The organism is Vibrio rotiferianus CAIM 577 = LMG 21460 (assembly GCF_002741985.1).
GTDB classification, from domain to species: Bacteria; Pseudomonadota; Gammaproteobacteria; order Enterobacterales; family Vibrionaceae; genus Vibrio; species Vibrio rotiferianus.
Window position 1 is genome coordinate 115,343 of the sequence record NZ_APHW01000103.1, and the last position, 56,914, is coordinate 172,256.

General features: G+C 44.5%; 62 protein-coding genes and 4 pseudogenes (2 of these 66 cut by a window edge). 37 read left to right on the forward strand and 29 right to left on the reverse strand.

Annotated elements, in window-relative coordinates; all coding sequences use genetic code 11:
• Positions 1-182, forward strand: the 3' end of a protein-coding gene (locus tag B853_RS19010) for an NUDIX hydrolase (protein WP_010450809.1). The gene continues 337 nt to the left of window position 1, outside the view; the window shows 182 of its 519 coding nt (coding positions 338-519); its start codon lies off the left edge, out of view; its stop codon occupies positions 180-182.
• Between the two features lie 352 nt (positions 183-534).
• Here the strand turns inward: B853_RS19010 and B853_RS19015 are convergent, their stop codons facing one another.
• The 4 genes from B853_RS19015 to flgA form a co-directional block, all read right to left on the reverse strand.
• Positions 535-1,182 (reverse strand): lytic transglycosylase domain-containing protein, encoded by a 648-nt coding sequence (locus B853_RS19015; protein WP_227741893.1) that lies wholly within the window; start codon positions 1,180-1,182, stop codon positions 535-537.
• A 76-nt stretch (positions 1,183-1,258) separates the two neighbouring features.
• Positions 1,259-1,696, reverse strand: coding sequence for a flagellar export chaperone FlgN (gene flgN, locus B853_RS19020; protein WP_038883792.1), 438 nt, complete (start codon positions 1,694-1,696; stop codon positions 1,259-1,261).
• A gap of 22 nt (positions 1,697-1,718) precedes the next feature.
• On the reverse strand, positions 1,719-2,000 hold the full coding sequence (gene flgM / locus B853_RS19025; protein ID WP_010450816.1) for a flagellar biosynthesis anti-sigma factor FlgM: 282 nt from the start codon (positions 1,998-2,000) through the stop codon (positions 1,719-1,721).
• Between the two features lie 163 nt (positions 2,001-2,163).
• Positions 2,164-2,961, reverse strand: a complete 798-nt coding sequence (flgA, locus tag B853_RS19030) for a flagellar basal body P-ring formation chaperone FlgA (protein ID WP_038883790.1) — start codon at positions 2,959-2,961, stop codon at positions 2,164-2,166.
• 78 nt (positions 2,962-3,039) lie between these two features.
• On the opposite strand from flgA, the gene flgB reads away from it, so the two are divergent.
• Genes flgB through B853_RS19090 form a run of 12 tightly spaced genes read left to right on the forward strand, consistent with a single transcriptional unit; the run spans position 3,040 to position 13,145 of the window.
• On the forward strand, positions 3,040-3,402 hold the full coding sequence (gene flgB, locus B853_RS19035; protein WP_010450820.1) for a flagellar basal body rod protein FlgB: 363 nt from the start codon (positions 3,040-3,042) through the stop codon (positions 3,400-3,402).
• A 2-nt stretch (positions 3,403-3,404) separates the two neighbouring features.
• Positions 3,405-3,839 (forward strand): flagellar basal body rod protein FlgC, encoded by a 435-nt coding sequence (gene flgC, locus B853_RS19040; protein ID WP_010450822.1) that lies wholly within the window; start codon positions 3,405-3,407, stop codon positions 3,837-3,839.
• Positions 3,839-4,522 (forward strand): flagellar hook assembly protein FlgD, encoded by a 684-nt coding sequence (flgD, locus tag B853_RS19045; protein ID WP_010450824.1) that lies wholly within the window; start codon positions 3,839-3,841, stop codon positions 4,520-4,522. Before flgC ends, flgD begins: the two co-directional genes overlap by 1 nt.
• 26 nt (positions 4,523-4,548) lie before the next feature.
• Positions 4,549-5,856, forward strand: a complete 1,308-nt coding sequence (locus B853_RS19050; protein ID WP_038883788.1) for a flagellar hook-basal body complex protein — start codon at positions 4,549-4,551, stop codon at positions 5,854-5,856.
• Between the two features lie 11 nt (positions 5,857-5,867).
• Complete coding sequence (gene flgF / locus B853_RS19055) at positions 5,868-6,599, forward strand: flagellar basal-body rod protein FlgF (RefSeq protein WP_038883787.1); 732 nt, start codon at positions 5,868-5,870, stop codon at positions 6,597-6,599.
• Positions 6,600-6,623: 24 nt separating this feature from the next.
• A complete protein-coding gene (gene flgG / locus B853_RS19060; protein WP_010450831.1) occupies positions 6,624-7,409 on the forward strand; it encodes a flagellar basal-body rod protein FlgG in 786 nt (261 codons plus the stop codon).
• 11 nt (positions 7,410-7,420) lie between these two features.
• Positions 7,421-8,110: a flagellar basal body L-ring protein FlgH gene (gene flgH / locus B853_RS19065; protein WP_010450834.1), complete on the forward strand. Its 690-nt coding sequence runs from the start codon at positions 7,421-7,423 to the stop codon at positions 8,108-8,110.
• Positions 8,110-9,231: a flagellar basal body P-ring protein FlgI gene (locus B853_RS19070; protein WP_038883786.1), complete on the forward strand. Its 1,122-nt coding sequence runs from the start codon at positions 8,110-8,112 to the stop codon at positions 9,229-9,231. The genes flgH and B853_RS19070 overlap by 1 nt, the downstream gene beginning before the upstream one ends.
• 11 nt (positions 9,232-9,242) lie before the next feature.
• Entirely contained in the window at positions 9,243-9,800 is a 558-nt protein-coding gene (locus B853_RS19075) for a rod-binding protein (protein WP_038883785.1), read from the forward strand.
• Complete coding sequence (gene flgK / locus B853_RS19080) at positions 9,801-11,174, forward strand: flagellar hook-associated protein FlgK (RefSeq protein ID WP_038883783.1); 1,374 nt, start codon at positions 9,801-9,803, stop codon at positions 11,172-11,174.
• Between the two features lie 13 nt (positions 11,175-11,187).
• Complete coding sequence (gene flgL, locus B853_RS19085; protein WP_038883782.1) at positions 11,188-12,087, forward strand: flagellar hook-associated protein FlgL; 900 nt, start codon at positions 11,188-11,190, stop codon at positions 12,085-12,087.
• Positions 12,088-12,104: 17 nt separating this feature from the next.
• Positions 12,105-13,145 (forward strand): hypothetical protein, encoded by a 1,041-nt coding sequence (locus tag B853_RS19090; RefSeq protein WP_038883781.1) that lies wholly within the window; start codon positions 12,105-12,107, stop codon positions 13,143-13,145.
• Between the two features lie 245 nt (positions 13,146-13,390).
• Here the strand turns inward: B853_RS19090 and B853_RS19095 are convergent, their stop codons facing one another.
• On the reverse strand, positions 13,391-16,075 hold the full coding sequence (locus B853_RS19095; protein WP_038883780.1) for a DUF2339 domain-containing protein: 2,685 nt from the start codon (positions 16,073-16,075) through the stop codon (positions 13,391-13,393).
• A 225-nt stretch (positions 16,076-16,300) separates the two neighbouring features.
• Here B853_RS19095 and B853_RS19100 point away from each other — a divergent pair, with 225 nt between their 5' ends.
• From B853_RS19100 to B853_RS19145, 10 genes are all read left to right on the forward strand, one after another.
• Positions 16,301-18,094 carry a cation:proton antiporter gene (locus B853_RS19100; RefSeq protein WP_038883779.1) on the forward strand — a complete coding sequence of 598 codons (1,794 nt, stop codon included), beginning with the start codon at positions 16,301-16,303 and terminating at the stop codon, positions 18,092-18,094.
• A gap of 249 nt (positions 18,095-18,343) precedes the next feature.
• On the forward strand, positions 18,344-19,363 hold the full coding sequence (gene fni, locus B853_RS19105; RefSeq protein WP_038883778.1) for a type 2 isopentenyl-diphosphate Delta-isomerase: 1,020 nt from the start codon (positions 18,344-18,346) through the stop codon (positions 19,361-19,363).
• 162 nt (positions 19,364-19,525) lie between these two features.
• The gene (locus tag B853_RS19110; protein WP_038883776.1) at positions 19,526-19,789 is read left to right on the forward strand and encodes a DUF3012 domain-containing protein; all 264 of its coding nucleotides are present in this window, start codon (positions 19,526-19,528) and stop codon (positions 19,787-19,789) included.
• Positions 19,790-19,958: 169 nt separating this feature from the next.
• Entirely contained in the window at positions 19,959-20,360 is a 402-nt protein-coding gene (locus B853_RS19115) for a GFA family protein (protein ID WP_005435931.1), read from the forward strand.
• Between the two features lie 156 nt (positions 20,361-20,516).
• Positions 20,517-21,230: a class I SAM-dependent methyltransferase gene (locus tag B853_RS19120; protein WP_038883774.1), complete on the forward strand. Its 714-nt coding sequence runs from the start codon at positions 20,517-20,519 to the stop codon at positions 21,228-21,230.
• Positions 21,231-21,529: 299 nt separating this feature from the next.
• Positions 21,530-21,775 (forward strand): hypothetical protein, encoded by a 246-nt coding sequence (locus B853_RS19125; protein WP_038883772.1) that lies wholly within the window; start codon positions 21,530-21,532, stop codon positions 21,773-21,775.
• A 140-nt stretch (positions 21,776-21,915) separates the two neighbouring features.
• Entirely contained in the window at positions 21,916-22,368 is a 453-nt protein-coding gene (locus B853_RS19130; RefSeq protein WP_038883771.1) for a hypothetical protein, read from the forward strand.
• Between the two features lie 185 nt (positions 22,369-22,553).
• Complete coding sequence (locus B853_RS19135; RefSeq protein WP_038883770.1) at positions 22,554-22,976, forward strand: lipoprotein; 423 nt, start codon at positions 22,554-22,556, stop codon at positions 22,974-22,976.
• A gap of 194 nt (positions 22,977-23,170) precedes the next feature.
• Positions 23,171-23,386 (forward strand): TIGR02450 family Trp-rich protein, encoded by a 216-nt coding sequence (locus tag B853_RS19140; RefSeq protein WP_005435943.1) that lies wholly within the window; start codon positions 23,171-23,173, stop codon positions 23,384-23,386.
• 123 nt (positions 23,387-23,509) lie between these two features.
• Entirely contained in the window at positions 23,510-23,887 is a 378-nt protein-coding gene (locus B853_RS19145) for a PH domain-containing protein (RefSeq protein WP_010450867.1), read from the forward strand.
• Positions 23,888-24,054: 167 nt separating this feature from the next.
• On the opposite strand, the gene B853_RS26550 is transcribed toward B853_RS19145, so the two are convergent.
• The 18 genes and pseudogenes from B853_RS26550 to B853_RS19235 all read right to left on the reverse strand — a co-directional run bounded on the left by B853_RS26550 (position 24,055) and on the right by B853_RS19235 (position 39,147).
• Complete coding sequence (locus tag B853_RS26550) at positions 24,055-24,342, reverse strand: hypothetical protein (protein WP_010450871.1); 288 nt, start codon at positions 24,340-24,342, stop codon at positions 24,055-24,057.
• A 117-nt stretch (positions 24,343-24,459) separates the two neighbouring features.
• Entirely contained in the window at positions 24,460-25,452 is a 993-nt protein-coding gene (locus tag B853_RS19155) for a flagellar motor protein MotB (protein ID WP_038883767.1), read from the reverse strand.
• Positions 25,452-26,309 (reverse strand): flagellar motor stator protein MotA, encoded by an 858-nt coding sequence (gene motA, locus B853_RS19160; RefSeq protein WP_010450875.1) that lies wholly within the window; start codon positions 26,307-26,309, stop codon positions 25,452-25,454. Before motA ends, B853_RS19155 begins: the two co-directional genes overlap by 1 nt.
• Positions 26,310-26,319: 10 nt before the next feature.
• On the reverse strand, positions 26,320-27,048 hold the full coding sequence (locus B853_RS19165; RefSeq protein ID WP_038883766.1) for a FliA/WhiG family RNA polymerase sigma factor: 729 nt from the start codon (positions 27,046-27,048) through the stop codon (positions 26,320-26,322).
• A 12-nt stretch (positions 27,049-27,060) separates the two neighbouring features.
• Positions 27,061-27,558, reverse strand: a complete 498-nt coding sequence (locus B853_RS19170) for a flagellar basal body-associated FliL family protein (RefSeq protein WP_038883765.1) — start codon at positions 27,556-27,558, stop codon at positions 27,061-27,063.
• Between the two features lie 21 nt (positions 27,559-27,579).
• Positions 27,580-28,021, reverse strand: a pseudogene (locus B853_RS26555) (flagellar hook-length control protein FliK); the annotation flags it as partial.
• A 707-nt stretch (positions 28,022-28,728) separates the two neighbouring features.
• Positions 28,729-29,049, reverse strand: a complete 321-nt coding sequence (locus B853_RS19180) for a hypothetical protein (protein ID WP_038883762.1) — start codon at positions 29,047-29,049, stop codon at positions 28,729-28,731.
• Positions 29,033-29,419, reverse strand: a complete 387-nt coding sequence (gene fliS, locus B853_RS19185) for a flagellar export chaperone FliS (protein ID WP_038883760.1) — start codon at positions 29,417-29,419, stop codon at positions 29,033-29,035. The genes B853_RS19180 and fliS overlap by 17 nt, the downstream gene beginning before the upstream one ends.
• 22 nt (positions 29,420-29,441) lie before the next feature.
• Entirely contained in the window at positions 29,442-30,779 is a 1,338-nt protein-coding gene (gene fliD, locus B853_RS19190; RefSeq protein ID WP_038883759.1) for a flagellar filament capping protein FliD, read from the reverse strand.
• Positions 30,780-31,098: 319 nt separating this feature from the next.
• On the reverse strand, positions 31,099-31,953 hold the full coding sequence (lafA, locus tag B853_RS19195; protein ID WP_038883757.1) for a lateral flagellin LafA: 855 nt from the start codon (positions 31,951-31,953) through the stop codon (positions 31,099-31,101).
• Positions 31,954-32,101: 148 nt separating this feature from the next.
• The gene (locus B853_RS19200) at positions 32,102-32,899 is read right to left on the reverse strand and encodes an EAL domain-containing protein (protein ID WP_010450892.1); all 798 of its coding nucleotides are present in this window, start codon (positions 32,897-32,899) and stop codon (positions 32,102-32,104) included.
• Positions 32,892-34,982, reverse strand: a complete 2,091-nt coding sequence (gene flhA / locus B853_RS19205) for a flagellar biosynthesis protein FlhA (protein ID WP_038883754.1) — start codon at positions 34,980-34,982, stop codon at positions 32,892-32,894. Before flhA ends, B853_RS19200 begins: the two co-directional genes overlap by 8 nt.
• Positions 34,983-35,013: 31 nt before the next feature.
• Positions 35,014-36,141 carry a flagellar biosynthesis protein FlhB gene (gene flhB, locus B853_RS19210; RefSeq protein ID WP_038883751.1) on the reverse strand — a complete coding sequence of 376 codons (1,128 nt, stop codon included), beginning with the start codon at positions 36,139-36,141 and terminating at the stop codon, positions 35,014-35,016.
• Complete coding sequence (fliR, locus tag B853_RS19215) at positions 36,086-36,916, reverse strand: flagellar biosynthetic protein FliR (protein ID WP_128826976.1); 831 nt, start codon at positions 36,914-36,916, stop codon at positions 36,086-36,088. The genes flhB and fliR overlap by 56 nt, the downstream gene beginning before the upstream one ends.
• Positions 36,916-37,185 carry a flagellar biosynthesis protein FliQ gene (gene fliQ / locus B853_RS19220; protein WP_010450901.1) on the reverse strand — a complete coding sequence of 90 codons (270 nt, stop codon included), beginning with the start codon at positions 37,183-37,185 and terminating at the stop codon, positions 36,916-36,918. The genes fliR and fliQ overlap by 1 nt, the downstream gene beginning before the upstream one ends.
• 16 nt (positions 37,186-37,201) lie before the next feature.
• Positions 37,202-37,903: a flagellar type III secretion system pore protein FliP gene (gene fliP, locus B853_RS19225; protein ID WP_373854405.1), complete on the reverse strand. Its 702-nt coding sequence runs from the start codon at positions 37,901-37,903 to the stop codon at positions 37,202-37,204.
• Between the two features lie 78 nt (positions 37,904-37,981).
• Positions 37,982-38,350, reverse strand: a complete 369-nt coding sequence (gene fliN, locus B853_RS19230) for a flagellar motor switch protein FliN (RefSeq protein WP_038883746.1) — start codon at positions 38,348-38,350, stop codon at positions 37,982-37,984.
• Positions 38,350-39,147 carry a FliM/FliN family flagellar motor switch protein gene (locus tag B853_RS19235; protein ID WP_038883745.1) on the reverse strand — a complete coding sequence of 266 codons (798 nt, stop codon included), beginning with the start codon at positions 39,145-39,147 and terminating at the stop codon, positions 38,350-38,352. Before B853_RS19235 ends, fliN begins: the two co-directional genes overlap by 1 nt.
• Before the next feature lie 406 nt (positions 39,148-39,553).
• Here B853_RS19235 and B853_RS19240 point away from each other — a divergent pair, with 406 nt between their 5' ends.
• From B853_RS19240 to fliJ, 8 genes are read left to right on the forward strand one after another with little or no spacing between them, the layout of a single operon-like run.
• On the forward strand, positions 39,554-40,564 hold the full coding sequence (locus B853_RS19240; protein ID WP_038882917.1) for a MotY family protein: 1,011 nt from the start codon (positions 39,554-39,556) through the stop codon (positions 40,562-40,564).
• Positions 40,564-41,895, forward strand: a complete 1,332-nt coding sequence (locus B853_RS19245) for a sigma-54-dependent transcriptional regulator (RefSeq protein ID WP_038882919.1) — start codon at positions 40,564-40,566, stop codon at positions 41,893-41,895. Before B853_RS19240 ends, B853_RS19245 begins: the two co-directional genes overlap by 1 nt.
• Before the next feature lie 12 nt (positions 41,896-41,907).
• Entirely contained in the window at positions 41,908-42,267 is a 360-nt protein-coding gene (gene fliE / locus B853_RS19250; protein WP_038882916.1) for a flagellar hook-basal body complex protein FliE, read from the forward strand.
• A gap of 3 nt (positions 42,268-42,270) precedes the next feature.
• Complete coding sequence (fliF, locus tag B853_RS19255; RefSeq protein ID WP_038882915.1) at positions 42,271-44,031, forward strand: flagellar basal-body MS-ring/collar protein FliF; 1,761 nt, start codon at positions 42,271-42,273, stop codon at positions 44,029-44,031.
• Positions 43,994-45,013 (forward strand): flagellar motor switch protein FliG, encoded by a 1,020-nt coding sequence (locus tag B853_RS19260; protein ID WP_010450918.1) that lies wholly within the window; start codon positions 43,994-43,996, stop codon positions 45,011-45,013. The genes fliF and B853_RS19260 overlap by 38 nt, the downstream gene beginning before the upstream one ends.
• Positions 45,014-45,053: 40 nt before the next feature.
• Positions 45,054-45,782: a flagellar assembly protein FliH gene (fliH, locus tag B853_RS19265; RefSeq protein WP_038882918.1), complete on the forward strand. Its 729-nt coding sequence runs from the start codon at positions 45,054-45,056 to the stop codon at positions 45,780-45,782.
• The gene (gene fliI / locus B853_RS19270; RefSeq protein ID WP_038882914.1) at positions 45,775-47,121 is read left to right on the forward strand and encodes a flagellar protein export ATPase FliI; all 1,347 of its coding nucleotides are present in this window, start codon (positions 45,775-45,777) and stop codon (positions 47,119-47,121) included. The genes fliH and fliI overlap by 8 nt, the downstream gene beginning before the upstream one ends.
• Positions 47,122-47,131: 10 nt before the next feature.
• Positions 47,132-47,572, forward strand: a complete 441-nt coding sequence (fliJ, locus tag B853_RS19275) for a flagellar export protein FliJ (RefSeq protein ID WP_010450924.1) — start codon at positions 47,132-47,134, stop codon at positions 47,570-47,572.
• Between the two features lie 31 nt (positions 47,573-47,603).
• On the opposite strand, the gene B853_RS26560 is transcribed toward fliJ, so the two are convergent.
• The 4 genes and pseudogenes from B853_RS26560 to B853_RS19290 form a co-directional block, all read right to left on the reverse strand.
• A complete protein-coding gene (locus B853_RS26560; protein WP_249027428.1) occupies positions 47,604-48,680 on the reverse strand; it encodes an EAL domain-containing protein in 1,077 nt (358 codons plus the stop codon).
• The gene (locus B853_RS26565) at positions 48,628-49,803 is read right to left on the reverse strand and encodes a hypothetical protein (protein WP_249027429.1); all 1,176 of its coding nucleotides are present in this window, start codon (positions 49,801-49,803) and stop codon (positions 48,628-48,630) included. Before B853_RS26565 ends, B853_RS26560 begins: the two co-directional genes overlap by 53 nt.
• Before the next feature lie 121 nt (positions 49,804-49,924).
• Positions 49,925-50,974: a S1 family peptidase gene (locus B853_RS19285; RefSeq protein ID WP_038882912.1), complete on the reverse strand. Its 1,050-nt coding sequence runs from the start codon at positions 50,972-50,974 to the stop codon at positions 49,925-49,927.
• A 367-nt stretch (positions 50,975-51,341) separates the two neighbouring features.
• A pseudogene (locus B853_RS19290) lies at positions 51,342-52,240 on the reverse strand (LysR substrate-binding domain-containing protein).
• Between the two features lie 145 nt (positions 52,241-52,385).
• Here B853_RS19290 and B853_RS19295 point away from each other — a divergent pair.
• The 4 genes from B853_RS19295 (at position 52,386) to B853_RS19310 (ending at position 55,188) form a co-directional block, all read left to right on the forward strand.
• Positions 52,386-53,309, forward strand: coding sequence for a DMT family transporter (locus B853_RS19295; RefSeq protein WP_010450931.1), 924 nt, complete (start codon positions 52,386-52,388; stop codon positions 53,307-53,309).
• A gap of 108 nt (positions 53,310-53,417) precedes the next feature.
• The gene (locus B853_RS19300) at positions 53,418-53,858 is read left to right on the forward strand and encodes an SRPBCC family protein (RefSeq protein ID WP_038882910.1); all 441 of its coding nucleotides are present in this window, start codon (positions 53,418-53,420) and stop codon (positions 53,856-53,858) included.
• 87 nt (positions 53,859-53,945) lie between these two features.
• Positions 53,946-54,698: a phosphatase gene (locus B853_RS19305; protein WP_038882909.1), complete on the forward strand. Its 753-nt coding sequence runs from the start codon at positions 53,946-53,948 to the stop codon at positions 54,696-54,698.
• Positions 54,699-54,798: 100 nt separating this feature from the next.
• Positions 54,799-55,188: a cytochrome b562 gene (locus tag B853_RS19310; protein ID WP_010450937.1), complete on the forward strand. Its 390-nt coding sequence runs from the start codon at positions 54,799-54,801 to the stop codon at positions 55,186-55,188.
• Between the two features lie 98 nt (positions 55,189-55,286).
• Here the strand turns inward: B853_RS19310 and B853_RS19315 are convergent.
• Positions 55,287-55,898, reverse strand: a pseudogene (locus B853_RS19315) (LysR substrate-binding domain-containing protein); the annotation flags it as partial.
• A 1-nt stretch (position 55,899) separates the two neighbouring features.
• Between B853_RS19315 and B853_RS19320 the strand changes: the two are divergent.
• A pseudogene (locus tag B853_RS19320) lies at positions 55,900-56,121 on the forward strand (alkyl sulfatase C-terminal domain-containing protein); the annotation flags it as partial.
• 170 nt (positions 56,122-56,291) lie between these two features.
• A complete protein-coding gene (locus B853_RS19325; protein WP_081641141.1) occupies positions 56,292-56,657 on the forward strand; it encodes a hypothetical protein in 366 nt (121 codons plus the stop codon).
• On the opposite strand, the gene gloA2 is transcribed toward B853_RS19325, so the two are convergent.
• Positions 56,637-56,914, reverse strand: partial view of an SMU1112c/YaeR family gloxylase I-like metalloprotein gene (gene gloA2 / locus B853_RS19330; RefSeq protein ID WP_038882907.1) — the 3' portion only. It continues 106 nt past the right edge of the window; only the last 278 of its 384 coding nucleotides appear in the window; the start codon falls outside the window, past its right edge; its stop codon occupies positions 56,637-56,639. The genes B853_RS19325 and gloA2 overlap by 21 nt on opposite strands.

A 56,914-nucleotide genomic window follows, 5' to 3' on the forward strand; every position in this document is an offset into this window, starting at 1 on the left:
GTGAGCTAGGTGAAACGTCTTATGAAGATTACGAAGTGAAAAACGGCATGCGTCCAGTTTGGATGAATGTACATGATGCGATTGCGCATAATGAAAAGACGATGGCAGAAAGCCCTAAAAAGGGAATGAGTATCGAGCGCGAAACGTATTTACTTCAGTTGATCGCAAAAGAGCTGCTGTAAATTACACCAACTAACGCTATAAGCCCCGCCCAATAAAAAAGTCCGAGCTCCCCCCCCGGAACCCGGACTCATTCCAGACGCGCAAGCGAAGCGTCATCTTGAGTTATCTACTTCTAAAAACAATAGCTGTTTTATATTCATTATGTAAATAATTATTAGGTCTAACCTGATGGATTACACACCAATTACATCGCGATAGTGACAGATATCATAAAGCCAACCGCTAGAACCTGTGTACTTTGAGTCTAACCACTGCTAATTCTTACTTTCGAGATAAGATACCGTAACTTTTTTGAACATGTTTGTACCAAGATCACGAGTTGGAATATACGCACGTACAAAATATATAGCACTATAGGTTGATTAATGGCGGAAGAGGTTTTAAGTCGACTAATGGTTGATTATTGGCTGTAAAGTTGGAGCCGAACAAAGCAAACGACTTCAGTCGTTGGGGGATCACTTCTCCTAAATTGACGATCTGGTTCAATGCATAAAATCGCGCAACATATTGAGTGGTTTCCGTTGGTAATGTTAATGATGAATATTGACTAGTTTTAGCTTGCCGTATTGCTCTGTCAACACGCCCTTCCCCTGCGTTATATGCCGCTAAGGTAAGGGCAAGGTCTTCACCAAACTTGTTGTACAAAAAGGCTAAATAATCGAGTGCTGCATCTGTACTTTCATGAGGGTTAAATCTTTCGTCTTTCGTTGCGTCTATTCTCAATCCAAAACGTTTAGCGGTAGATGGTATTAACTGCCATAAACCAGTTGCACCAGCGTGAGATACTGCTTGGGTGTTATAAGATGATTCAAGCATAGGAATGAGAATCAAAGATTTAGGTAATGATTTCTTCGTTAAACGATCGGCAATGTGCCCAACAAGCATTTGAGAGTGTGTAAGGCGATTGTTTATTTGCTCTTGATAGGGTTGAAGGAGGGCTAATTGCTGCTGGATCGCTTGAGCGCGAGGTTGGCCGTAGACGACTTGAGAGATAAGCAAACTTGCTATGAATAGAAAAGTGCCCGCCCTTCGGTGTAGGAATGGTAGCAATGAGAGCGAGCGAATCAAACTGACGTTAGAAGGTGTGTTCTTCATAGGTATGTTGAACAGGATGTTTGAGTTGATTCATTAGCTCATGAAACGCCGCTGAGTTTTGTCCATTGCGTTGATTAAACGTTTGGCACTGCTTAATTAAACCCTCAAGAGTATTCCATTGAGCTCTGGCTTTGACGTTCAGTTTTGCAGGAAGCGCATTAAATATACGTTGCACACTTTGTTCATTCGTTGGGAGGTGCAGCTTTCTCATGCACAGACTTCTTTCTGTAGCATTGGCACCGAGCTGATTGAGGATTGGCATTTGTTTCGCGATATTGTTATTTAATGCTTCACTGTCAAACGTTAAATAGATTGATGCTTGCTGTTGAAGAAGCACTAACAACTCTTGGTAGAGTTTTATGTCAACTGCGATGCTTTTCACAAATGTTTGAATTAACTGAGACGTCGGTGATGCCATGCAAATTTCCTCATTAGTCGGTTTATTCGTGACCAGTGTGGAACTGCATTAGTGCTTTCGATAAAGCCTTGGTATCTAGGCTCAACTCGCCTTTGGTTAAGGCGCTACGAATCTGTTCCACCTTTTCCATATCAACATTAGGAAGAGAGGCCATCTCTTTTTGAGCTTTATCGATAGCAGAGGTGTCGGCTTGGAAACTGTGCTCTTGAACCTGAGCTCTTACTGGTGCTTCAAGAGGCTTTTTTGTTGTCTGTTGTAAGCTTGTATGCGGTACATGTCCGCCGGCAACTTTATCGATTTTCATTTTGTAATCCTCAATCATCGTCTTCTATTGAACTTAGGCGACCATAGATTGACGATGGTTAAATCAAATTTATGATTTTTTGTGCTCAAAACCTTTGCATCTTGAAACGTATTTTATGTATTTACGAGCAATCTTGCTTAAAATTGATAACTGGAGTCCAAAATCAAAATTGTGTGTGTGCTTGGTTTAGCCCAGTAACAATGGCGTGTACGACTTTACCTGAAGTTTTATTTTGAACCTCGATTTGCTCTCCTCGGTAGCCAGTTTCTAGCGCGATGCCTTTTGTTGTTGCCTTAAACCCATCTTTAGTGGCTATCAAGACAATCTCATTTCCTTTTTCAATCAATGCTGGTGTTTCAACGTTGCTCTGACTTAGCAACTGACCACTGCGAATTCGTCTTGCTGCTTCGTTGCCGCTGACTTTTGAGATTTTGGTAAAAAAGCTGTCTTGTTTTGAGAGTGTTCTACGTTCGATTTTTAGGTCGGCAGCAGATATCAGGGAGCCACGGTCAACGGTGTTGTTCGCTACAACGACATCTAAAGACACGCGCGACTTTATAGTTACGTTTATACGCCAGCTACTTGTTAAGTCATCACAACTAACTGAGCGCTTTAGGTTACCAACAGGTTGTGATTGGTGATCTCGCGCTGAAATGACGAGTGGTTGGCTACACTCAGGTAAATGGTTTACTGATTTTGGTACCCATAAATCGTAATTCAGCTGATAGTTACCCCATCCCGCATTATTGGCATATCGCGTTACTTCTTGTTCAAACTGAGCAGAAACATGCTGTCTAACGATGCCTTCATTAGATGATCCTATGGCTATATTTGGGGTGAAAGAAAGCCCCAAAACTGTCAGAGCCAATATATTCGGAAACATCCTAGTCTTTCGCTTCCTAGCCCTATTGTTTTCTTCCGTAATGCGGAAGTTTGATTTCCGTTCGTCTGTATAATGCATTGATTAATAAGCTTTATTTTGTTGGCATGTATTTTGTTTCTTATTTGTCAGAATTACAACGACTTAAAGGAAACTTGAATGGCGATCACATTTGATAGTGCTCTAGGCGTTCACCCAGACGCACTTAACTTCCGTGTTCAGCGTACCAAAGTACTCGCCAGTAACCTAGCAAATGTTGATACCCCGGGATACCTGGCAAAAGATTTAAGTTTTACCACTGTTATGAGCCAAATGAGCGCTGGGGGTGTAAACAAGCCGATTCCAAAGTTTCAGGTTCAAACACAGTACACGGTGCCGTACCAAAATAGTAAAGATGGGAATACGGTGGAACTTGGTGTAGAGCAGGCAAAGTTCACCCAAAACAATATGGACTTTCAAACCAGTTTGACGTTTCTGAATATGAAATTTAACGGACTGGCGAAAGCAATTGAAGGACGTTAAATATGTCATTTACTGATATTTACTCAATCACTGGCTCGGCGATGAATGCACAGACCGTGCGATTGAACACCGTTGCGAGTAACTTGGCGAATGCGGATGCGGTGTCCGCTAACCCAAATGATGCTTATAAAGCACTAAAACCTGTTTTTGCCACGGTTTACAACAAAACTCAAATGGCAACAGAAAACGGTGCGTACCCGAATGCAGAAGTGCGTGTTGTTGACGTCGTTCAAAGTGCTGGCCAGGCAGAAAAGCGATTTGAACCTCATAACCCTCTAGCAAATGACGAAGGTTACGTCTACTACCCTGATATTGATGTTGTGGCAGAAATGGCAGATATGATGTCTGCAACGCGTAGTTTTGAAACTAACGTTGAAGTTCTTGCCAATGTGAAAAGCATGCAACAAGGTTTGCTTAAGCTAGGGCAGGGTAGTTAATGAGTCTTGCACAATATACTGCACTATCCGCAGACACTCCCGTGTCATTGGCTTCAAATGACACTCCTGCTGTTGCTAACAACCCTAGGGACACAAGCAATCCTGCTTCATTAGAGAATGAGTTTATTACTCTGATGGTCGCGCAAATTCAAAACCAAGACCCTCTTAATCCATTGGACGGAACCGAATATGTGGGCCAGCTAGCACAATTCTCGCAAGTTCAGAGTATGGAGAACATGTCCGGCCTGATGCAAAACAGCATGGTATTGCTCGATAACATGCAGGTGCTATCTACCGCTGGTTTGGTAGGCCAAACAGTTTATGTCTCTTCAAACGAGTTTGAGCTTAATGATGGCGTGCAAAGCGGACGGATTGAGTTAGGTCATGCATCGAATCAAGTCACGCTTGTCGTTAAAGATGAGTATGGTCAAAAAACAAAAGTGCCACTTGGTGCACATGCTGCTGGGGACGTGGACTTTTCTATAGATCCAGAAAAGCTCGGTTTAAAGCCAGGCAAATATTCGGTCTCAGTTGAAGTAGAAGAAGGTCAGGCTAGCCCAAATGTTTTGCTAGCAGGAAAAGTCGAACAGGTGCGCATCCCAAGTACTGGTGGCGCAGCTCTAGTTAAAGTTGACGGTGTCGGTAGCGTCCCGTTTTATCAAATCTCTCAGTTTGGTGCTTAACCCAATAAGGAAAATATAGGTCAGTTATGAGCTTTAATATTGCACTAAGTGGCTTAAATGCTACTAACTCGGAATTGAATACGATCAGTAACAACATTGCGAATGCATCGACATTCGGTTTTAAGGGGGCTCGAACCGAGTTCTCATCAGTATACAGTGGTATGCAAGCTAGTGGCGTTGAAGTGGCATCAATTTCGCAGAACTTTGATAAGAACGGCACAGTGACCAGTACAGGCCGTGCAATGGATCTTGCTATAAATGGTAATGGTTTCTTTGTGACTAAAGACCTTTCTGGGCAAACGCTGTACACTCGCGCCGGTATTTTTGCTCCCGATAAAAACAATTATGTTGTCGCTAACAACGGTGCAAAGCTGCAAGGTTACAGTGTCGATAGTAATAACCAGCTTATGTCAGGTACTGTTGGTGACATCAAAATTTCTAACGCTTCTTTGGGCGCAAAAGCGACTGATAAAATGGACTTTGTTGCTAACTTTGACGCGACCTCTACAACAATAAACCTTGTTCCTAAAGGTGATCCTAAGCTAAATAAAACAAATCCAGATGGAACGGTAAATACAAACTATGACCCAACGGCAGTTGCGTTTGATTCAACAGATCCAAAGAGCTTTCACTCGTCTTATACAACAAAAGTACATGACTCGTTGGGTAACTCACACTCGGTAACTCAGTACTTTACCAAGACAGCTGACAATACTTGGCAAGTGAATATTGAAGTGGATGGTGGCTCAACCAAGCTGTTAGTTGATGATGGAACTGGAACTTTAATTGATAAAGACTTTGTTCAGCAAGAGGTTACCTTTGACGAAGAAGGTAAGTTAGCAGCACCTACCGCTCCTTTCAATATTGTATTCAAAGCTCCAGGTGCAAAGAATATGAGCATCGATGTTGACCTAGCAGGTACAACTCAGTTTGGTGCGGCTTTTGGCGTAAGTACAAACAACCCTAATGGGTATGCATCAGGTGAATTAACAGGTGTTCGTGTTGAAGATAATGGTGAGGTTTACGCAACTTACACGAATGGGCAGTCTCTTCTACAAGGCCAAGTGGTTCTGGCTGATTTTGCAAGCCCTCAAGATCTTAACAAGGTTAGTGGCACTGCTTGGACTCAAAGCTTTGGCTCAGGCTCGCCTGCGATTGGTGTTCCTGGTACAGGTGTTCTTGGTAGTTTAACTCCTGGTGCCTTGGAGGGTTCAAATGTCGATTTGACTAACGAGTTAGTGAGCTTAATGACGGCTCAACGCAACTATCAAGCAAATGCAAAGACCATTTCGACCAGTGACAAGCTGACTCAAGCCCTATTTAACGCTGTTTAACGAGGTCTGATATGGATAGCTTGTTATTTACTGCGACGTCGGGAGCTAGCCGAGTACTAAAAGCTCAGCATGTACGCTCCAACAACTTATCAAATGCTGATACTGCAGGTTTTCGTGCAGATATGGAAAGAGTGCAGAGTGTTCCAGTGCAAGGCGCTGGTTTTGACGGTCGAACAATGGTCGTCACTAACTCTGCTTCAACTCGTTTTGATGCCGGAGACTTGATTAAAACAGGTCGTCCACTTGATATCGCAGTTCGAGGAGATGGCTTTCTTGCTGTTGAAACTCCTGGCGGTGAAGAAGCTTATACCCGAGCGGGTAATATCAAAGTCGACACTTTTGGTGCTATGAGTATCAATGGCTTTCCTTTGCTCGGCGAAAACGGTCCTCTCGTGTTGCCTGACTATCAAAAAGTAGAAATCAGTGAACGAGGAAGAGTGTCAGTTACACCACCAGGTGGTGGTGCTGAACTAGAAGTTGGCACTCTGAAAATGGTAAATCCACCGCAAGGGCAGTTACAGAAAGAGAGTGACAGCCTTTTGCACAATGTTGACGGTGGCCCATTCCCAGCCGATGAAACGGTACAAATCGCCCCTGAACATCTAGAAGGTAGTAACGTGTCTGCGATTGATGAATTACTTAATGTCATGTCATTGACGCGAAACTTTGAAATGCAAGTTCGCATGATGAAAACCGCTGAAACTCTAGCTCAGGCCGGCAACAAATTAATGGCGGCGAGATAAATTCGCCTCCCAAGGAGATAAGCAATGCACTCTGCATTATGGGTAAGTAAAACAGGCATGGCAGCCCAAGATACCAAAATGACTGCCATCTCGAACAACCTTGCAAACGTCAACACAGTCGGCTTTAAGCGTGACCGAGTTGTGTTTGAAGACTTGTTCTACAGTATTCAACGCCAGCCAGGTGCACAAGTTGACCAAGTTAACGAGCTACCAAGTGGTGTTCAATTAGGTTCTGGTGTTCGTGTTGTGGGCACACAAAAAGTGTTTACTCAGGGCAACACGCAGAATACTAACCAGCAATTTGATTTAGCGGTTATGGGACAAGGCTTTTTCCAGATCGAAAACTCTGATGGCCAAATCATGTACACCAGAAATGGTCAATTCCATATCAACTCTGAAGGTTTGATGGTGAATAGCCAAGGTTTGCCGTTAGAGCCACAAATTCAGATTCCAGACAATGCCGCGGCTATTTCGGTCGGTGTTGATGGCACAGTGACCTCTGTAAGCGCTGATGATCCAACGCCTCAGCAACTTGGTCAAATTACACTGGCGAAGTTTATTAACCCTGCTGGTCTAGAAGCGGTCGGCGGAAACCTGTTCAAAGAAACAGAAGCAAGCGGTGCTGCTGATGAACTCGTTGCCGGTGAAGATGGTGTTGGTAGCATTAAGCAAGGTGCATTAGAAGGCTCTAACGTACAAGTGGTTGAAGAAATGGTTGATATGATCACTACACAACGTGCTTACGAAATGAACGCTAAAGTTGTATCTGCTGCTGATGACATGCTGAAGTTTGTCGCACAATCAATGTAAGTAATGTGGTGATGATGAAAGACAAAGCAATAAAAACGCTTTCCCAAGCTTGGGTCTTAATCGCGGTGTTGTTAGTTGGCTGTGCTGGAAGGCAGGAATTTGTACCTCCCTCTCCAGACAGTGAAGAGTATGCGCCGCCAAAATTAGACTACACGTTACCAGAAGCCAAGTCCGGTAGTCTTTATCGTCACCAATATACGATGACGCTTTTCCAAGATCGTCGTGCTTATCGTGTCGGGGATATTCTTACGGTTCTTTTGTCTGAAGAAACGGAGTCGAGCAAAAAGGCTGGCACTCAATTTGGTAAGAAGTCTGGCGTTAATTTTGCTGCCCCGACAATAGGCACTCAAACTATTGATGAGTTGGGTGTCAGCATTGATGGAAGCCGAAGTTTTGATGGCAGTGCTTCTAGCTCTCAAGGTAATAAACTGCAAGGGGCAATTACCGTTACAGTTCATGAAGTATTACCAAATGGTGTGCTTCGAATTAGCGGTGAAAAGTGGTTACGACTCAATCAAGGTGACGAGTTTATTCGTTTGAGCGGTATTATCCGGGTTGATGATATCAGCCGAAATAACCAAGTGTCATCTCAGAGAATCGGTGACGCACGAATCACATACTCAGGCCGTGGCGCATTGGCTGATAGCAATGCTGCGGGTTGGTTGACTCAGTTCTTTAATAGCCCTTGGGTACCATTCTAATGAAACAACACAGAGCCTTTTTATCTTCACTCCTAATGGTGTTGTCTTTAGGAGTTGTCACTACGACTCAAGCGGAAACAGAAATTAATTTGATGGATTTGGTGGATGTGCAAGGCATACGTCAAAACCAATTGGTGGGTTACGGCCTAGTGGTTGGCCTCAATGGGCAAGGTGACCGTAACCAAGTTAAATTTACCTCCCAATCAATCACGAATATGTTGCGCCAATTTGGAGTACAAATTGATGACAGCATGAACCCCAAACTAAAAAACGTCGCATCAGTGAGTGTGACGGCATCGGTAGACCCAATGGCTGGCCCAGGTCAAACCTTAGATGTAGTTATCTCGTCTATAGGCGATGCTAAGAGCTTACGTGGTGGCACCTTACTATTAACGCCACTGCGCGGCATTGATGGTGAGGTCTACGCGGTTGCGCAAGGGAATGTTGTGGTAGGCGGGTTGTCTGCTGAGGGAAAAAGTGGCTCCAAAATCAACATTAATATTCCAACGGCGGGTCGTATTCCTAACGGTGCAACGCTGGAGCGAGAGATCGCTACTGATTTCAATGAACGTGAAGAGATTACCCTCAATCTACGCAAACCAAGTTTTACTACAGCGAAAAACATAGCTCGCGAAATCAATAATACTTTTGGTCCTAATGTCGCCAAAGCTATTAGCAAGGCGCGAGTGGAAATGCGTGCGCCTATGGATACTCAGCAACGTGTAGTCATGATGTCCATGTTGGAAGAAATGAGTGTTGTAGAGGGAAGAAAGCCAGCTCGAATCGTCTTCAATTCACGTACTGGTACTGTTGTGATTGGTAAGAACGTCAAGGTGGGTGAAGCTGCTGTCAGTCATGGCAACCTCACAGTGCGTATTTCAGAATCACAGCAAGTGAGCCAACCAAACGCATTTGCTGATGGCGAGACTAAAGTGGTTGATCAAACTCAAATCGACATTGATGAGGAGCAAGCTCAAATGGTGATTTGGCCTCCGGGCACTGAATTGAACACGATTGTTAACGCAGTAAACAGCTTAGGTGCGACGCCAACTGATTTGATGTCAATTTTACAGGCCCTAAATGAAGCGGGTGCACTCAATGCTGAGCTAGTCGTCATCTAAGGGGAATCAAAATGAAGTTAGATAATGACCAAAATCAACTAACGAATGTACTGTATCACGACAATAGTGCGCTAAATAAAATCAAAAATAGTCATGATGATGAAGCGACGCTTGAAGCGGTAGCAGGCCAGTTTGAAGCCATGTTCCTGCAAATGGTACTGCGTCAAATGCGCAGCAGTAGCGATGTTATAGCAGATAAAGACAGTCCTTTTTCAAGTCAGCAGCAAGGGGTTTTTCGAGACATGTACGATGGCCAACTCGCCATTGAACTAGCGAAAAAACAAAACTCAGGCATCGCAAATATGTTAGTGCAACAATTGAGCCCTTCAATGCGCGAAGTTGAACTCAGAGGGGCGTTAGCGGTTGGCTCTGCAAATGATATTAAGTTCCAAACGATGGGATTGAAAGAAGCGGAATCTACATCACAACTTTATCAAGATGGTGCCCTAAAAATGGATGATGCTCTTAATTCTTCAACTGAAGCGGTCGCCTCAGTAAGACAAGTACTAAGTGAGGCTGGGATGACAACGGCGTTTTCTCAGCCACTTAATCGAAAAGTGGAGCTGTAGATGAACCTGGTTAATATTGCACTATCAGGCTTAAATGCAAACAGAGTTGCACTGGATGTGACAGCTCAAAACGTTGCCAATATTAATACTCCTGGCTACAGTCGTCAGCAAGCGGTTAATGCGTCAGTCGGCGCGGGAGCCTATGATCGTCTCAGCCCAGGAGCCGGTGTTGAAGTAACGAGCATCCGACGTGTTGCGGATCAGTTTTTAGTGAAACAGACTTGGTCCACCAATAGTTTGGCAGGCTACGCTTCAAACTATACGGTTAGTATGAGTTTGTTAGAGAATACGTTATCTGCAGATGGCTTTAGCGTTTCAGCAGGCTTAGATACATTATTTGCTTCATTGAATGATGCGACAGTAAAACCTGAGTCTATCCCATACCGCCAGCAGATCATTAATGAATCGGAAGCGCTTTCGCGTCGTTTTAATACCTTAACTGAGTCACTGCATAATCAACATAAAGATATGAGTGATCAGCGAACCGCGGCGACGTCACATGCTAATAGCCTACTTAGTAACATCGCACAAGTTAACAAGCAGATCACTGAAATGCAGGGAACCGGAGGGAATCCTGCACACCTTATGGATGCTAGAGATTCTCTGATTGGTGAACTATCACAAGTGATCGAAGTAAAGACCACGAATCAACCTGATGGCACAATCCAAGTTACCTTAGCCTCCGGACAGCCCCTAGTCATGGGGTCTGAAGCAGGGAAGATCAAATCCACGCCAGATCCAGCAGATCCTTATATGGCGACTTTGAATGTTGAATTTGGGAAGCAAGACTTTGCTGTATCAGGAGCCGTAGGCGGCAAGCTAGGTGCCATTACGGATTACCAAAATGATGTATTAAAGCCAAATTTAGTGGCTCTCGATGATATGGCGAAATCTCTGGCCGATGAATTTAATACGATCTTGGCTACAGGAAAGGACTTGAATGGCAACGCGGGTAAGCCCCTCTTTAGTTATGACCCAGCCAACCCTTCCGCTAGTCTAACTGTTACAGATATTGAGCCGGATGAGTTGGCGTTCTCTAGTGATGGAACACCAGGTAATTCAGATGTGTTGAGTAGCGTCATAGAGCTGAGTAACAAGCCCGTTGCTATCACTGGCTACGGTTCTTTAAGTTTAAATGATGCGTTTACAGCTATGGTTGGTGAGACTGCTATTAAAGCTCGCCAAGCAAGTGCAGACTTTGATGCCAAACTAACGGTAAACAAACAGGCTCATGCTGCACGAGATAATGTGAGCGCAGTAAACAGTGATGAAGAAGCCGCAAACCTAATGACATTTGCCAATGCTCATAACGCGAATATGAAAGTGATTAGCACTGCAAATGAGCTTTTCGATTCCGTGTTGCAGTTATTCTAGAAAGGAAATAATGATGCGAATTAGTGACAATCAGTTTAGTCAAATGATGTTACAAAGCCTGCAAGGTAATAATGCGGGCCTCGGCAAAGTGCTGCAACAAATGTCGACAAGCGAGCGTTTGACAAAAATATCAGATGACCCGATGGCTTCGATTAAATTGCTTAATCTTGAGCGAGAAGGTAGCGCTATTAACCAATATCAATCCAATATTGCTAACGTCAAAACCACTCTTTCTAGTCAAGAAACGCACTTAGATTCGGTGAATGAGAGCTTAAAAAGTATTCGTGATCTTGTATTGTGGGGAGCGAACGGTTCACTAACGGATGCTGACCGTGATGGCATGATTACGGAGCTTAAGAGTTTACGAGATTCCGTTGAGTCATCATTTAACGCTCAAGATGAAGAAGGTCATTATCTGTTCTCAGGGACGAAGACAGATACTCCAGCAATTAACAGTGCTGGTGGTACTTATGTTGTCGATGGTAACGGTGATAAGCGTGTCGTGACAGTTGCCAAGGGCGTTACAATGGAATCGAATATGACCGCCAAGGACATACTAGAGCTGGGCGGAGGTAATAATGTACTCAACCAAATTGATGCACTAATTGCGGAATTTGAGACTCCGAGTCCTAATTTTAGAGCAACAGTAGACGCAACACTTCAAGTCATAGATGATACTTCTGCCAATGTTCTAGGAGCAATGACAGAGATTGGTGGTCGTCACAACAATTTAGACCTCCTTGATAGCGCTCACGGAGAGAATAAACTGTTTGTCGATAAAGTGAGCAGTGACCTTTCCGCGTTAGATTATGGTGAGGCTTCTGTGCGTTTGAGTAACTATCTTGCAGCTTTACAAGCGACCCAAGCGAGTTACGTGAAGATCAACGATCTTAATTTGTTTGACCGTCTATAAGGTTAGGAAGTTTTTTTATGGTAATGAGCACAGTAGAGGTTAGGCCGCATAGTATTCGACTAGGTGGTCAAGAGCAGACCTCTATCATGCCAACTCGGTCAGCGGACTCTAGCAGTAAGATAACACCGCGACCACAACCCTCTCAGGCTGGCACGACGTCAGCCTATTCTGTTTCTGGGGTACTACTGACCCAAGGGCAACAACAAGCGACGTCGGTGCAAATTGCGTCTAAGTCTTTGCAAGTTATTGGCAAAGAGCTTACAGCGATTAAGCGACAGATGTCGCAAGCCTTGAATGTCGGAGCTCAAAATGTTTCGGGCTTACAGGATAACTTAAGTCGTTCAAAACAGAATTTACATATCGCTCTAGAACAAGCTAGGTTTGACGGTAAAAAAGTAGTAGACAATGAGCTCAATTTAAAGCTTGATCGAGCTGATATTCGTCGTTTTTCAATTCCAGGGTTAAATGTTCATAGATTGAGTGAAAAGCCAGAGCAGATTCGTTTAGACTTTCCTCAAGGCCAGTCGGTAATGATTCAATTCGATGGGCAAGCTGATGGGAACCGTACAGTAAAAATGCTCGATCGCAGTTTAATCGCTATGGGCATGCGTGCATCGCTTGCCGAAGATGGAACTATCTTATTCGAGGCTAGAGAGGGAGCATATAGCCAAATGCAACAGCGTGTGTTTGTTACTGGTGAGGGGCATCGTTTCCCTGCGGGACAGGCAAATACGTTGAGTTTAAAAGCTGAGCCTGATGGTATAACAGAGCTAAGTTTTGATTTGGGTTCACGCGATGGCATCAAACAGTCTATTGCTAAGGTTAATAAGCACCTGCAACACGTACATAGCAGTTTGGAGCAAGCTAAGTCATTTCATGGCGAGCTTCAAACACAGATGCAGTCGATCCAAAGCCAGGCCAAAGTACTGCCAGTGGACAAAGTAAACAGTACATTAGATAGCTTTTTAGCATCATCTGATCAATTTACATCAACTTTCCAAGCACTTAATGCACAAGCAAATGTGCGTCGGCATACTGTAGTGGCACTGTTGAAATAACCTATCAAGAGTACAGCAAGATTCCCTTCTCGGTTTTATGTGTGATTTCAAAAATTAGAAAAGAGTTGGGTATCACCCTTCTAGATTGTTATTAAAAGAGATTATAGCCCTTTCGTTCATCTGTTCTGGAATGACGGTTGTGGCGTGTATTTTGTTTTATATTTTTCATCCGCTCAATGTTCTTGTGGGTCATTCCCGACATCGACAAAGGAGCGGAGTCGGGAATCTCTTTCTTATCTTGAACTCTATTCCGTGTGCTCGGCAGGTTCTGCGACCGAGCGATGGAGTTTTTGGAATAACCATCCTAATCCAATCAGTGATGCACCTAGGCCCAAGAAGCTGATCGCACGCCAGAAGCCATCCAATGAGCGAACATCCCACAAGAACACCTTAAGCGCGACGCACGCCAACACGGCTAAACCAATGCGCTGAATCTTCATTGCTTTGCGTGTTGCGCCAACCCAAGTCAATAAGCCACCGACAATCAAACCAGCAATCGAGTAAGTAAACAGCTCTGCCATGCCAGTCTGTTGAGCGAGCGTCATAGAGGTAGGCTGCCAGAACTGGCGAATCGACATGCCTAGCCAAATGGCTGCCAAGATTAGGCCAAAGCTGGCGACCACGGAGCGTGGGATCAGCAACGTGTTCCAACGCTTGTAAGTAGTTACTAGCAAAACAATCGCAGGCAACAACCAGCCAAGAGACAGCATGTTGAACACCGGCATGGATTCCGCGGAAACATTATTGACCATCAATGGCGATTCGAGGCTATTGAGCAACATCATCAGCACAACAAAAGCGCCCCAAAGTAGGTAGCTGTAAGCTTGATAAACGCGCTCTAGTTGCTGCGCAAATTGGCTGCGATAGCTGTAAACCAACCCCATTACTAATGCTTGGTTAGCAAACACAATCACCGAAGTGAAATCGATGTAGCCAAGGTAGCCATATTGTCCCGTCAGCCAGTAGTTGGTTTGGGTGAACACCGCCATCAAGAAGACGTGTAAGAACGCCCCTTCAAACCAATTGGCGAGTTCTGTATCTGAGCGATGTAACACAGTGCGAGCGTAAGCAAGAATCGCCAACGAAGGCAGGTAACTGATCAGCACCCAAGCCCAGTGTCCCGCATTGACGGGTTGCCACTCTGGAATAAACGGTAACAGCGTAAGACGTACGACTAAGATGCCCATGGCGACTTTGACTGCCCAACTCGCTGGGCGGAAAACATTGGCTTGAGTCTGCAACGCCATAACCGCCACTTGAATCGAAATAGCTGTCGTGAGCCATGTGTCATTCAGCCAAACGAAAGCCGTTCCGGCAATGATGGCATGCATGATGGCAGAGCATTCCAGTGCCAGCGCTTTGAACCTTTGTCCAAGTAAGGCGTAGTAGGCCGCAATTACGGCGGTGAAGAGTGTCCAACCTAAAACATGACCGCTCATGAATTCGTAGGTGTAGAGCAGGGTAATCAAGGTCATCGCTGGGGCAAGTACAAGGAAGAGAATACCTGTTAGTTGAGAGCGGTCACCTGCCAGTGTCTGGAATAATGTTCGTAGTGCAATCAACGTAATACTAATGCCGAGCGCGAGCAGTACTGGCGTTTGTCCTTCAGCCATGTAGATAGATTCAAGCGCAATCGAAAGCAGCATGATCGCGGTATAAGGCACCAATATCGATGGTAAATAGACTCTTAATGACCAAGTTTTACGAATGGCGGGTAGCCAAATCATGGCAGTAAAAAAGGCATAGAAGTAAATCATCTCAGCGGTATCAACGCTAGACATGCGAGCTAATGCCGACAGCACTAATAATGTCATCGCGAGAGCAATACCTGTCGGTGGATGCGTCCATCTGCCTTGGCAATGACGGTAGCGAGGTTTGAGCATCCAACCCATTCTTGGCACCGCAAACAGCAGGTACAAACTTAGAGAAAGGAAGATCGAAAGCCATGAGAAGAGTTGTTCTATCGGCATGCTCTCAATCAGCAACAACATCCACAAAATATGCGGCACGGTAATCGATGGTGAAATCCAAGCGTGTCGGATCTTTTGCATCAGTAGCGTTGCGGCAATTGAAATTGCAGTGATGTAGCCAGCGAGTAAGTAATAGTTAGGCTCTGCACCGCTAATCCAAAGTGGTGCTGAATAACCACCGATTAAGCCGAGCACGGCCATCAAAGGGCCTTGGCGCAGAGAAAGCGCTAAGCTCGAAAATGCCGCGCCCGCCAAGATTACCAGTGACGCACTTGGTGATAAGAGCTGATAGAAGACAAACGCAAAGATCACCGTGCAGTAGATGCCAGTTAACCCTGTTCCGGTAATGGCGGCAGGGACGTAGGTAAAGCCTTTCGCTCGTCCTGCTCGGTCTGGGGATTTTTGTTCACGGCGGTGGAACCATTCACCTGCTATCACGGTAGCAAGAGAGATGGAGAATGCGATGGTCACGCGCATGATTGGAGAGAATTCAATGTGACTGCCAATCACTTGTACGAGGTAACCGCCACCAATCAACATGGAGAGCGCGCCAACCCAAACCAACCAGTTTTCTTGGATGTTGGTCAGCAGTTTATTGGCTTGTTTCTCGAACACGGATTCACTGCTCTGCGCCAGCTCACCGATATGAACTTCATCGGCTGAGGGGAGGCTCGGTTCAACAATTGGCTGTGGCGCTTGTTTCGCTGCTAGAGGTGTAACTTTCGACTCAGACTCCGTTGCTGGCGTTGGAACATGCTGTGCCTGAGGGGCATCGTGTTGCTCAGGTTTAAAAGTCGGCGATGCGCCTTTCTCAAACCAACGCGCACGAAGCTCTGCCAGCTCTTTATGAAGCTGAGACACTTCGTCCTCTAGCCTCGATATTCGACTGACAGCTTTCAACGTGATGAGCATGGCGAAAATCGCCAAGATAACCGCTAATGAGATAAACAACTGCTGCACTCCCTATCCGTCGTTTGAGAACCCTTAACTTTGAGCAACTTAGCTAAGCTTAGTTCACTGTGTGACAAGCTAACGGGATATACAACACTGAACAAGAAATTTGAGAGGAAGTCGCATATTTGAACGAAAACTGGCGGAGCATCCACACTAAACTAATCTTTTTTATAGAGTTAATCGGTTTTGGGTGAAAGCTCACCAGAACAATAACAAATTAGGTGATGATAAATGCAAGTGGGCAACGAAGCGCTGGTGCTGTCGGCGGTTGGGGTAATAGGTTTAGGTTGTCAGTGGTTAGCGTGGCGAATGCGTTTGCCTGCCATTCTCTTCTTACTGTTAGCGGGCATCATTGTTGGCCCGATCCTGCAATGGCTCAACCCAGACGAGATTCTTGGGGATTTGCTTTTCCCCTTAGTTTCCCTCGCGGTGGCAGTGATTTTGTTTGAGGGCAGTTTAACCCTGAATTTTAAAGAGATTCGCGGCGTAAGTGGCTCCGTTTGGAGCATCGTCTCTGTTGGTGCAATCATTTCTTGGGTGGCCACCAGTGTGGCAACGCACTACTTTCTTAATTTTACTTGGGAGCTCTCAATCTTGTTCGCCAGTTTAACCGTGGTTACTGGTCCAACGGTGATTGTGCCATTGTTGCGAACCGTGCGGCCAACCTCAAAACTGGCCAATATTCTGCGCTGGGAAGGTATCTTGATCGACCCGTTAGGCGCGTTGTTTGTGGTGATGGTGTACGAGTTCATTGTCTCGCACAATGCCGTGAACAGCGTCGAAGTGTTTGGCACCATCATTGCGGTGGGCTTGATTCTTGGTGTTGCCTCTGGTGCTGCGGTGTCTACCGTTTTGCGTAGAGCTTGGCTGCCGGAATACCTTCAGCCATTTGCGGTATTGATGGTGGTGCTCGGGGTGTTCTCGATTTCTAACCAAATGGAATCGGAAGCAGGTCTACTGACCGTTACTGTGATGGGCATGTGGCTGGCGAACGCCAAGGGCATCAATATTCAGCAAATCCTGCACTTTAAAGAGCACTTAACCATCTTGTTGATCACCGGGTTGTTCATCTTCCTAGCAGCACGCATCAGTCTTGATGATTTCGCGGCGCTTGGTAGCGGTGCGGTATTGCTGTTTGTTTTCATGCAGTTGGTGTCGCGTCCACTTTCGATTTTCGCTTCGACTATTCGCAGTGACTTAACCTTCCAGGATAAGCTGTTCCTCTCTTGGGTTGCGCCGCGCGGTATTGTGGCGGCGTCCATCTCGTCTCTGTTTGCTATCAAGCTGACAGAATATGGTATTTCAGAAGCCATGCTGTTGGTGCCAATGACCTTCATGGTGATCATCGGCACGGTGGTACTACAAAGTGCGACGGCGCGTCCTATGGCTAAAGCGTTGGGTGTGGCTGAGCCTGCACCAAGAGGTTTCCTATTGATTGGTGCAAACCGAGTGGCTCAAGAGATAGGTAAAGCACTGGCGAGATACGATCGTAAAGTTCTGCTCACCGATTCGAACTGGGACTACATTAGCCAAGTTCACATGTTGGGCTTAGACCATTACTACGGTAACCCGATCTCTAGCCATGCTGATGACAACCTGAATCTGATTGGTATTGGGCAAGTGGTGGCGCTAACGCCAGACCAACACTTCAATATCATGGCGTGTATACAATTTGTCGGCGAGTTCGGCGAAGATAAAGTACATTGCCTGCAGAAAACCAAATCTAACGGCAATGAGAAACACTCGGTTTCGGAAGAGTATCACGGCAAATTATTGATGGGCGGCAACGTCAGTTACTCCCAAATGGCGAGTTTGCTGAGCCAAGGAGCTGAAATCAAACACACTAAGCTGAGTGAGAGTTTCACTTACCAAGATTACCTTGAGCACCACAAAGACAATTTGGTGATTCCGCTTTTCCATGTTGAAGAGAAAGGCAAAATTCAATTCTGTGATGATCCAGACCAGTTCATACCACCTACAACCAGCACGGTGGTGGCGCTTATTCAATCCGTCGAGGCTAAATAGCCTAAATGACACAGAGAACTGCCACTCTTGGAACATCGGAGTGGCAACATTGTTAATCGTTACCCAAGCTTAATAGAGCAGTGAGGCGCAGTGTTTTAAACGCAGCGCCTCGATATGCTTTCTTAGTCATAAAGCGAGAGCGCACAAGGCTCGATTCGGTAAATAAATTGTTCAATTTCCGAATTTTCGCATTGACGACAATGGCAAGGATCGCAATACTGCGCGACTGTTTTACTTTAGGGTGACATTATGGCTCCGCAATCTAATCGCAAAGACTTACATCTTGACGCTGTTTTACATCATGACATGAACATGAAAAGCAAAACGGCGGGCTTTGAGTCTATCGAATTCGAGCATTGCGCATTGCCTGAATGTGACTTTAACGACATCGATCTTTCGAGCGAGTTTCTTGGCCATTCATTAACGCTGCCGTTCTTGATCAGTTCCATGACGGGTGGCGCAAAAGATGCAGAGATCATCAACTGTCGTCTGGCAGAAGCGGCCAGTGAAATGGGCATTGCGATGGGGGTTGGTTCGCAGCGAGTGAGCCTAGAAGACAGCCTACATTCAGGTTTGGGCAAAACCATTCGTGATCTCGCTAAAGGCGTGCCTTTGTATTCCAACTTGGGTGCCGCTCAACTGAGAGATAAACAACGTCTCGATAACGCTCAACGTGCAGTCGACTTTATCCAAGCGGACGCTTTATTTGTGCATCTCAACCCTATGCAAGAAGCCTTTCAGCAGAATGGTGACCATGATTGGATTGGTGTACTTAAATCGATTGAGCAGCTAAAACAGCGCGTTGATGTCCCGATGATCATCAAAGAGGTCGGCTTTGGCATCAGTGGTGCAGTAGCCAAGCAGCTTGTGGACGCGGGTGTGGATGCGATTGATGTTGCAGGCGCTGGTGGCACGAGTTGGTCTGCGGTTGAAGGTTACTGCCAAACAGACAACAAGATGCAGCGCGCTGCGGAGCTATTTCGTGACTGGGGCATTCCAACGGCCAAGTGTCTAGAGCAAATCCACGCTCAATACCCTAACTTACCTTTAATTGCCTCTGGTGGCGTACATAACGGCTTAGAAGCGGCAAAAGCGATACACCTTGGTGCTAACCTTGTTGGCCAAGCTGGTGCGGTATTAAAAGCTGCGACAATCAGCACGCAATCTGTCGTCGACCACTTTGAACAAATGGCATTAGAGTTACGTTTAGCGTGCTTTGGTACAGGTTCTGCGAACCTTCAAGCCCTGACTCAAGCTCGTCGTCTTTAAACTAAATTACTCACATTCACTCACTTATCGATGCAGTTAGATTGAACTTGCCGAATTTTTCCTCTTTTACAGAGCAAGAGTCTATAAATTGTCTGAGTCCTAACACTTGCACTGATATTTTGGGTATAGTCCATTCATCAATTGAAAGTGGAACCTAAATTTATGAAAAAATTGGTAATGCTACTGTTAGCGGCAACAGCGCTAACAGCGTGTTCTGACGAAGTGGGTACGGAAGCTTGGTGTAAAGACATGCGCGAAAAGCCAAAAACGGAATGGACAGCGGACAATGCGGTTGATTTCGCGAAGCACTGTGTTCTGCAAGATGGCATCGGTAGCGAACAGTGGTGTGAAGACCTAAAAGAAAAACCAAAAGGTGAATGGACGGCAAACGAAGCAACAGGTTTTGCTAAGCACTGCGTGTTCTAAATTGACCGAACAAAAAAAGAGAAAGCCGAGCATTACGCTCGGCTTTCTTGTATCTGTCTGTTGACTCTCAATTTTTCGTTCCATTTTTGCAAACCTGATTTACTTATCTTTATTTCGTCTTATTGGGCTGGCATGGTTGTCGTCATTCCAATAAGAGAAGGACTAAAAAATGGAAGTACTCAAAGGCTCATGTCTGTGTGGCAAGGTGAAACTCGAAGTCGCGGATGAATTCAAATACATGGGCAATTGTCATTGCTCTGAATGCCGAAAATTTACCGGATCCGATTACTCATCGGCGGGTGGCGTTGCACTGGATAAACTGATTGTTATTGAGGGTGCGGAACATATCCAAACCTATCAGAAGAGTGCCAATACCGAACTCTCATTCTGCCGTCACTGCGGCTCTAGCCTTTATTCGAAAAAGAACAACGGTATCGTCAATGTGCGCTTGGGTATTCTTGATGATGTGCCTTCCCATAAGCCAAGCTTCCATATTTTTGTCGCATCCAAAGCGCCTTGGAATGACATTACTGATGACCTCAAGCAATTCGAAGCTGAACCTAAGCTATAAGCAGGTTTGAGGCTGAGCGCCGTACCAAATCAGAAAGCATTTAAAGTTGTGAGATAGAGCCACTCAAATGAGTGGCTTTTTGCTTTTGAGTGGCAGTAATATCCGACACTATACGGATACGGTTAAATAACATCGACAGATTTTGGGAGAACATCAGTGAGCGAAGAATACAACCAAGCCATCTCTAAGCATTACGCGGCTTATCGTCCGCCGCTGCATCAAGTCATCCTACAAGCTAATTTAGGTGCGTTACCCCAGTTTCAGTTGGGATTAGATATTGGCTGTGGAACGGGCGTATCAACACTGGCATTGGCTAAATACTGTCAGCAACTGCATGGTGTGGATCCAAGCACGTCAATGATTGAGCAAACCAAACCATCAGCAGGTATTGAGTATCATGTCGGCGATGGTGAGCATGTGCCATTACCAGACAACAGTGTGGATGTCGTGACGTTTGCAGGCTCACTTTCTTACGCAAAGTCTGTGGCTTTGGTGACTGAACTTCAACGCGTTTGCCAATCTGCAGCGCACGTTGTGGTGTACGATTTTGAAGTGTTGCTCGAAAAGCCCCTCAAGCTATTAGGCATAGAGATGGAACTGACGGAGTCCAACTATGACCATGCTATCAACTTCAGTGATTGTGACGCTTTTCAAGCGATGAAGGTTTACAAAGAGACCGTAGAGTTAGAAGTCAGCGCTGAAGAGCTGGCGCATGTGCTGTTTTCTTCTTCAAAGCGTTACAACAAGTTGGTTGAGGCATTCGCAGGAGACGACCCATTCGCAAACGCTGTTGAGGCTTTGAAGCAGCTTAGCCAAAAACACGTTATTCAAGCTGATACCTATTTCGCGATGTACCAGATAAATGCGTGAAGCTCACACCAATTAATGACTTACCAAGGCCGCTATCACTGTGGCCTTTTTGTTCCGTGAAACTTTGAAATACGCTCCGTCTTTCTTTTATATGTGAACCCCCAGACAGTTTTGAGTAAACGATGACATCTATAAGTTATTCACAATAGAAGTGAGGGGGAATTCAAATTCTAGATACGGAAGCTTGTGATAGTCTCATTTCGATTGTGGCTCAACTCATTATTTATGAAGCACTTCGCCATCACTTCATATCGAATTGTTGCTCCATCATAAACCTTTATTGATACCGAGAACTTATCGTGGCAAAAGCATTAAAAATTGAATCAGGTCACTATTTAAATATGGATCATGTCGTGAAGTTCTTACTCGCGAGCGACTCTATTGAAATTATATTATCGATTGATACTTTACCTATTTTTCATATTGGCATTGAAGGAAAGACGGGTTACGCCGAGTGTTTTGTCTCAGTAGAAGAGTTCCACCGAATTAAGCGTGAGCTGTGTGATTACATGGGAATCGATGAGCCAACGGCATTAGTTGATTGATTACCCAAAAATGACAGCAAAATTACGAGAACAGTACGCGAAGTCGCAACTTATAGTCTAACTTTTAACAATCACTGGCTAGGGTGAGCAGAACACAGCGGTGAACGTCGCCCGTTCCACTAAATACAATAAGGGACTTTATGTCTGACAAATACCGACCTATGATCCAAGACTTTTTTCAGGTATTCGAAGCCCTGAATCAATATGTCTTGGACTCTTATGGTGAATTAGCAACGTGGGAAACCCAATTAGTAAGGCTTGATATTAACCAAGGTGATAAAGAAAAGTCGTATGACGTTGCGCAGATTGCAAGCATGCTGAACGTTTCTGAGGATGCAGTAAAGTCATTCTTAGTGATATACAGCTTCCTAAGCAACAACCTTTACGATCTCATTGGTAACCGTGAATATGAAGATTGGGGGACGGACGGCGACAGCCTGCAAGTTGAGTACTCGGATCTTACTATTGAATCGTTTGATGCAGACCAAATTGCTCCGTTAATGGAACGCCGCGTCTACTTCGAGTGGACGTTTGATGCGTTACAGCGATCGTATGATGAAATGATGGCGATTAAACACGGTAGAATAGCTTAATCAGGTTAACGTATAGCTAGACAAGTCACTTTACATAAATAAAGACAAGTGCCGCTCGTTGTAGCGGCTTTGTTTTTTGGGGCTTTCAAGCGTTTCTGTTTCCTCTTCTTACAACTCTTGAATTAAAATCTCTTTGTTAATCACGTATTGTGATGATTAGCGATTTACTTGTTAGAAGAACAAATATGAAAAAGACAATCTCAACAATGGCTTTAGCAATGGCACTTGTCGGCTGTGATAACGCAAGCAAAGCCATCGACCAAGCACAAGAAGCCGCAAACAAAGCGATTGATACGGTTCAAGAGCAGATGGATTCAGTAGAGGAAGCGTTCAACCTGGACCAATTTGGTGATGCTGCGGAATCTGCAGAAGAACTTGCTGCATCGGTTGAAGAAGCAATGAATGTGGATTTCAGCGACCCTGAAGCGCTTATTGAAGCGAAAGAACACATTGCTAATGCGTACGCTTGTTTGGTGGAAGCATCTTCTGAATCGACAGTGGATAAGGTGATGGACAAAGTGATGTCATCTATCGGCAGCGAAGAAACCAAATCTCTGATTGAAGAAGGCATTGAGAAAGCACAAGCAGCGAAAGAATGCGTGATGTAATCGCTTTCAGTGAATCAAACCGATGAAAAAGGGGATAGTGTTATCCCCTTTGTTGTTTAGAAGCACCTTAATAATCAACAAAAATAGATAGAGACAATAGCAAATATAGCTTTTTAGTATCTTAGCTTTATGGTGACCACTTTCGTCAGTTTCTACGTAATAAAGTTCGTTTATTGTATTAATGGCGGTGCATCATGAATCGAGTTCACCCTAAAAAGTTACTTCGCAGCAAATGGACAGCGACAGAACCGGTAAACAAAGAAAAGCACTTCATCATTTCAGAAATGGAGTTTGATGAGGAAGGCAATGTCGTGAGATGCGTGATTGAAGCTGTCATGACCAAGCGAGAGCGCGAGTTGGATTGGCATGATCTGAAAGACACACAACAATGGCGGCAAGGATGGAAATAGCATCGGTGCGATGACCAAAAACGAGATGGAGTTAGAAAAGTCACCAAAATCAGTAGGCTCGTGGTAGAGGCTCTGCTATTAATTGGTGGGTGATTTTATTTATTCATGTTCTGAGGTAATGCCATGATCGATTTCGACAGCTCGTCGGTTTTCAAACTTAAACCGATTGAAGTTTCTAATGTACGTGAAGACTTCCACAAGTTTTTGATTGAGGGTGAGAGTATTTTCGCTGGCTTCAAAACGGTACGTGACCAAGTGGTGTTCACCAACAAGCGTGTGATAGCGGCGAATGTACAAGGGATCACGGGCTCAAAAGTCGACTATACTTCACTGCCTTACAGTAAGATCAATGCTTTCTCGATTGAAACATCGGGTACGTTTGATTTGGACTGTGAGATCGAGTTATTCCTGAGTGAAGTTGGGCGCGTACGTTTTGAGATAAGAGGTTCTTTCGACTTAGTGTCGTTCAACAAAATGATCAGTGAGCACGTCCTCGGATAGATATTAGTGAAGCAAAGTAAACGAAGCGTATTATGCTTCCTTTTTTATGCATTTCATGGTTCGTTTATAAGGTAGGAGAATGACATTCCAAAGCCTTCGCTTTGTATAACACCGCTACAAACTGCCGAAATAATCAGTTCTATAAATCAACAGATCTTGGTGTGCCATCAAACCAAAAAGAAGAAATATAAGAAGCAGACGAATGCGAGTAGCGTAGCCGAGATAATTGGGTAGATGATATAAGAATCTTGCTTGTTGGTTCGCTGGAAGCAAAGAAACGTTAGCAATACGTTGTAAATAACCAGCAGCATGCTGATCATGGTGCCGCTATTAAGAGATAAGCTCCACAATTGGGTGAGAAAGAAACCTAGCAGAATATAGTCAAATACGATCAACCAGAGAAAAGCTTTTTTAAGGCTATCCTTTTTTACAAGCTGATTGGATTGTTGATGCATATTGGAGCTCAGAAAGAGAGTTAATAATGGTAACTATAGGTTACTAGGGTCTGTTAACTTTTTGCGGTTAAATAAGCTCAAAAAGTGAACAAACCCTAAGATTAGTGACCTACATTTTTATAGCTTTTGCAAGGCGGTATTAGATTTAGTCCCATCTGACGAATAAGAAATAACTTCCTGGCGAATGACTGGTTGGTTGAATTCTGCCTTCTCTTTGGCTTTTTGCAGGTCAGAGCCGTCTTGATTTCCAAAAAAAGTCTCTAAGACTTGTGCCGCAGGCGTTGTTAGAACAAATAGTTCTATGCGACGGTTCTCGCTTGAGTCTGGTTCTTCTGGATTTAGTAAGGCTCGATCTGACATCCCTGTCACTTGCATAACTCGAGCATCCGGCATGCCCCCAGAGACCAAGGTTTTTCTCGCCATATCTGCACGGGTTGCAGATAGAGCCCAGTTAGATTGCTTGCCCGCGCGCTGTTTGAATGGCGTAGCATCAGTGTGGCCACTAATTATAAGAGGGTTTCCAACGCGCTCAAATATAGGGGCTAATGCCAATAGCAAATCCTCAAAAAACGGTGTGAGTTCTGCCCCGCCACGACTAAACATGTGCTGCTTGTAATCATCTTGCAATACCACTCGAAGACCTTGTGGCGTAACCGTGACGTTTACGTTTCCTTGGGCGCTTATCTGGGCCATCATGTCTTCAATGACTTTCGCCAGTAGAGCCAGCTGCTCTTGTGTATCAAAGTTTCCCGGGATAAGAGAGTCAATCTCTGGCCCATCTCCATCGCCTTGAAAATATGAGCTCACAACATGGTTTGAGTTATGTCTGCTTGGCACAGATGAATCCTGCGCCAAGTCGATAGGTGAAATGCTCTGTGATGTGTCAAACGGGTTACCATAACTTTGGTCAAATACACTTGAACTGTGTAGATGAGCAACAATGGCTTTCCGCTCTTCTTTATCAACAACCTGCATTACCCATAAAACGAGAAACAGAGCCATTAACGCGATCATAAAATCAGCAAACGCAACCTTCCATGCACCACCGTGGTGTTCATCATGGCCGTGATTTTTAGAACGCTTAAAGACGACATGTTCTTGTTTTTGCATTAACCCTCCTGTTCAGCCAACCATTTTTCCATTTGATTGAAAGTTGGTTTTATATCGAGCTGAATGTGTTTACGCCCAGCGTCAATCGCAAGAAGTGTCGGCTTTTTCGCGATATAAGCAACAAGCGTCGCTCTAACGCATTCAAAGGCGGACATATCGCGTTTTACACGCTGTGCCATAGCATTACTGGTTGGATCTAAAAAACAGTAACAACCAAAAATACCAATAAATGTACCAACGAGGGCCGCTGCAACGTGATAACCAATCAAGGCAATTGAACCGTCAATTGCTTGCATCGTGATAATGATGCCACCTACGGCTGCTAAAATACCGAACCCTGGTAGCGCTTCTGCTGTTCTTTGTAATGAACGAGAAGGGAGCAAAAGGTCGGTCTGTATTGCTTCGATTTCCTGTTCTAACAGTCCCTCTAATTCATGAGGCGACATTTGTCCCATTGCCATTAAACGCAAATTGTCCGTAATGAAAGAAACAAGTCTAAAGTCACGGGCTACTAATGGGTATTTAGCGAAAATTGAGCTTTGCTCTGGGTTTTCAATATGTGAATCCAGAGATTTGAAACCTGTGCTTCGAATCGTCTCTAGTAGCACTTGCAGCAGTGCCATCAGCTCCATGTAGTATTCACGTTCATCTTTAGGTGCTGACATGACCGAGCGGAGTTGAAGACGCATTTCTTTTAATACTTGAGGAGGGTTGCCGACAATGGTTGCACCAATGGCAGCACCGCCAATAATTAAGATTTCAGCGGGTTGCCAGATAGCAAGAAGGCTGCCACCTGCCCACATGTAACCACCAAAAACACTCATAATGATAATGAGTGCACCGAGGAATTTTTGCATTATTGAACTCCTAAGAAGCCAGGTAATGATTGAGTTGTTTGAGTGCTTGTTTATGCAATTGACATATCCTTGGAGGAGTCAGGTCCAATACCAAGGCTATTTCATGTAAGTTGAGCTCATGTTGGTAGAACAATGTCAGTAAAAGTTGGTCCCGCTTGGTTAGCTTTTTAACTGCAGACTCAAGGCTTCGACGAGTGTGTTCGTGCTCCATACCGTCGTAATCACCACCAAACTGAGCATGGCTGTTTGCTTCGAGTAGTTGATCGAGACTTTGCATTTCACCTGCCAAAGCCGCATTTTGGCGAGCGTAATAATCCTGCTCGTTAGTCCCAAGGGCTTTGATGATTTCCGCGTCACTCGGCGGTCTTCCCAGTGACTTAGTGAGGTCTCTGGTTACATCGTTGAGCTCATGAGCTTCTTGACGGGTTTTTCTCGATCGCCAATCTAAACGACGAAGTTCATCCAAGATTGAACCACGTATTCGACACACTGCAAAAGCTGGAAAGTTAGGGTCTTCAATATCCCCATATCGCCTGCCAGCTTCAATCAAGGCAATGAGACCAATTTGCTGCATATCTTCTATGCTGCAATGTGTTGTCGCATGTACACGAAGTTGATTCACGATACGCTTAACCATGATTTGATGTTTTTGGAGTAACTTGTTTTCATCAATCTTTTGGGCTGGCGTTTGTAGCTGCTCAGCGGTCGCATAATCCTCTTGGAAGTTCATATCTAGCATAAATGAACCCCGTTATTGCACGACGTATTTTGTCAGCAGTACATCATCGATATCACGAACAATGCTTGTTTCAGCAAAAGAGAGTAATAAGGTATCTTTGACTTCTTTCTGCAGCGCTTCTATTGCACCTGATTGCTGAAGTTCATCAAACGTTTTATCGCTGAACAGTTTGAGTAGCGAGTTTTGAATCATTGGCATGTAATTGTCAATATCTTGAATTCGCTCTGGGTTGCGGGTTTCAACCGCAAGTTCTAGCATTACAAAGTGCGTTTGCTTTTTACCTTTGATTGTCAATACAACCTTATCAAGAGGGTGAAAGCTTGGCCCTTTTACAACTTCTTCTTCTTTAGTTAAGAATGAAAGTGGAGAATTTTCGATTAGGTTTTCGAAGCTTTTCTCCTCTCCAGAATGTTTTAAGTACCAGATCCCGCCAACTACCGTGCCAGCAGAAACTAGAGCACTAGTGATGATCATTGCGAAAATTATGGTGATCATTTGTGGTTTGGTCATAACCTTATCCTCGATAACTAATTAGGCTTGGGTATTGAGCCAGTGCTCTGAGCTCATCGCTGTGAATGTATGTTGGCCGTTTGATGATTCTCTTGCTGAGAAAATTGGAGTATTGGCTTCCTCTTGAGATTCATTATGGTTTTGTTGACCTCCCCCCTCGATCTGAGCCTACGTTAACGTCCACATGAACGAAGTTCTGCTGTTGAAGCTCAGCTCTTAGGCGTTCAGAGATTTGAACCAATGCTTCTCTTGTCGCGGCTGCGTTCGCATTGATTTGAACATTAAGTCTGTCGCCCTCTACGCGAACCAAAAGATCTAATTTACCTAACTCAGGAGGGTCGAGACGGATCTTCGCTTCTTGCATATTCTGCTGAGCTTGCAAGGTCACTCGGTCATGTAAGACTTGCATCATTTGTTCACCCCATTTACCAGCTTTGGTATCAATTTGCATTGATGCCCACTCAGTGCCTCCAGATTGCAGTTTAGGAGTAGGAACGTTCGAAACATGGTTTAGTTCGGCCGGTTGAGCATTGGAAATCAACGCCGAAGCTACAAGTGCTGACTGCGGATTGTTATTGGATACAATCTGAGTTGGATTTTCTATCGAAACTGGTTTGGCACTAGCTTGTGATAGAGTCTGCAAATTGTTTACTTGAGCTTGTTGATTGTTATTTAATATTTCTTTTGTTAACGAGTTTTGATCTGATTTTTGTGACGCTGTCACATTGTGAGGGGTGAGCATTTTCGGTTCAAGTGTTAGCGTGCCCACTTTAGGTAAAGAACTCGAATCGATATTTCTTTCAGTTGCAAGTTTTTGCAGAGCCTCAGAAGTTGGTGTCAACCCAGTCAAATTTTGTGTTTCGGGTTGTGAAGAGCCGAACCCGTTTAGAGGGTGCAGATTCGCATGCCCGTCGCCTTGCGCTTCTGGAAGTCCGAACAAGCCAATTGAATGGGCAACCACCTCTGAGAATTCTTGTTGGTGCTCTATGGTCGGCTCAATTGTCTCTTCCGAATCAGTTTGGCTAAAGCTTGGTTGGGCATTAGAAAGCTGCACATACTGGCCAAAGGCTAGACTTTGCTCGGTAAAAGGTTGACCGACCGTACTTTGGCCAATTTTAGTTACTCCTGACGATTGAGAAGGGTTAGAGCTCAAAAGAGAGTGAACATTGATCATGGCATAATCTCCATAGACATTGCGAGCTCATAAGCCATTGCTCGCTCTTGCTGGGCATCAACCATTTCCATTTTTGCTTTTAGTTGGTCGGTTGCGTTTTTTAGCGCCACAAATGCCTTCAGGTGGGTAGACTTTAGGTGTGCCAGTTCATCTTGCAGGCATGGATCATTAACTAGTGTTGGATTTGCCGACAATAACTGCCTTAATTTTGCGTCATAAGCTTTCAAAGCCTCCCAATCAGAGGCTTTAGCTGAGGCTTCGATCTTTCGAGCAAACTGATTTAGATAGCCTGCTGGAACTTTATGCTTGCTTACCAAAGTTCACCCAGCCTTCTCGAATGTTTCCCATTACACGCTCTACATTAATTAAGCGTTCTGTGTCATTCTTCACGCTCGCGGTGTAGAGTTCCATCTGGCAAAAGTCGTAGAGTTGTTGAAGATTTTGTGCAACTTCGCCGCCGTTCTCTTCATCTAAAGCACTGGTTAGTCCAATTAGAATGTTCATGCATTTATTAATGCCAATACCTTTTTCAGCTAGTCGGCCAGCGGTCATATGACCTCTAACGCGCTCCAACTCGTCGAGTAAACCATCAATTAGCATCACTACTAATTGGTGAGGGTTAGCGGCGGCTGCTTGTGCATCAAGATCGACTTGCTGGTATGAGTCGTAGCCTGAATCCATTAGCATAAGTATTTCTCCTAAAAGCGTTTTAACCAAACATTGACATGGTTTGGTTCATTTGAGTCATTAATGTGTTCATTTGCGTAAATTGCTTTAGATACCGCTTGTACGAGGTATCGTATTTACGCTCTAGAGTGGCTTGCTTGTCTTCAATTCGATCGATACTAGAACGGAGAGCCTCTTTACGAGAGTTAAATAGGCCTGATGAGAACTTCAGGAACGGCTCAGCCATTTCATCTAGAGTATCGAGTAGGGCACCATCACCATTAAACATGGCTTCAATGCCCGCGCTATTTGTTTTTTGCGCTTCTTGGAATTTCTCACTGTCTACTGTTAGTTTTCCATTACGGTCTGGCGTGATCCCGATTTCACTTAATCGCATTCCATTAAATTCGCCACGTGTGATTGCGGTTAACTGGCTCTCAATTGAACGAAGAGTAGGGTCGTTGGCTAAAGCTCCACGCTCTTTGTTTTCTCCTCCGACTTGAGTGTACTCGTCAAGTGTCGAGATCAAGTTGTTGTATGTTTCAACAAACTTATCGATTTGCTCTTTTGTTCCTTCACTATCAGGGCCGACAGCTAAACTGATTGGTGCCTCGCCGGCTGTTTGTGCCTTACTTACGGTTAGATCTACACCGTCAATAACACCTTCGAATTTGTTGCTTGAGTTGGTGAGTTTTAGGCCCGTATTTTGAGCGCCCAACCAAATCACCGCATCTTGCGGTGCCGTGATCTCTTTTGTGTTGGTGAAAGCATCGTCAAACCATGCTTGTCCTGTACCGCTTGAGCTGACATTAATCGTATTTGCAACGCCCGTTTCGGTGCTTGAAAGCATAAAGTGAGTTTGTCCATTGGAACGAACTAAAGTGGCATTCACACCAGGGTTGTCATCATGGTTATTGATCGCGGTGACCAGCTCAGACATCGTTGTTTTTCCATCTCCGTCATTATCGACAGTAGAGAGGTCAACGCTCATGCTTTTACCGTTTATCGTAAAATCCAAAGTCCCGGTTGTCGGGATCTCTGTGGTTGCTTCTAGGTCAGCAGGCATCCCTGTAGATAGCTGATGAGCAGTTGCTACTTGCTCTACGAAAACTTGATAGCTACCAGATAGTGCATTCGCGTTTGCATCAGCGGTAAAAAAACCTTCCTGAGAGAGTGTCGTTGAGTTTTTTACTATGCCGCTCGTACTGCTGTTCATTCCATTAACCGCTGTGCGGAATTCACGAAGCGCGCTTTCAACTTTTCCTAGTGCAGTCAGCTGAGCTTGGTAGCGGTCAGACTGCAGCTTGTAGCGCTGTTGAAATGGCTGTACATCGTAAGTTGCCAATTGAGTGGCCATAGAAATTGGATCTATTGAACTCATGAGGTCATTCCCTCTCTCATCGTTTTCGTACCATCTAGAGATAACAGTAAAGTGAATATTTACTAATGATATAAAGGGTTATCGCAAGATGCGTGCCGATAGTTAATTTTTAATAAAAACAGTTGTTTATATTTGTTTTTACATTCTGGCGGAAGCCGAGTTTCCGCTGTTGGCATTCCGCTTTTCCTAGGCGCCAAGGTATAGCGCTTCCTTATTTATAGGCGACCTAATGGCGGGTAAAATTAATCACCTTTCGGTAGTCAGACTAAAAAAAAACCTCCCAGCGGGAGGTTTAATGGTGAAGGTTACCTTCGCTAAATTAGCGAAGTAGAGACATTGCCATGCCTGGAAGTTGATTCGTTTGAGATAGTACAGTTGTACCAGCTTGCATCAACATTTGGTTCTTCGTCATGTTAGAAGATTCAACGGCAAAGTCAGCGTCCACGATACGGCCTTTAGCAGCAGTAGTGTTCTCAACCATGTTACCTAGGTTAGTCATTGTGTGCTCTAGGCGGTTAATGTTTGCACCAAACTGTGCACGGCTTGCGCCGATATCTTCAATAAGGCCAGCTGCGCCACTGATTTTATCAAGGGCTGCTTTTGCTTTCGCTGCATCACCGATACCATCAGTAATAGCTGCGTCACCAAGAGTTGCTGCTACTTTTTTAACGCTTACCGATGCGTCAACAGCTAGAGTTTCAGCAGAAGACGAACCAATTTGGAAGTTAACTGCACCAGCTTCGAATGCGCCTGCAGTCGCTAGTAGTTTTTGACCACCGAAAGACGTGTTGCCCATGATGTTAGTTAGCTCAGCAGTTAGCTGCTTAAACTCAGTATCCATTGCTGTACGGTCAGCAGTGCTGTTAGAGCCGTTCAATGATTGAGTAGCTAGGTCGTTCATGCGGTAAACGATGTTAGTCATTTCGTCCATCGCACCTTCAGCTGTTTGCATCATAGAGATGCCGTCTTGTGCGTTACGCATCGCAACGTTCATGCCACGAGTTTGTGCTTCTAGACGGTTAGCGATTTGCAGGCCAGCAGCATCATCAGCAGCAGAATTAACTCGGAAGCCTGTGCTCAAACGCTCCATTGCAGTGTTTAAAAGACCACTTGTGTTGTTTAGCGTGTTTTGCGTAACAAGTGAAGCGTAGTTAGTATGCATAGATAAAGCCATCTTAAGTCTCCTTGGTTTCTCAATATCTTTTTCAGGCTTCGGGAAATTCCCTTGCTCACTAACTAGAGGCGGATGGTTGTTGGTGAAGATTAATTAAAAAAATAAAAAATTTTTCAATTAAATGTATTTTGCTCTGTTTTAGTGATGTCTATTCCAAAGTCGGTGCTTTGAAAGAGATAGGGGTAGGTAAATCGCTGAAATAGCCAAAATAGTAGCTTGCTCCAAGCAGGCGATAACGATTAAGTTCACTTTGGTTTGCAACTCGACTTGCTACCCATTTATAGCGGTACTTCCTTAAAAAACGAGCAACTGGTAAGAAAGCTTCTCTATGTTCTTTGTCTTCTAAGTTGACCACCATTTTGATCATATCTGGTTTAAATGAATGCACTGTATCAAGGTCAAGATGCGAGGTTGTTACCTCGAACCATAATGAAAAGGCATGTTCACGAAGTTTTTCGACCAGCTCAAAGCTCTCTTCTGTGGAGCAAAATGGTTCATCAAATTGTATTGACGGGATGATGTGTTTGAAGGCTTTACCGTGATGTTCAATGACTCGATTAAGATAGCGATTCCCGTTTGCCCATAGCAGCGCACTCATTCGAATTGGAACAACAACGTTACTGATCAAATCCGGGTGGAAGGTTTCCATTTGAAACTGAGTTTGACGGATGGCTAGATAGATACTGTAAAGGTCTAGACACAGAATCATTGTTTCAGATAAGTCAAAATCATAAATACTTTGCTCACCAGAGTGGCCAAAACGCAGCGTGAGATGCTGAAACTCGATATCGCCAGATTGCACTTGCCTAATAGCTTGGCAAGCGTGCTTTATGTCTTGTTTGGTAAAAGCGTCATAAACAATTTGGTCGTCATCCGTGACGACGCTTTGCTTCATTAACTTACACAAGTGTAAATATATTGCTTGTGCTGAAGTGAGATTAGCCAAGGTTTCCTACCACATTAATTTGTTTATTTTCTGGAATTTCATTATACGACAACACCGCAAGACCTTGCGTGAAGGTGCGCGCGTATCGAGAAAGTAATGGTCGCAATTGAGGCATCACTAATAAGATCGGTGCAAGCCCTTGTTGCTTTAATTGTTGTCTAATCAAAGGCAAGTTCTGCTGGAACTGCCCCAATATGTTGGGCTCAATAGGGAAGCTATCAAGCATGACTGGACCATTTGCTTGTGCTTGCTGTAGTGACGTCAGTAGCATTTGTTCAAGTTCATCAGACAACGCGTAGACGCTAATCTCTACTTTCTTCCCTGCGATTAAGTTGACTAACGTTCTTCGTAACGTACAGCGAACATCGGAAGACAACAAAATTGGGTCTTTAGTATTTTCTGAAGATTCCAGCATGGTGTTTGCAATACTGCGGATGTCTTTAAGTGGCACCTGATCGAGCAGCAGTTGACGATACACCTTGAGTTGTTGAGCTGGTGTTAATGCCGCTCCCAGAGCTTCTGCTAGTTTTGGAGCTTGTGCCATCAAACGTTGGTTCATTGCTTCAACGTCATCATGGTTGAACAAATCGGCAAGATTGGTTTTCATTACTTTGCTGATATGAGTTGCGATAACGGTTGAATCGTCGACAACTTGGTAGCCCATATTCAGTGCTTTCGCTTTGTCATTGTGTTCAATCCAAACGGCTGGTAGCTGGTATGCTGGGTCACTGCCCAAAATACCATCGACTTCTCCGTATGTTTCACCAACTGCAATAGCCATCAGTCTGTCTGGTTCAATAAAACCTTCTTCTATAACTTCACCATTGAGTGAAATGGTGTATTGATTTGGCTTAAGAGCTAGGTTGTCACGTATGCGCACCTCAGGAAGCAGAAAGCCAACTTGCTCAGAGAGGTTTCTTCTTACACCACGAATACGTTGTGCCAATGGCGCTCCTTGCTCTCTGTTTACAAGGTGTACTAAGCGATAGCCAAGTGACAATGCAAGCGTATGTACATGTGGAATATCATCCCAAGTAAGCGGCGCTTCTTCCTCTTGCATCGCTTGCGAAATGGCTTCTACTTGATCGAGTTGATGGTCTTGGACTGGTTTTTTTAATTGGCGCCATCCTGCAAAGCCAAGTACAGCCGCAAACGTAAAGAAAGCAAGATGTGGCATGCCAGGAACAATACCAATGATGACCATAATACCAGCAACCGTAAACAAGGTTGCTGGGGTCGCCAATAGCTGCTTGTGCATGGTTTCTGACATGTCATTGTCAGTATCATTAATGCGAGTAACGATGATAGCGGCAGCGGTTGCAAGCAGTAGGGATGGGATTTGCGCGACTAGGCCATCACCAATGGTCAGCAATGCATAGGTTTTGAATGCTTCCGAAGCAGGCAGGCCGTGTTCAAACACACCAATGCTGATACCACCAATGATGTTGATAAATAGAATCAAAAGACCTGCGACTGCGTCACCACGAACAAATTTTGATGCGCCATCCATTGAACCGTGGAAGTCGGCTTCATTCGCAACTTCTTTACGTCTTAGTCTAGCGGTTTCTTGATCAATTAAGCCTGCGTTCAAGTCGGCATCAATAGCCATTTGCTTACCCGGTAAGGCATCCAAGGTAAAACGCGCTGATACTTCTGAAATACGTTCACCACCTTTGGTGATCACAACAAAGTTAATGATCATTAAGATGATAAATACCACCATACCGACGACATAGTTACCGCCGATAACGACCTCACCGAAAGCTTGAATAACTTTACCAGCTGCGTCACCGCCGTTGTGACCTTCAAGCAATACAATACGAGTCGAGGCAACGTTTAGCGTTAGGCGTAGAAGAGTCGCAACCAGAAGAATTGTCGGGAAGATAGAGAAATCGAGTGGTCTCTTCGCCGTTGTGCTTACTAATAAAACCAGTATCGCGAGTACGATATTAAAGGTGAATAGGGCATCCAATAGCAGTGGAGGCAATGGCAAAATGACCATTGCTAACACCATCAACAGTACAACGGGTATCCCGATGTAGCCTTTTGTCGAAGTTTGGATCTGTTTTAACCGGTTAAACATGCTCTTGTATCCTTGGGTAAACGCTGGTTAATCAGTGCTGCAAATGTTTAGGAATAGAAAAAATAGGCAATGGGTGTGGTTTTTTGCCCGAGCCTTTACGAAAAGCCTTCAGTTGCAATACGTAAGTCAGAATATGAGCCACTGCAATGTAGAGCTGGCTTGGAATCGCTTGTTCAATAGCAGTGGTGTAATAGATTGAACGCGTCAGAGGTGGTGAGTTAATAATTTCGACTTGGTTTTCTCTCGCGATTCTTTGAATGTGCATGGCTGTTTCATCGACACCTTTGGCGACGACAAAAGGAGCTTCAGAGAGGCTCATATCGTACTTTAACGCCACCGCGTAGTGGGTTGGGTTAGTGATCACAACGTCCGCAGTTGGCACCATCTTATCAATTTTACGTCGGGTGAATTGTTGTTGAATCTGGCGAATACGTTGTTTAACTTCAGGTCGCCCCTCGTTATTTTTAAATTCTTCTTTAAGCTCTTGCTTTGTCATTTTGAGCTCTTTTAAGTGCTCCCATCGTTGGTAAGGAATATCGATGACACCAAAAATGAGAAGTGCAAAGCCCATCAGGAGTAATCCTTCAAACAAGATAGACATGATCATCGTTACCCCTTGATTTAGAGGCAGACTTTGCATCCCTAGCAATGGCTGAAGGTGGTTGTCTAGATAGCCGTAAAGGACTGCAAAAATTACAGTGACTTTGAGCGTTGACTTAATTAACTCGACTAGAGATCGTGTCGAAAACATGCGCTTTATACCTGAAAGAGGATTCAGCTTACTTAACTTGGGCAAGATGTTTGCTGGACGAAACATCCAACCACCTAGCACAAGTGTACTGGCGACGGTAACGATGATGATGACAGCAAACATAGGTACTAGCATTTCGATGATCATCGCTAGGCTTTGCCCGATTTGTTCCACCATTTGATTCGGTGATGCGAGATCGTCTTTGGTCAATGCCATATTGTAACGGAAGACACCCGTCATACTCTGCCAAATATTGGAGAGCTGAGAGTAGAAATAGAGAGCGACAGCCAAAAAAATAACTGCGGTCGTAAACTCTTTTGCTCTTGGGATCTGCCCCTCTTGTCTCGCTTTCTTAACTTTCTGCGGGGAGGCTTTTTCGGTTTTGTCTTGTGACGATTGATCGCTCATGCGCCCCCCCCATCATGAAGCTGTTTAAATAACGCAAAGTATCGTGTACTAGAGCTGTATACCGGCTAGGCACGCCTGAAATTGAAAGCAGAACACTAAATAGACCAAGCATCATGGTCATCGGAAAACCGAGTGCGTATACGTTCAGTGAAGGCGCTGCTCGGTTCATTACACCAAAACTGATGTTGGCGAGCAGCATAGAAACGATCGCGGGTAGGGCGAGAGCGAGAGCAGATGTAAACATCCAGCCAAATACATTTACGACCCCTTGTATAGAGAGCAAAGAGATCCCCGACCCTACGGGCCATATTACAAAGCTCTGAATCAAAATATCAATGATGAGTAAGTGCCCTTCTAAAGCCAAAAACAATAAGGTTGAAAACAGTAAGAAGACACGACCTAAGATTGCAACGGAGAGGCCATTGACCGGGTCATTCATCATCGCCATACCAAGACCCATTTGCAATGAGACGATCTGACCTAGCATGGTAAAAATGGTAAAAAGCATATGTAGAATTAAGCCGAACATTATCCCCCAAATTGCCTGTTCGAATGCAAGGAACAGTGAGGTGAGAGAAAATAACTCAACTTCAGGCATTACGGGCATTAACGGTGCCGTGATGACGACAATTGAAAGTGCGAGTAGGCTCCTGACCCAAACAGGGATAAGTGCATCCCCGAAAAACGGCATGGAAATGAAGACGGCGCCAATACGAAAAAATGGCCACCAAAGTTGACCAAGTATGACGGAAAGCTCGGCAAACGTAATGGCCATTAGCCAATCATTCCTGGTATGTTATGGAACAGATAATCAAATAGTTCCATGATTTTACGCAGCATCCAATGGCCAGCAAAAATGACCATAAGTAGAGTGACCAATAGTTTGGGAAGAAAGCTTAAGGTTTGCTCATTGATCTGAGTTGCTGCTTGAAATACTGCTATTCCGAGACCGACCACAAGTCCTGGTACGACTAAAACGGCCACCATTAAGATAATGAGCCATACCGCGTCAGAAAACAAAGTGACCGTCATTTCAGGAGTCATGATTTATTTCTCCCTGTTATCCAAAGCTTGCAGACAAGGTGCCTACCGTCATGGCCCAGCCATCAACCAAAACGAAGACCATTAACTTGAATGGTAAAGAAACGATCAGCGGTGATAGCATCATCATGCCCATTGCCATCAAAACACTGGCAACGACCAAGTCAATAATGAGAAATGGAATAAATAGCATAAAGCCAATTTGAAATGCCGTTTTTAGCTCACTTATCACAAAGGCTGGGAGTACTACTGCGAAGGAAATTTCCTCGATATTTTGATCGATAGGCTCATTAGCGATTCGCAGCATTTGCTCCAAAGCACTTTGATGGGTCTGAGCTAGCATGAAGTTCCGAACGGGCTTTTCCGCAACAGAGAATGCCCGAATCAGGGTTATTTCACCATTATCGTATGGCTGAAAAGCATTGTCGTAGATGTCAGACCATACTGGTCGCATTATCAAAATAGTCAGCGAAAGTGCGATACCGACGAGAACGCGGTTAGGAGGACTTTGTTGTAAGCCTAGTGCTTGTCTTAGTATCGCCAAAACAACGATAATCCGAGTAAAACTGGTTGCCATTAAAATAAAAGCAGGCAAAAAGCTTAACGCCGTCATTAACAACAGAATTTGAAGTTTAACGCTGTATTCTTGCTGTGTCTGACCATCTGTCACTGACAAAAACGTCAGACCACTCTCTGTTGCAAATGTTGGGAATGACATCATCCCCAACGTGCACAGTGCGATAAATGCGGCTAAGAGTGAAGGCTTTTTAAAAATGCACATGCTTTTAGGTACCACTGTTTATCGACCGACACCAGATAAGGCAGAATCAAGAACGTCGATAAGTCTTAAACCGTATTTTTCATTGATAACAACAACTTCAGCATGACCCATTAATGCGCCATTGACTTTCACGTCTAGCGGTTCGCCATTGAGTTTATCTAACTCTAATACCGTACCTTCCCCCGCTTTCATCAAATCTCCCAGAGCAATTTCTTTACTTGCGACTTCTAGAGTTACTGTCACAGGAATGTTCTTGAAGAAACTCAGATCTCGCTCAGCGAAAACCGGTGCATCTGTGGATACCTCGGTGTCCAAATCTTCAAGTTGGAAGTCGTCAAAGTTAATATCATCACTGTCGAAAGCTGTGTTTTCAAAAGATTCGCTCATTAGTGCGATTCCTTATTTTGGTTAAAAATCAATACGAGTTGGCCGTCGTTTTCTGCCACGCGACCTGAGAAAAGTGTTTGGTTACCAATGCTTAGTGGGACATTGGCAAACAACTCTATTGGAAGAATGTCTTCCGGTTGAAGCTGTACAACATCACTTAACGACATCGTCTTTTTGGCCAGTACAGCGTTCAAACGAACAGGGGTTGAGGTTAACGCCTGCTTAAACGGTTCGTTTAGATCGGACTTTGACTGAAGCTCCAGCTCGTCAATTAGGGTTTGTACTAGTTGACCGTCCAACTTCATGTGGATGGTGCCAACATGATCCTTGAACTTAATGGTTAACTGCACATGCAGGCCCACGCCGCTGGTAGGCTCAAAGCGTTCGGTTTGCCACATTTCTGAAGGTGCTAACCAGTTTCCCATCAGTTTACTGATTTTTTCTTGAATTCGGATATCACTACTGGTTAAAGACGTTGTAGAACGTTCAACAGTTGCACCATAAAATCGATCAGCAAGTTTAATCAGAGTTTCTGTCTCAGTGTGTATGTATATAAGGCCACCGCTTTGGTGCCTTAGTGTCGATGTCGTATTCGCTTCCATTTCCGATGGCGAAAATGAGTGTAACTCGACAGAATGAATCTTCGCTTCGACTTTGTTGGTTTTAAGCCAGTTTTGCAGCTCGTTAGTTAAGCCATTACAAGACTCTGAAATTAGGGCAAACAACTTTTCACGTATGATATGAATAGGTTTTCCTAACAATTCTACATTTAAAATCTGCACGTCTGAATTAGCCATTTAAACTCTGCTTCTTTATATATTTTACCTTGCGTTAACAATTGGTATTAATCGCCAGTTGCAGCGACAGTCTACACACGGTTATTTATTATTTATTAGCACGGCATTTTAATAATGTGACTTCGGTTCATATGTTGACATGGAGTTGACAAAGCTATCTTCAAATAAAACCTGAAAACAGGTACTTTGATTTATAAATAAGTTAATAATAAAAAATATTAAAATTTAACGAGCAAAGCTCGTTTTTTATACTCTCTATTACCAATAGGGAGTTAGTCAGGAAGTTATGTGGTTTACATTTCTAACTTATTGTTTTGTTAGTTTTAAATCATTGAACGGCAGGCTTGGTTGCTTAAATAACACACAACTTAAAGCGAGTGATGTTGTTTCAAAGTAGGACTTTTATATGGTTTTGTATGCCCATAATTTTAATGGTACGGCATATCTAATTAGTTTTCTTCAGTCATGGAAATGTCAAAAATATAGTGATGTAAAACGTTTTCGTCGCTGTTTATCTGCATTTTTGGCTCTCGGTTTATTTTCTGTGCCTCACCTTAATGCCTCAGAATATATTAATGTGCCAATGGATTTATCTAGTTGGTCATTTAAAGAAGGTAAGTTTGAATGCAAGTTAATTCATTCAACAGTTCCGCAGGGGAAGTTTTATTTCCGCCTATTGCCAAATGATAATGTTTCTTTTGTCGCAGAATTAAGTAGTTATGATGACAGCTGGAATAGAGCTGTACTTCAGAGTGTTACTGCGCCATGGCTGAGGGGGCGTGAATCTATTGTCATTGATACGCTTGAAGTAGCAAACGATCAGAAGAGCTTAGTCTTTCAGCGCGGTGTATCAGAGCTTTTAGAAAGTGTGCATCAAGGTCGCTGGGTTACGTTGTCACTAAGCGGAAGTAATGATTCCTTAGAGCTAACGATTCCGACAATACAAATGAAGGCATCCTTAGACTCCCTTGATGCATGTCGGTCAGAGTTGCCCAAAATGACCTTTGCGCAGGCTCGAGATGTTGTATTGCCGTTTGCTTTTGGCCAATTGTCCCTAACAGACGCTCAAGCGTACAAACTTAGCGCATTGAAGAGTTACATCATTAAAGATGCTCGTATCACTAGGATATTAGTTGACGGCTATACCGACAATGTTGGTTCCTCGGTTGCCAACCTATCCGTATCACGAAAGAGAGCGGAAAAAGTCGCAGATATGCTTGCGCAGCTAGGTATTGATAAAGGCCTGATTGAAGTAAGAGCACACGGAGCCCGATACCCAGTTGCTAGCAACAGTACTGCTGATGGTCGAGATAAGAATCGCCGCGTTACATTGCGATTGGTTCGCGATAACGAAGAAATTGTCCCACGTAATTCACGTAACACTGAGATCAACAAGAATAAGGTAATAGTGCAATGATGGCGAAAATGGAAGTTCTGTTGGTTGAGCCGAATGATGTTATTGCTCAACCAGTTTTGCATGTCTTGCAGAAGGCGGGTTATCTCATTCGTCATGCTCGTACAGGACGAAGTGCATTATTGGAAGAAAGGGCAAAAATTACTTTAGTGAGCTCAAATCTTCCGGATATGTGTGTCCGTGAATTTGTCGCTTGCCATCAAAAGCAGCGCAATTCTGGCGTTGTGATTGCGATTGTCGATCAAGAGCAAGGCATTCTTGCAGCAGAGACAATGAAAGCAGGGGCGACAGATTATTTGTTGCGCCCGTTTGAAAGTAACCAACTTTTGAGTTTACTTACTCGTGTTGAGGCTCTTGAAAAGCCACTTGCGAACATTGTTGCGGAGTCTTGGCGCAGTAAGCAGGTACTTCAGTTGGCTCATCGAGCGGCGTGTACAACAGCAAGTGTATTGATTACTGGGGAATCTGGAACTGGTAAAGAAGTGCTTGCCCGTTATGTACATGAGCACAGTTCATGTGCTGACGGACCTTTTGTCGCAGTGAACTGCGCAGCAATCCCTGAATCTATGTTGGAAGCGGTGCTATTTGGTCATGTGAAGGGAGCGTTTACCGGAGCGAGTGCTTCGCAAAGTGGTAAATTTGAAGAGGCCAATGGCGGTACTATCCTTCTTGATGAGATAGGAGAAATGTCTCCTGCTGTACAAGCGAAGCTACTGCGCGTGCTTCAAGAGCGTGAGGTCGAGAGAGTTGGTAGTCATAAAGCGATTCAGCTAGATATCCGCGTCATCGCTGCAACGAACAAAGACCTGCGAGAAGAAGTGCAAAAAGGTACTTTCCGTGAAGATCTTTACTATCGATTAGATGTCCTCCCACTTCATTGGCCACCGCTGAGAGAGCGCAAAGAAGATATCTTGCCTATCAGTCACTTTTTCATCGAAAAGTATCAAGATAAAAGCCAATGTTATTTGTCTCACGATGCTGTGACTGCCTTAAGCCAATATCACTGGCCAGGAAATATTCGTGAACTAGAAAATGTCATTCAACGAGCGTTGGTTATGCGTCACGGTGACTACATTACGGCTCAGGATCTAATGTTACCGATTGAGTTAGTGACTTCAGCCCAGCCTGTGGAACCGACATCTAGCTTTGGCCATGTTGAGGCGAAGAAGCAAGCAGAGTTTCAATTCATCCTAGATAAGTTACGTCAGTTCGGCGGCAATCGAACAAAAACAGCAGATGCGTTAGGAGTTTCGACTCGTGCATTAAGGTATAAGCTTGCGGCAATGCGTGAGCACGGAATCGATTTACAGTCGGCACTTGGCTCAGCAGCCTAAAGGAGAGAGATGATGGCTAGTCAACCACTAAACAATGCGGTATCAGCGGAGCAACTCATGCTCTCCAAGATGGAAGTTATGCGTACTCAAGTTCAGTCACCTGAATTTGTTGTCAGCGCGAATCCACTTGACGTTAAAGAATTGAATGCACCTATGTCTTTTTCTCAAGCAATGACAAGTATTCTCGATACGGTGAACCAACATCAGTCCGTTGCGAGTCAGAAAATGACAGCAGTTGAAACAGGGAAAAGTGATGATTTGACTGGGGCGATGATTGCAAGTCAAAAAGCCAGTCTGTCGTTCAATGCGTTAATGCAAGTACGTAACAAAGTAGTTATGTCATTTGAAGATATTATGAAGATGCCGGTGTAGAGAATGTCTGAACTATCGACTCAAGTGGCAGGCAACGCCACCATTCAACCTTCTGTGAGTACAACCTCTCAAACTAGCACTTTAAAAGGGATGGATGACATCTCTTTTAAACTCAAAAAACTGTGGTCTAGTAGCCAACGTAATTTGGTGCTTTCTGCGGTATTGGCCGCAATCGTGGCTGCCATTATTGTTGTTGCACTCTGGAGTTCTTCACAGAGCTTTAGACCTCTCTACAGTCAGCAAGAGCGTTTTGATATCGGTGAGATTATTTCTGTGTTGGAAACGGAAGGGATCAGCTACCGTATGCAAGAGCAAAATGGGCAAGTACTCGTACCTGAAGGTGATGTTGCCCGTATCCGAATGTTGCTCGCGGCAAAGGGAGTAAAAGCTAAACTTCCGACAGGTTTGGACTCTCTGAAAGAAGACAGCTCTTTAGGCACTAGCCAGTTCATGGAAACGGCGCGCTACCGACATGGATTAGAGGGTGAGTTAGTACGCACTATCATGTCACTGAATGCAGTATCAAATGCTCGTGTGCATTTGGCTATTCCCCGTCAGACACTATTTGTACGTCAGAATACTGAGAATCCGTCAGCATCCGTGATGTTAGAACTGAAACCAGGTGAGGATTTAAAACCTGAGCAAGTTGAAGCCATTATTAACTTGATTGTGGGTAGTGTAACGGCGATGAAACCTGAGTTTGTTTCTGTTATTGACCAATACGGACGATTACTAAGTGCTGATGTAGCTTCGCTAGAGGCGGGTAAAGTTAATGCAAAGTACTTGGAATACCAAAAGAACGTCGAGAAGCAAATCATTCAACGAGCGTCTGACATGCTTACACCGATAGTCGGGCCAAGTAACTTCCGAGTTCAAGTTGCCGCTGATATGAACTTCAGCCAGGTGGAGGAAACTCAAGAGATATTGGATAGTACGCCAGTTGTACGCAATGAACATACGATTCAAAATAATTCCATTGATCAGATTGCGCTAGGTGTTCCCGGGTCTCTGAGTAATCAACCTCCAGTGACAGGTGATAAGCCAAATACAGAGGATAGCCAAAATACCAATGCTCGCTCCGAGATCAACCGCCAATACGCGGTGGGCAGTAGCGTGCGTCGTACTCAGTACCAACAAGGTCAAATTGAGAAATTGAGTGTCTCTGTTCTTCTAAACTCTCAAGCAGCTCCAAATGGCACTGCTTGGACAGATGCAGAGAAAGCACAAATCACGACCATGGTTATGGATGCTGTCGGTATTACAGAAAATAGAGGGGACAGCTTAAGCCTAATGAGCTTTAACTTTACCCCAATCGATATTGATGCGCCGTTGGCACTACCGTGGTGGCAAGATCCGACAGTCCAGCAGCCGATCCGCTATGTTATTGGTGGCATGCTGGGTATGGCGATGATTTTCTTCGTGCTGCGTCCTCTGATTATGCATCTAACGGGTGTCGATAGAAGAGATCAAGAGCTTGATTTTGCAGAACCACAAGAAGAGCCGGTTTATGACAATGTTCAAACTCGAGAAGAGCGTGAACGTGAAGAAACACTCAACCGACGTTTGTCAGAAAAAGGTATCGCGGTGTCGTCTGGCTTAGACGTGAACAGCGATATGTTACCGCCTCCGGGTTCGCCGCTTGAAATTCAATTGAAACATCTACAGCTCATCGCAAATGAAGAGCCAGAACGTGTAGCGGAAGTACTAAAACAATGGGTAAACGTGAATGAACACAGCACAGTCGAAGCAAAAGCAGACGCTTAGTCATGTAGAGCAGACGGCTCTTGTCTTGTTAGGTATGGGTGAGGACGCTGCAGCTAAAGTATTGCAGCACTTCAGTCGTGATGAAACCCAACGAGTGACCAGAGCAATGGCTCGGTTAAGCGGCATTAAGAGTGATTCTGCACACGGAATTATCCAGCATTTCTTTGAAGATTTTCGCGAGCATAGTGGTATTCGTGGTGCTTCTAAAGAATATCTTTCGAACACGTTGCGTAAAGCACTTGGTAATGACTTAGCGAAAGGGCTGCTGAATAACCTATATGGCGATGAGATTCGAAACAACATGCAACGTTTGCAATGGGTAGATGCAGAAGTTTTAGCCCGTTTTATTGCTAATGAACACCCGCAGATGCAGGCTATTTTTCTTGCTTACTTACCCGCAGACAGTTCTTCTGCAGTGTTGAAACATCTACCGGAAGATTATCATGATGAGCTGCTCTTTCGCATTGCTCGATTACAGGATATCGACCATCAGGTAGCGGCCGATCTTAATGACCTTATCGAGCGCTGTATCGAGCAGGTATCGACCAGTCAGAGCGCGCCAATGTCGGGTGTGAAGCAAGTTGCCGATATCATAAACCGCTTCGAAGGAGATCGTGCTTCGTTGATGGAAATGCTGAAGCTTCATGATGAAGAAGTTGTTCGAGAGATTGAGCAAAATATGTTCGACTTCATGGTGCTGGGGCGTCAGAAAGAAGAAACCATGGACCTTCTGGTGCAACAGGTGCCAATGGAACTGTGGGCTGTTGCATTGAAAGGTGCAGAAATTACCTTACAACAAGCTATCAAGCGTTCTATGCCTCAGCGCATGGTTAAGGCGTTAGAAGATGATATGCAGGTACGTGGTGCTGTAGGCTTGAGTAGTGTTGAGCGCGCTCGTCAAGACATCATGGAGTTGGTCCGTGAACTGAGCGAGGCTGGTGAGATTGATTTGATCTTGTACGAAGAGCCTACAGTGGAGTAAAGCTATGGCTGATTTTAACAACGTACTCGTTTCTAAAAAAATGCGTTTACCATCTTCTGCGTATCGCGTTCATCGCTTTCCACCATTGGCTCAACCAAATCTTATTGATGAAAACTTGGGATTAGACAATCAGTGGCAAGACACCCAAGTCGATCTTCAACAGCGTCTAGAGGCTGGTTTTCAGCAAGGCTTACAACAAGGCCATGACGAAGGTTTTCGTCAAGGTGTGGAACAAGGCCAGCAACAAGGCGTACTTGAAGGGCAAAAAGAGGGCTTTCAGAAAGGGTTTGTATCAGGGGAGCAATCTGGCAAGCAAATGTTCAGTGAAGCCGCAAAGCCAGTCAATGAGCTATACCAAGCATTGGCACGTTGGCAAGCAGAAAAAGAGCAGCAGCAGCGTCATGTGATTTGTGAATTGGTACAAAAAGTAGCTCAGCAAGTTATTCGTGCAGAATTGACGTTGATGCCACAGCAAATTCTTGCTCTGGTCGACGAAACCCTAGGAGCTATGCCGGGTAAGCATGAGACAGTAACGGTTCACCTGAACCCGCAAGATCTTGAACGAATTACTCAAATAAATGCTGACCTACCAGCGAGCTGGAAACTTGTCGCAAACCCAGAATTGCAGACTGGTGGATGCCATTTAGTTACTGATGATGCAGAGGCCGATGCAAGTTGTGACTCTCGGTTAGAAGCTTGTATGGATAACGTAAAGCAACACCTTTTAGAAGAGGTGGCACTGCCTCAAGTTGAAGGTATTGATGAGTAATGCAATGCCACGAGGCCTATTAAGCGAGCGAATGAGTGATGCGATCGCGTCACTCGATTCTATCCCTGTTGCGAGAGTGACTGGGCGACTGGTCAAAGTGAATGGTTTAATGATGCAAGCCGTAGGGTGCCGATTCAAATTGGAGCAGCGTTGCCTCGTCGAAACGGATGAAGGCGATATGATTGAAGCCCAAGTTGTCGGGTTTGATCATACCGTTGCGTATTTAATGCCGATTCGCCGTTTAGGTGGTCTGTTTGCAGGCGCAAAAGTTATCCCGCTTGATGGTGATAGTACCGTACAGTTAAGCAGTAACTGGCTAGGTAGAGTGGTTAACGGCCTTGGTGAAGCGCTGGATGATGGTCCAGTGCTGAAAGGAGGAGAGCGAGTCTCTCTCGAACCAAAGCAGATTAACCCACTGAAACGCCGTCCAGTTGATACACCACTAAATGTTGGAGTGAGGGCGATAAATGGTTTGCTTACTGTTGGGAAGGGGCAACGTATCGGCTTAATGGCCGGAAGTGGTGTCGGTAAAAGTGTTTTAATGGGAATGATTACCCAAAATACAGAAGCTGATGTCATTGTTGTTGGCTTGATTGGTGAACGTGGTCGAGAGGTGAGAGAGTTTGTAGAAAGAAACCTAACACCTGAAGCTCGTCAGAAAGCGATCATTATTGCTGCTCCAGCGGATGAATCCCCTTTGATGAGATTAAGAGCCACCTTACTATGTCATCGTGTAGCAGAGTACTTTCGTGACCAAGGTAAAGATGTTCTGTTGTTAATGGATTCTTTGACTCGCTACGCCATGGCACAACGTGAGATTGCCCTGTCTTTGGGGGAACCACCAGCTTCACGTGGCTATCCACCTTCTGTTTTTAGTGTGCTCCCGCAACTACTTGAAAGAGCGGGTAACAGTGAAAACCCACACGGAAGTTTGACGGCTATTTATACGGTATTGGCGGAAGGCGATGATCAACAGGATCCCGTGGTCGATTCTGCTCGAGCCATCCTTGATGGTCATGTGGTGTTGTCACGTCAATTAGCCGAGCAAGGGCACTATCCAGCGATTGATATCAACGCATCAATTAGTCGATGCATGACTGCGTGTACGCAAGAGGCTCATAGCACAATTGCCAATCAGTTTAGGCAACTTTACTCGAGTTACCTTCAAGTCAAAGAACTGCTGCCTTTAGGTGGTTACCAGCCAGGTCAAGATCCAGAGCTCGATCGCTCGGTAGCGATTTATCCTCAATTGAGAAGTTATTTACAACAGTCAGCCACTGAATCCGTTGATTACCCAACGAGCTTGACCGAGCTTGCTCAATTGTTTCAGGCACAATGAGGGCTAAGTTGTGGAAGCAAAATTAAAAGCGGTCGGTAAACTACAACTGATGGAAGAAAAGCAGCGTGATCGCGTTGGGCAGCAACTTGACCAGATGCGTCAGCAGCATGTTCATTTGCAAACACAACTGCAGCAGCTTTCTGCGCTAAAAAATCACGCGGGACAATCGGCATTGATGGCGCCAACATTGAACAGTGCGACGTTAATGAACTTAAATCGAGTTGATCAGATGCTGCAAAAAATGTTGCAGCATCACGAGCATGAGCAAGCAGTAATGCAAGCCCGTTGCACCTCAGTTCAAAAGCAATTGGAACACAAACACGCTCGCGTTCAGGGACTAGAGAAAGTACTGGAACGCTGGCGAGCCAAACAAAACTATGAGAAAGCGAAGAAAGAACAAAAGCTCATAGAGGATATTATTAACTCACGATTGAAGAGAAAGGTACTTTAGTTTAGTGAGAGCGAGCCATACGAAAGAGTCTTTACGCCACAGTCTTTACTCCCTTTTTTGCCATACCTTTTAAACAAACAACCAATGGCATTGGCTTCGCAACACCATAACCTTGTGCATAGTTGATTCCTAATTCAGATAAGATCTGAATGTGGGCTTCACTTTCGACAAATTCCGCAACTGTCTGAAGTTTCATCTCGCGCGCTACAGTGCAAATCGAGCTTACGATCAATCGGTCGGTTTCATTGTAAGGTAGGTTTTTAACAAATGCTCCATCTATCTTTAGTACATCAAGTGGCAGTCTTCTTAAATACTCAAAACTTGCATATCCAGTACCGAAGTCATCGATGGCAACTTTGCAGCCCGCCTCTCGCAGTGTCGTTAGTGTTTCTATTGCTTGTTGCTCATTGTTTAATGCTGATGATTCGATGATTTCGAAACAGATTTTCTCTAAAGGAATCTTTAACTGCGCTGCCTTGGAGATTATTTGCTCGGCTAAGTTTGGTACACCAAGTGTTTTAGCGGTTAAGTTGATTGAGCAGTAATCGATTTGGGTCCAATCTTCTACGTGAGCATCAAGCATTAGAAACGTATGGTCAATTACCCATCGATCGAGTTGAGTTTCCAAGCCAAATTGGTTAATCAAAGGAAAAAAATCGGCAGGAGCAAGTATTGAACCATCCGAGTTTATTACTCTCAATAAAACCTCAAAGCTAGTTGGTGTATTGGCTGTAGGTGACAGAGTCTTATATGGCTGACAGTAGAGTTCGAACTGATCATTTTTGAATATCTGCTGGATGTAGTTCAGTTTGTCTACTCGATCTGAATGCGCAGAGTTTAGTTTGACCCAATGTATGGTTTCATCGTATCCAGCTCTTTGGTCGCAAAGTACCGAGGCAACTTTTTCTATGTCCATCGTTGGATAGATACGAGCGCAGTGCAAGACAGGATTAACCAAAGATACTGATGTCCCTTGCCAATAAAACTGGAATTTTGCCAGATGCCGAGAAACTTCATAGAGCTCACCATGTATGCCCTCAGACATTTCAGTAAAACTAATGACTCCCGTTGAAAAAGGGGGGGCGATAGCAGCGGTTAATCCCTTCATTTCTTGAACTTAAATAATCACTAAGTTGCTTAATGAGTTGAGATTTTCCTTCATGCCCTAACCCTGTCAGCATTGAAAGAGTTGAAGTTAGATCTAAGTAGATCAAGACAGATTGTGACTGGGTAAATAGGTCTTCTTTTAGCTGAGCAATATTGTATAACTCAGTATAGGGGTCTATCCGCTCCGCTTGAATCTGCTTTTGAGACATCTCATAGTATTTGATGGAATAGCCAGCGAGCAGGTAGGCTAGGGTAACGAGTACGGAAACAATGATCATTAATCCTAGCAACTTTTCTTGATTGTGCGGGCCAGCGTTGAATGCATGTATGGCATCGTAGATGATGAGTAATGTTGCAAATGAGCCAATTACTAATGGCTGAATAATTCCATGGCGAGATAAACCGGAGATTACAATAAGAATTAAGCAAAAACTCACCGTATTGAGTAGGAAGGAGCTCGGTGCATACGCTGCTAAACTCAGCAAACCGATACTGCCAAATAGCCAAAAAAGATAGCGCTTATCCGTGTTTCTGGAGTGACGTAAGCTTCGGTCTAGGGCAATAAAGCGTTGTTGATCAGTACCGGTTAGCAAACACGTTGCAACGTATAGGGTTGGCGTGACAAGTAACTGTGTCAGGTATCCACCTAATGTTGCATAGACGAGGAAGTGGGTGTCAAAATAATTGCTTCCTATTACACCACTAACTATCAACATCATCATTGTATTAGCCAGTGGGTAAAAACATCCGGCCGTTAAGAAAAACACGCTTAGCCTAGTGGAAGCGGGTTTATCTAGTGCTCTATCATTATAGGTATGAAACAACCATGCGGTTAGAAATGGAACAATGGGAAGGAGCAGGCTATAAGTTGCACTGAATTGAACTCCTCTCCCCGTTAGCCAGTAATAAAAGAACAACCCAAGCACGACGCTGGGTATCGCTTTTGATCTATAGCGAAGAAAGCTAACTAACGCCGTAGCGCCAACGATAGAGATGATTTGGAAATTGTCTTGTTCTAAAACGAAAAGAGAAGATAGTCCATAGCTGACGAATATCATCGACACAATAGAAAGCGATAATATAACGTAGGAAAATACTCCGTATTTTGAAGTATTGATGCTCATCTCATTACTCTGCAAACGATTTACTACGCATCATAGCAAGTTTTGTGATTTCCAAATAATGGAAAATCCACAGGATACGGTTGTTTACTTCACGTTTCCTGTGGAAAGTAACAACATTAAATCAGACTGCGTAACGTCGGCGTAGGTAGCTGAAAGGGAGTAGGAAAATAAACAAAAATGGGGAGAGACCGCCACCACTGCCTCCTCCTGAATCTGTTTCTGTCACGACCGTATCTTGCGGTTCAAATCCTGAGTCACCTTCGCTGTAGTAATCCTCAGAGGCAGCCTTTGAAGCATCATAGACAGTTTTTGTTCCACTACTAGTAAGTCGTTCAATCCAAGTTGTATAGTTTAACACCTCGGTAAACACACTCGGGATGGATGGAGATTCACATACAGAAGAACCATAACTAACAATGCCAATTTGCTGATAGCTTCCATCGTTATCTAGGTAAGTCAGAGGCCCTCCTGAGTCGCCACGGCAAATACCGGTGTAGGGTTTGTTTGGAAAGCCGTTAGCGCAAAGGGTTTCTTGACTATGGTATCCTGATACAAGGCTTGCGCATTGGCTGTCTGTCAATGGGCGAACATCGGCTGTGAGTAAGTAATCTGCGCCAGACGTATCATTTGATGATGTTTGACCAAGGCCGAAGATTTGGTAAACGCTTTGTGCACTGTAATCGCCGAAGTCTTGTGGCAAGGTAATCGATTGAACATTATCAGTAATAGGGTAACTGAGTTCGAGAATGGCAATATCATTAATCCATAAATCGGATTCATTGTAGTCTGGGTGCTGCGTTATTGTTTTTACATCTTTGAACTCTTGGACATACACATCTGAGCCTGAGGGGTTTTTGACTAAGACTCGTAGGTCATCTTCTGACCAGCCGTTAGAAAAGACATCTCCGCCAACGCAATGTGCCGCAGTCATAATGTATCGGTCATTGACGATGGTACCACCGCAAACGTCAGCAAAAGTATTTGAACCTTGTCTGTGAAGTATGAGTCGAGCGAAGAAAGGGGCTTGATTCGGAGTGATCTTCTCTCCATTGATCACGGCAGTGGAAAGTCCGGGCTGGTTGTTTGCTGTTTTGACGGTTACCTCGGAGGCAAAGACTTGTAGCCCGAGCAGTAAAGAGATATTTGCAACGATAACTGGTGATAACTTCATGCATGTTCCCCTGTTGTTATCTTCATTAATTAGTATACCCAAGTAACCTCGAGATGCTAGGTTCAGCGAGAATGACTTGGTTTGTAGACGCGGCGGCGATTTAAAGGTTTAGTGGGTCTAAATCAAGAATCGACAACAAAGTATACAAGCCAAGTCTCTTACTATTTGCAAAGAGGGCCCTTTGGGAGCGTGTCATTGCCCCGATTGCTGCGTCAAACAACTTGGAAAGAGCTGGCTATTACGCTGCGTTGTTTTCCTTGCACTCGAGTCAATGACAACGCTCTGAATCCTGCATCTTGAAGTCACTTGGGTATATATGCAGTGATGTTAAGTTATGTTCTTTCTATTTTTAGCTTTTAACCAGTTCTCACTGAGCGTTAAGCTCTTTTTTTAGCCATGCTCTTAGTTGATGCATCGACTCTAGCTTAAGTTTATGGGGAGGACAGACAAAATAGAATTTCTGATAAGGGTTTACGACTGGCTCTCCTAGCTCAATTAATTGTCCATACTTGATGTCGTCTTTAACAAACAATCGGTGTGTTACTAGCAATCCTAAACGTCTTGTCGTGGCTTGAACTGCTTGAATCGACATATTAAAGGTCATCGGTTTGATGTTAGTTGGGCGTTGAAGTCCAGTTTCCTCTTGCCAAACTTGCCAGTCACGCTTGCGACGATCATTCGTCACCTCGATGATAGGGTAAGCCGACAAAAGGTGGCGGATGTCACGACTTTCTGATTGCTCTAACAGTTCAGGGCTGCACACTAGCACTAACTCATCTTCGCTGAGCATTTCACAGTAGTAATCTTGCCACTCTTCTGGGCTGCCATGTACGACAGCGACATCAATCCCTTCTTGCTCCAAGCTAAACTGCCCAACTAGGTTCGACAAACGAATATCCAACTGGGGGGGGCGTAATCTTGTAAGCTCGACATGCGAGGTATCCACCAATGCAAGGCGAGCGAATTAACCATGTTGAGCGTAATTCGCATGGAGTTTTGATCGTGAATCAAAGCCTCTGTCGCATCGACGATTTGCTCAAGAGCTGGTGAGACTTTTCGATAGTATTTCTTGCCGTCATTGTTGAGTATGACTTGGCGGCCGATGCGGTCAAACAGAGGTTTGTTGACCTGACTCTCTAAGGATTTGATGGCCTGGCTGACCGCCGAATGGCTAACCGAGAGTAAATGGGCGGCTTCTGTCATGCTACCTGTCTCCGCTACGGCGACAAATGCGTAGATGGATTTTAGCGGTACTAACTTGCGCATGCTGCTATTACTCTCTCTTTTGATGGGGTGGATCGTATCTGGATAATTTAAATCTGTAAGTTTTTCTTACAAGTAAGTTTAAAATTACTCGCTATTTCTCATTTGTTTACTTTCTTAAAATACTCCGTGAATTAAGGAGTATCTAATGAAAGAAGAAAATAAACCTGTCACCTTCATGTTAATGTCGACATTAAGTTTATCTGTTACAGGACTGTTAGCAAAGCAGCTCAGTAACGATTTATCCGTGACCATGTTCAGTTTCCTCCGCTTCTTCACTCCGGCTCTCATTTTGTTGGTCATATTGCGCTTTAAGAATCTTACTTTGCCTACTGTAGGAACCATTAAGCCGATTTTGCTTCGTGCTCTTTTCATCGCAATGTGTCAGTTGTGTTTTATCGCGTCGCTGCAAACGCTGACTCTGGTTGAAGGTGTCGTGCTATTTGCGACTGGGCCACTGTTTATGCCAATCGTCGAGAAGCTGTTTATGCGTGGTCAGATTCGAATGTCGACCATCGTAGCGCTCGTTATGGCGTTTTCAGGTGTGATTTTATTGGCTGGTTCGGATGGCGAGTTTACATGGCGTATCGATTTGCTGTTGGGATTAGCTGGTGGGCTGTTTAACTCTGGTTCTCAACTGACGCTCTACAAAGCAAGTAAGAGCGGCTTATCACCGCTTGAAATCAACTTTTGGACCTTTGGCGCAGCAGCTCTGTTTATCTTGCCACTGGTCGTGGTGAACGACGCCAGCATGTTGATGAGCTCAATGTCGATAAGCACTTTTGAAACGCCCAATACGGTGCTCGTATTTCTGATGTCGTTACTTATTATTAATACGCAAGTATTTCGTTCTAAAGCTTACCAACTTGCAAGTAGTGGTTCACAGCTCGCTCCACTTATATTCACTAACTTACTGTTTACAGCAATATGGCAATGGGCGTTCTTTGAAGACCAAATGAGTGATAGTCAGGTTATGGGCATCAGTTTAATTGTCCTAGCGACGGTAATGAATACCTGCTGGATTAGGTTCTCGGCACGCCGTATAGGTTTACTGCGACCTAAAACACCTTAAGGATAGGTTTAGCCTAGCAAGCTGTGACAAATGAAGTGTAAACGTCAGTGCCTGTTTGATTTTTAATCAGAATGAGCTAGCGTCAAGAAAGATGCAGGGAGAGAAAACATGCTGACTTTAAACTATCACGTCGAGATTACTGCGACACCTCAGCGCGTATGGAGCGTGCTGACCGATGTCGAACTATACAAACGATGGGCGCAAGCCTTTTCGCCTCAGTCTCAATTTGATGGCGCATGGGAAGAAGGTTGTGACATGACTTTTTTTGACCCAGATATGGGTGGAACGAGAGCGATAATTGACACGGTACAGCCGTTACAAAAACTGGAGTTTCATCATGTTGCCATTTTTAACCCAGATAATCGGCAGCAATTGGATGGAGACTTAGCGTCCAAGTGGATCGGATCGCGAGAGATCTATCAGATCGATACGTTGGATGATCGCTTGTTGTTGAGTATAACCATTCACACTCACAGTGATTTTGTGTCAATGTTCAACCACGGCTGGGAGAAGGCTCTGCCTTTGATCAAAACCATCAGTGAAGAGTAAGGTGAGGTTGCAAGCTAAGATTGGGCTGACGACAGGTGAGTTGTGGGTATACAATAGCCGCCAATTTGCGCACCAAGAGAGTTGATGATGGAATTTAAGGTTGATACCCACACGCATACGTACGCTAGCGGCCACGCTTATAGTACGTTGATTGAAAACGCGAAGTCGGCACAAGAGAACGGGCTTGATATGTTCTGTACGACCGATCACGCTGAATCCATGCCGGGTGCGCCTCATTACTGGTTTTTCTCTAACCAGAAAATTCTGCCTCGTTTTCTTGAAGGGGTTGCTATCATCCGTGGGGTTGAATCTAACATCCTTAATACGGAAGGTGAAATTGATATTCCACCGAGTGTCGATCGCAATCTAGATTGGGTTATCGCAAGCTTTCATGAGCCTGTGTTCCACCCTGCTAATAAGGCTACACACACTGAAGCGCTTTTGAATATCATCAAAAATGGTCGCGTTGATGCCCTCGGTCATCTGGGGAACCCAAACTTTGACTTCGACTTCGAAGCGGTCTTGAAGTGCGCGAAAGAGCACAACGTCGCGATTGAAATCAACAACACCACACTGAAAGGCAATAGCCGTGTTGGCAGTGTGGACCGTTGCCACGAGATTGCGCAAATCGGTAAAGAGTTGGGTGTGTTTTTTACTACTGGCAGCGACGCACACTTCTGTCATGACGTGGGTAACCTGAGCTTAGTAGGTGATTTAATGGATAGAGTCGGCATCGACAGCAGCAAGGTTATCACTCACTCAGCACAACAATTTTTATCCTTCCTAGAGCTGCGTGGTCGCAAGCCAATTGCAGAGTATGACGAGATTCGCAACGCATAAACTTGATTACATTTTTGGTTATGCAAGTGTTAAGGGATTGCTTTACACTGCTCGCATTAAAAAGCCGACTCAGAATTCGGTATTCAATGGAGAAGTGAAGATGTTACGTCCTTTAGTATTGGGGTGTGTTATTGCGTTGGGCTCAACATACGCAATGGCAGAAGCCGTCGATTTAAAACAAAACATGAAGCAGATGAAGATGGATTTCAAACAGGCGGCAGAAGCGTCTGATGTAGAAACCATGAAATCTGCCATTGATAGCTTACAAGCGATCGTCGAGCAATCTAAGCGCGGTAACTACCCGCCAGAGAAGTTCGATCTCTATCTAGAAGGCTTCAATAAGTTGACGGTAACGCTAGACAAGATTGAAGCAGATCTTGATGCGGGCAAGCTACAAGAAGCGCAAGATCAACTGCGTGAAATCGATAGCCTACGTGAAGAGTATCACGACAAGCGTAACCCAAGCATTTGGAGCAAGCTGTTCGGCTAATCGCTCACTGAGTTACTTGAAGGAATACGATATCAGCCTGCCACTTCGGCGGGCTTTTTTCTGCCTTTGCCCCTTTATCTCTATTTGATTCACTATCTCTAAGATTCTGCCGCGAAATACGACCTGAGCTTATCTCTTAGCCAAATATTTGCAGGGCTGTGTTTCATTCGGTTATGTGCAAGCAGTCGCTATTTGATAGGTATATTGGTGAAAGGCGCATCCAGTACTTGTAAGTCCAGCCGTTCGGCAAATTGATTGGCGATACTTTTGACGGTTGCCGCTAAGCAATCACTGTTCGAGATCATCGTCATCTGCGACACCAAAGAGTCACATTCTGCTGCGACTTTACGCTCTTCTATCGACTCCTCGGTAAACAAGTCCGCGAGATAGGCGTCTTCGCGACGAAGTTTTAGTGTAACGTGCTTTTCGCGATAGAACTGCTCAAGTGACAGCGTTTGCTGAATCCTTGGGTGACCTTTTCTGGAAATCAGACAGATCTCATCATTTAAAAAGAATTCAGAGAAAAAGGAAGGAGCAGAGTAATGAGCGAAATCGATCGCCAAGTCTGCCTTTTGTTGATTGAGGTTATTGATCAGCTTTGTTTCACTGGACAGCGTCGGGTGCAATTCTATCTCAACGTTACCGAGCGTGTTATCTGCTTCAATCTTAGGAAGTAGCATTAACATCACTGGCTCGGAGGTATAAACCACAATGGCGAACATCCAAGTAGATGAACTGCCAACTACAGATGTCACGTTGCAAATCAGCAAAGCGGATATGACGGCGATGGTACTCGGGCAAGCAACGCTTGATGACCTATTGAAGTCTGGTGAGGCGAAGTTAACAGGCAATGCCAAACTTGTTACTCAACTCGTGAGCACATTAGATGACTTTGATGGGATGTTTGAAATCCTACCAATGCCTGCGAATTAAGTAATTGATCTTAGACTAACAAAGCCTCGGTGTTTTCCACTGAGGCTTTTTGGTTTCTATTCCATAATTATTTGCATGAAAACCTGTGAAGTAGCGTTCACTTATTGATCCTCTTTTTGAGCTAACAATCAGAATTGGTTACGCTGTGTGAAATTTGTTAAGTCACCGTTATGCGTAGATTGATTCCTTTTTATCGCTCCATGCTAGTTACTAGTGCTCTAAGTTGGGTGCTAGTGACGCTGATGCCTGTTATCAATGCTCATGGTAACAGCATGGGCGTGTGGGCGACGCTATGTACGCTTAACGGTTTTGAATTGGTTCAGATAGAAGAGGGCGACAACTCTGTCAGCCATAAAGGCAAGCCTTGTCCTTTTAGCCATTTCTCGACTTTTCATCACGATACACTTCCAACGACACCGATACTTTCACGACTGAGCTCGGTGATTTCTGACAGTTACACTTATTTGGCTCTAAGTGTGCGATTTGAAACGCCAGTTCCTCGCGCGCCACCGAAGTTAGTTCTGATAAACCTCTAAAGGTAATCCATCTGGATCTTGGAAGAAGGTAAATGCTTTGCCTGTGAACTCGTCAATCCGAATTGGCTCAACTTCAACGTCATTCGATTCGAGGTAGGCTTTTGCTTGCTCAACATCATCAACCAAAAACGCGAGGTGTCTCAACCCTTGTGCTTCGGGAAAGCTTGGTCTTTTAGGTGCGCCCGGAAAGCTAAACAGCTCAACTTGGCTTCCATCAGGCAGAGCAAGGTCAAGCTTGTACGAGTCTCTGGCTTCAC

Coding starts and splice junctions, on each gene's coding strand:
- flgN (WP_038883792.1), bottom strand. CDS start 1,696: ATGGCATCACCGACGTCTCAGTTAATTCAAACATTTGTGAAAAGCATC.
- flgM (WP_010450816.1), bottom strand. CDS start 2,000: ATGAAAATCGATAAAGTTGCCGGCGGACATGTACCGCATACAAGCTTA.
- flgA (WP_038883790.1), bottom strand. CDS start 2,961: ATGCATTATACAGACGAACGGAAATCAAACTTCCGCATTACGGAAGAA.
- flgB (WP_010450820.1), top strand. CDS start 3,040: ATGGCGATCACATTTGATAGTGCTCTAGGCGTTCACCCAGACGCACTT.
- flgC (WP_010450822.1), top strand. CDS start 3,405: ATGTCATTTACTGATATTTACTCAATCACTGGCTCGGCGATGAATGCA.
- flgD (WP_010450824.1), top strand. CDS start 3,839: ATGAGTCTTGCACAATATACTGCACTATCCGCAGACACTCCCGTGTCA.
- B853_RS19050 (WP_038883788.1), top strand. CDS start 4,549: ATGAGCTTTAATATTGCACTAAGTGGCTTAAATGCTACTAACTCGGAA.
- flgF (WP_038883787.1), top strand. CDS start 5,868: ATGGATAGCTTGTTATTTACTGCGACGTCGGGAGCTAGCCGAGTACTA.
- flgG (WP_010450831.1), top strand. CDS start 6,624: ATGCACTCTGCATTATGGGTAAGTAAAACAGGCATGGCAGCCCAAGAT.
- flgH (WP_010450834.1), top strand. CDS start 7,421: ATGATGAAAGACAAAGCAATAAAAACGCTTTCCCAAGCTTGGGTCTTA.
- B853_RS19070 (WP_038883786.1), top strand. CDS start 8,110: ATGAAACAACACAGAGCCTTTTTATCTTCACTCCTAATGGTGTTGTCT.
- B853_RS19075 (WP_038883785.1), top strand. CDS start 9,243: ATGAAGTTAGATAATGACCAAAATCAACTAACGAATGTACTGTATCAC.
- flgK (WP_038883783.1), top strand. CDS start 9,801: ATGAACCTGGTTAATATTGCACTATCAGGCTTAAATGCAAACAGAGTT.
- flgL (WP_038883782.1), top strand. CDS start 11,188: ATGCGAATTAGTGACAATCAGTTTAGTCAAATGATGTTACAAAGCCTG.
- B853_RS19090 (WP_038883781.1), top strand. CDS start 12,105: ATGGTAATGAGCACAGTAGAGGTTAGGCCGCATAGTATTCGACTAGGT.
- B853_RS19100 (WP_038883779.1), top strand. CDS start 16,301: ATGCAAGTGGGCAACGAAGCGCTGGTGCTGTCGGCGGTTGGGGTAATA.
- fni (WP_038883778.1), top strand. CDS start 18,344: ATGGCTCCGCAATCTAATCGCAAAGACTTACATCTTGACGCTGTTTTA.
- B853_RS19110 (WP_038883776.1), top strand. CDS start 19,526: ATGAAAAAATTGGTAATGCTACTGTTAGCGGCAACAGCGCTAACAGCG.
- B853_RS19115 (WP_005435931.1), top strand. CDS start 19,959: ATGGAAGTACTCAAAGGCTCATGTCTGTGTGGCAAGGTGAAACTCGAA.
- B853_RS19130 (WP_038883771.1), top strand. CDS start 21,916: ATGTCTGACAAATACCGACCTATGATCCAAGACTTTTTTCAGGTATTC.
- B853_RS19135 (WP_038883770.1), top strand. CDS start 22,554: ATGAAAAAGACAATCTCAACAATGGCTTTAGCAATGGCACTTGTCGGC.
- B853_RS19140 (WP_005435943.1), top strand. CDS start 23,171: ATGAATCGAGTTCACCCTAAAAAGTTACTTCGCAGCAAATGGACAGCG.
- B853_RS19145 (WP_010450867.1), top strand. CDS start 23,510: ATGATCGATTTCGACAGCTCGTCGGTTTTCAAACTTAAACCGATTGAA.
- B853_RS26550 (WP_010450871.1), bottom strand. CDS start 24,342: ATGCATCAACAATCCAATCAGCTTGTAAAAAAGGATAGCCTTAAAAAA.
- B853_RS19155 (WP_038883767.1), bottom strand. CDS start 25,452: ATGCAAAAACAAGAACATGTCGTCTTTAAGCGTTCTAAAAATCACGGC.
- motA (WP_010450875.1), bottom strand. CDS start 26,309: ATGCAAAAATTCCTCGGTGCACTCATTATCATTATGAGTGTTTTTGGT.
- B853_RS19165 (WP_038883766.1), bottom strand. CDS start 27,048: ATGCTAGATATGAACTTCCAAGAGGATTATGCGACCGCTGAGCAGCTA.
- B853_RS19170 (WP_038883765.1), bottom strand. CDS start 27,558: ATGACCAAACCACAAATGATCACCATAATTTTCGCAATGATCATCACT.
- fliS (WP_038883760.1), bottom strand. CDS start 29,419: ATGCTAATGGATTCAGGCTACGACTCATACCAGCAAGTCGATCTTGAT.
- fliD (WP_038883759.1), bottom strand. CDS start 30,779: ATGAGTTCAATAGATCCAATTTCTATGGCCACTCAATTGGCAACTTAC.
- lafA (WP_038883757.1), bottom strand. CDS start 31,953: ATGGCTTTATCTATGCATACTAACTACGCTTCACTTGTTACGCAAAAC.
- flhA (WP_038883754.1), bottom strand. CDS start 34,982: ATGTTTAACCGGTTAAAACAGATCCAAACTTCGACAAAAGGCTACATC.
- flhB (WP_038883751.1), bottom strand. CDS start 36,141: ATGAGCGATCAATCGTCACAAGACAAAACCGAAAAAGCCTCCCCGCAG.
- fliR (WP_128826976.1), bottom strand. CDS start 36,916: ATGGCCATTACGTTTGCCGAGCTTTCCGTCATACTTGGTCAACTTTGG.
- fliQ (WP_010450901.1), bottom strand. CDS start 37,185: ATGACTCCTGAAATGACGGTCACTTTGTTTTCTGACGCGGTATGGCTC.
- fliP (WP_373854405.1), bottom strand. CDS start 37,903: ATGATGTCATTCCCAACATTTGCAACAGAGAGTGGTCTGACGTTTTTG.
- fliN (WP_038883746.1), bottom strand. CDS start 38,350: ATGAGCGAATCTTTTGAAAACACAGCTTTCGACAGTGATGATATTAAC.
- B853_RS19235 (WP_038883745.1), bottom strand. CDS start 39,147: ATGGCTAATTCAGACGTGCAGATTTTAAATGTAGAATTGTTAGGAAAA.
- B853_RS19240 (WP_038882917.1), top strand. CDS start 39,554: ATGGTTTTGTATGCCCATAATTTTAATGGTACGGCATATCTAATTAGT.
- B853_RS19245 (WP_038882919.1), top strand. CDS start 40,564: ATGGCGAAAATGGAAGTTCTGTTGGTTGAGCCGAATGATGTTATTGCT.
- fliE (WP_038882916.1), top strand. CDS start 41,908: ATGGCTAGTCAACCACTAAACAATGCGGTATCAGCGGAGCAACTCATG.
- fliF (WP_038882915.1), top strand. CDS start 42,271: ATGTCTGAACTATCGACTCAAGTGGCAGGCAACGCCACCATTCAACCT.
- B853_RS19260 (WP_010450918.1), top strand. CDS start 43,994: ATGAACACAGCACAGTCGAAGCAAAAGCAGACGCTTAGTCATGTAGAG.
- fliH (WP_038882918.1), top strand. CDS start 45,054: ATGCGTTTACCATCTTCTGCGTATCGCGTTCATCGCTTTCCACCATTG.
- fliI (WP_038882914.1), top strand. CDS start 45,775: ATGAGTAATGCAATGCCACGAGGCCTATTAAGCGAGCGAATGAGTGAT.
- B853_RS26560 (WP_249027428.1), bottom strand. CDS start 48,680: ATGAAGGGATTAACCGCTGCTATCGCCCCCCCTTTTTCAACGGGAGTC.
- B853_RS26565 (WP_249027429.1), bottom strand. CDS start 49,803: ATGAGCATCAATACTTCAAAATACGGAGTATTTTCCTACGTTATATTA.
- B853_RS19285 (WP_038882912.1), bottom strand. CDS start 50,974: ATGAAGTTATCACCAGTTATCGTTGCAAATATCTCTTTACTGCTCGGG.
- B853_RS19295 (WP_010450931.1), top strand. CDS start 52,386: ATGAAAGAAGAAAATAAACCTGTCACCTTCATGTTAATGTCGACATTA.
- B853_RS19300 (WP_038882910.1), top strand. CDS start 53,418: ATGCTGACTTTAAACTATCACGTCGAGATTACTGCGACACCTCAGCGC.
- B853_RS19305 (WP_038882909.1), top strand. CDS start 53,946: ATGGAATTTAAGGTTGATACCCACACGCATACGTACGCTAGCGGCCAC.
- B853_RS19310 (WP_010450937.1), top strand. CDS start 54,799: ATGTTACGTCCTTTAGTATTGGGGTGTGTTATTGCGTTGGGCTCAACA.
- B853_RS19325 (WP_081641141.1), top strand. CDS start 56,292: ATGCGTAGATTGATTCCTTTTTATCGCTCCATGCTAGTTACTAGTGCT.